Here is a 57,671-nt window from a genome sequence, read left to right as displayed (position 1 = left end):
CTGCTCGGGCACGTCAGCTGCCGCGACGCCGAGCGGGCCGCCGAGGTACGGCGCTGGCGCAAGATCGTCGGCGCGATTCCGGGCCCCATGGAGGCCTGGCTCGCGCACCGTTCGCTGGCCACCCTCCAGCTGCGGATCGACCGGCAGTGCGGCACCGCGCTCGCCGTCGCGGAGGCGCTCAAGGGGCATCGGCACGTGACCGGGCTGCGCTACCCGGGCCTGCCCGACGACCCCTCGCACGAGGTGGCCGCCCGCCAGATGCGCCGCTTCGGCTCCGTCATCTCCTTCGAGCTGCCGGACCGGGCCTGGGCCGAGCACTTCCTGGGGGCGCTGCACCTGGTGGAGGAGGCGACCAGTTTCGGCGGCGTGCGGTCCACCGCCGAGCGGCGCGGGCGCTGGGGCGGCGACGCCGTGCCGGAGGGCTTCGTCCGCTTCTCGGTCGGCGCCGAGGACCCGGAGGACCTGATCACCGACGTCCTGCGCGCCCTCGACGAGACGGCCAAGGCGCTCGGCTGACGCGACAGGGGCGTTCCGAGCCTCCCCCCTCGTGGCTCGGAACGCCCCTCGTCCCCCGGCGGTGTCCTCGCGGACACCCGCCCGAACAAGGCTAGTTGACTCTGTGTCAGAGTCCAATCACGGTAGCGACAGCGACCTATCGACTTATTTATAGTTGGACGGTCCGTAGTCGGACGGTCCGGTCGCACGGACTCGGGCACCGGGAGGGGGCGGACATGGATCTGACCCTGCTGCGCACCTTCGTCACGGTGCACCGGGCCGGTTCCTTCACCCGCGCCGCCGCACTCCTCGGCCTCTCCCAGCCGGCCGTCACCAGCCAGATCCGCAGCCTGGAGCGCCAGCTCGGCCGGCCGCTGTTCCTCAGACAGGCCCGTGGGGTCACCCCCACCACCATCGGCGACGAGCTCGCCCACCGCGCCGCCCCGCACCTGGACGCCCTGGTCGAGATCACCGAGACCGGTCTCGACGAGCACACCGGGGTGCGCACCCTGCATGTCGCCGGGCCGCCCGAGTTCACCGCGGCCCGGGTGCTGCCCGCGCTCACCCCGCTGGTCGCCCAGGGCCTCGCCGTCCGCTCCTCGCTCCTGGGCAACGCGGAGGAGACCCTCGACGGCCTGGCCGCCGGCCATCACGACCTGGCCGTCGCGGTCACCCGGCCCCGCGGCGGACTGTTCACCGCCACCCCGCTCTGCGACGAGGAGCACGTCCTCGTCGCGGCCCCGCGCTGGGCCGCCCGGCTCTCCCCCGAGGTGCTGCTGCACAAGGGCGCCGTCGCCCTGGAGCGGCTGCCGGTGGTCGAGGTGCACGAGTCGCTGCCCTTCGTCAGCCGCTACTGGGCGGCCGTCTTCGATGCCGAGCCGGCCACCTCCGCCACCGTGATCGCCCCCGATCTGCGGGCCGTCCGGGAGTCCGCCGCGTCCGGCGCGGGCCTCGCCGTGCTGCCCCGCTATCTGTGCGAGGGGGAGCTGGCGCGCCGGCGGCTGGTGCCCCTGCTCGACCCTCCGGTGCCGCCGCTGCGCACCTACTTCCTCGTCGTCCGCACCGGCACCCTCGCCCTGCCGCACATCGCCCGCGCCCACGACTTGCTGCTGCGTGCCGCGGGGGACTGGTGAGTTTCCGGGCGGCGCGCGTTTCAGGACAGCGGGGACGGGCCATTTTCTTCCCATGACCGAACGACCCGTGGTCAAGCGCACCGCACGCGCCATCCTGCTCGACGGGGACGACCTGATCCTCATCAAGCGCACCAAGCCGGGCGTGGATCCCTACTGGGTGACCCCCGGCGGCGGAGTCGAACCCACCGACGCGACCGTCGTCGAGGCCCTGCACCGCGAGGTCCACGAGGAGCTCGGCGCCAAGATCGTCGACGTGGTCCCCTGCTTCGTCGACACCGTCGAGCACATCGTGGACGGCGGGGTCTCCGGGGTGAAGGTCCAGCACTTCTTCGTGTGCCGGCTCGAGTCCATGGACACCTCGCAGCGGCACGGCCCGGAGATCGACGAGCCGCTGGGCGAGTACGAGATCGTCCGCGTGCCCTTCAGCCGGGTCGGCATCGCCGCCGTCCACCTGGTCCCGCTCTCGCTGCGCCACTACCTGGACGGCAACATCGAGGGCGTCCGCGCGATGCACGCGCCCGACCTGGGCTAGGCCCTCCCGGTACTGGCGGGGCTCCGCATCCTAGGACGCGCGGGCGACCTCCCCCAGATAGTCGTGGCGGATCCGGTCGGTGGGGATGCCCGCGCCCTTCAGCGCGTCCAGGCCGCTGCGGATCATGCCGAGCGGCCCCGAGAGGTACGCGTCGTACTCCGCCCACGGCCCGTAGCGGCGCACCGCGTCCGGCAGCCGTCCCTCCGCCTCGGTGACCGGGCGGACGGCGAGCCAGGGGAAGGTCTGCTGGAGCCGCATCATGGTGTCGATGTCGTAGAGGTCGTGGCCGCTGCGGGCACCGTAGAAGACCTCGACCGGCCGCCGGTCCCCGTGCTCGGCCACGTCCTCGACCAGCGCCTTGATCGGCGCGATCCCGGTGCCTCCGCCGAGGCAGAGCAGCCCGTTGTCGGTCGAGTGGTCGACGGTCATCGAGCCCGCGGGCGGGCCGAGCCGCAGCACGTCCCCCGGGCGCGCCCGGTGCACCAGGGCGTTGGACACCCAGCCCGCGGGCACCGCCTTCACATGCAGGGAGAGCAGCCCGTCCGGGCGGGGCGCGGAGGCGAAGGAGTAGTGCCGCCAGATCCGCGGCCACCAGGGCGTCTCCAGGGTCGTGTACTGCCCGGCCAGGAAGGGGTAGGGCAGATCGGGCCGGAGCGTGATCACCGCGACGTCGGGGGTCCGCAGATCGTGGCTGACCACCTCGGCCTGCCACCAGGGCGGCGCGTGGCTCTCGTTCTCGGCGGCGGCGTCGATCATGATCTGCGAGATCGTCGTGTACGTGCGGACCCAGGCCGCCTCGGTCTCCGCGTCCCAGCCGCTGCCGGCGTACCGCTCCAGGGCGCCGATCAGCGCCTCGCCGACGGCCGGGTAGTGCTCGGCCCGCGTGCCGTACTTCCGGTGTCCGCGCCCGAGGTTGCGCAGATAGGCGGTGAGCACCGGGGTGTCGTCCAGATGGTCGGCCGCCGTGAGCAGCGCCTTGAGGAGCCGGTCCCGCTGGGCGTCCATGGCGGCGGGGAACATCGCGCGCAGATCGGGATGGCGGGTGAAGAGCAGCGCGTAGAAGTACGAGGTGACCCGGTCCGCCGTCGGCCCGATCTCGGCGAGCGTCCGCCGGACGAGTACGGCGTCGGCCGAGGCGTCCGGCTCCTCCGCCCCCGCCCCCGCCCGCTCGCTGAACGTTTCCTCAGGGGCCGCCGGCACGGCCGGCACGAGGGGCGGCGCACCCGTGGCCGCAGCCGGAGCATCCGTCATGTCCTTGCCTCCCCGCAGTGGGCCGCTGTGTTCGCAGAATGGCAGTGCGATGAGGAGGACGGACAGAAAGTGGGATTCCCGGTGATTCGCCCCGCGCGGAGGGCTAGGCTGCGCTCTTTCGGACGAGTGCGTAGGCCTCGCGCAGATCGCCGCCCGTATAGCTGTGCCGGGCCAGTCCGGCCAGATGGTGGTCGGCGTTCACGGCCACGGTCTCGGGCACGATCGCGAACAGCTCCGCGTCGGACATCGAGTCGCCGTACGCCACGCAGTCGGCCGGATCGACCCCGAACCGCGCGCAGAGCTCCCCGGCGATCCGCACCTTCGCCGAGGCGTCGAGGATGCCCGGCCGGTGGATCGGCCCGGTGAAGGGCACGGCGGGCCAGCGGGAGCCGTGGGCCGCGTCGGCGCCCCAGTCGAGGAGCCGCTCGACGAAGAAATCGGGCGACAGCGAGATGACCGCGCAGTGGCTGCCCTCGGCCCGGATCTCGGCCCAGACCTCCCGGATGCCGCTCAGCCAGGGCGCCTGCTCGAAGGCCGTGGTCACCTGCTCCGGGGTGAGCTCCGACCAGAGCGCATGGGCCTGGACGGCGAACTCGTCCGGGGTGAGCCCGCGCAGCAGGAAGTCCTGCTCCAGCTGCGCGATCTCCCGGCTCAGCCCGAGCTGTCGGGAGATCTCCACCGCGGCCGCCGAGCCACGGATCAGCGTGCCGTCGAGGTCGAAGAGGTGCAGCCGCCGCCGGCCGCGCAGGGTCGTCATGTACGCCGAGGCTAGTACGCCGGCTTACTCCCCCGGTCAGACGCGGGACACCGCCGTCGTTCGGCACGGTGTTTCACGTGAAACATCTCCAGCGGCCCGTTCGGCGGGCGCTCCTCGTCGTCCATGTGGCGGTCTCCGTGGCCTGGCTCGGCCTCAGCCTGGGGCTGCTCACCCTCGGTCTCACCGCCTACACCACCCAGGACCCGTCCCTCACCCAGGCGGCCTATCGCGCCATGAAGGTCTTCGCGGACTGGCTGCTCGCCCCGGTCGCCCTGGTGACCTTCGGCAGCGGTCTGGTGCTCTCCCTGGGTACGCCCTGGGGTCTCGCCCGGCATCGCTGGGTCTGGATCAAGTTCTGGCTCACCCTGGCCACCGCCGCCGCGACGATCTTCGCGCTGCGCCCGGAGATCGCCCACGCGGCGGCCGCCGGAGTCCCCGACAGCAGTCTGGTGGGCGCCCCGGTGGTCTCCACGACGGCCTATCTCTTCATGACGGCGATCTCCGTCCTGAAGCCCTGGGGGCTGACCCGGCGCGGCCGCCACCTGCGGGAATCGACCGCACGTCAGGCACCTCGGGCGGGGCGCGCAGCTCGCCAGGGCCAGTTCTCGTAAAGCGGTGGACGGGCCGTCGCCACGTCGGACAGCCTGATCACCATGCCCCTCTCTCAGCTCCCGCTCGACCGGCTCCCGATCCGACGCCTCGGCCCCGACGACCTCCTCGCCTGCGCCGACCTCTCCGAGAACCGGGGCTGGCCCCGGGAAGAGCACAAGTGGGGCCTGCTGCTCGCCGCCGGGGTGGGACACGGCATCGACGACCCGTCCGGCAAGGGGCTGCTCGCCGTCTGCGTGGTCACCTCGTACGGGCCGGAGCTCGCCGCCATCGGCATGGTCCTGGTCGCCGAGCGCTACGCCCGGCAGGGCGTCGGACGCCGACTGATGCGCCATGTCCTCGCGGAGGCCGGCGACACCCCGCTGAGCCTGTACGCCACGAGCAACGGGCAGCCGCTCTACGAGGAGCTGGGCTTCACGGAGGTCGCCCGTGCGGAGATGCTCAAGGGCAGCTTCACAGCGGCCGAGCCGGCGCCCGAGCGTTCCGTCCGGCCCGCCACCGCCGAGGACGTGCTGCAGGTGTTGCGCCTCGACCACGAGATCTTCGGCGCCGACCGCACCCACCTCATCACCCGGCTCCCGGCCTTCGCCGACCAGCTGAGGGTCGCGGAGCAGGACGGCGAGATCACCGGCTTCGCCGCGCTCTGGCCCAACATGGAGACCCATGTCATCGGCCCGGTGATCGCCCGCGACACCGGCACCGCACAGGCCCTGATCGCCTCGCTCGCCGCCGCCACCGACCGCCCGCTGCGCACGGACATCGACACCGGACACAGCGCCCTGGTGACCTGGCTGAAGGCGAACGGCCTGGAGCAGATCACCACCAACGCCGTCATGATCCGCTCGCGTCCCGAGCTGCCGGGCGACGGGAACCGCCGCTTCGCACCGCTGACCGTCGCGGCGGGCTGAACCCGGGGCCCAGGGCAGCAGGGCGTCGAGGTATCAGGGCATCAGGGCATCAGGGGCGGGATTAATTGCACACGCGGCTTTTTGCGTTCCATCGTCTACCCTGGTAAGGAGCCGAAGCCCTTCCGGGCCGAGGACACCGAGGACAGACCGAGGAAGCGAGGAGCGCACATGACCGCGACGGACCCCGCCCTGACGGCCCTCTCCCAGGGCTGGTGCGCGCTTTCCCTGCTGCACGGACGGATCGAGTCGCACATCGAGCGCGCCTTGGAGGCCGGGCACGGGCTCAGCGTCCGCGAGTACTCGCTCCTCGACGTCCTCAGCCGCCAGCACGACGGACCCGGCGGCCACCTCCAGATGAAGCAGGTGGCCGACGCCGTGGTGCTCAGCCAGAGCGCGACCACCCGGCTCGTCACGCGACTGGAGGACCGCGGCCTGCTCACCCGGTACCTCTGCGCCACCGACCGGCGCGGCATCTACACCGATGTCACCGAAGCGGGCCAGAAGCTTCTCGACGAGGCCCGCCCCACCAACGACACCGCGCTCCGCGAGGCCCTGGACGCCGCCGCCCAGAACCCCGAACTGGCCCCGTTCGTACGGGTCGTCGAAGGCCTGAACGTTCCCGCGAACGTCCCCGCCTGAGCCCGGCCTTGCGCTGTTTCACGTGAAACAGCGCAAGGCCGGCGACGAGCCGGTCAGAGGCCGCGCCAGGGCGCCTCGTCCACTCCGCCGGGCACGGCGTCGCCCTGCTCGTAGGGCTCCCGGGTGAAGACGAAGGAGCCCAGGTCGAGATGGCTCACCGAGCCGTCGGGCCGCTTCACCGCCCGCAGGGTCTCCCCCTGGTAGTAGCCGTCGAGGCCGATCCAGCCGCTACCGTCGGGCAGCGCCCGGAAGGTCGCCCGCCGCCCGACGCCCGTGAGCGGCTCCAGGGTCACGGCGCGCCCGGCGCCGAGCTTCAGCCCGTACGCGTACGTACCCCAGTACCAGGGTCCGGTCAGGGCGAGCAGCTCCTCGTCGACCTCGGCCGCGGGAAGGGGGCGCCAGGGCTCCGGGAAACGGGGCTCGGCCTCCGCGACGATCCCGATGAGTTCGGCGGCCACCGTGGCCGTGAGCGGCCCGCTGGTGGCATTGGCGAGGGCCGCGGCGACCATCCCGTGCTCGACGCTCACCCACAGTCCGGCGACGAAGCCGGGCAGCGAGCCGGTGTGCCCGAACAGCGTCCCGCGCTCGGAGTACACCAGCTGGAGTCCCAGGCCGTAGCCCATCTTCCCGTCGGCGCTGGCGGCCGGCGCCGCCGGAACCCGCATCTCCGCCACACTGGCGGCGCTCAGCACCCGGTCGTCCCCCTCGGCGAGGAAGACGCCGAACCGGCACAGGTCCCCGACCGTCGACCAGAGCTGCCCCGCCGGAGCCATCACCCCCAGGTCCTGGGCGGGTTCGGCCATCATCACGTCCGCCCACGGATGCACAGCGAAGCCGCCGGCGTGCGGCGCGACCGGCTGCGCGGTCGTCCGGCGAAGCTCCAGCGGCTCCAGGATCTCGGTGCGCAGCGCCTCCTCCCAGGACACCCCGCGCACCGCCTCCACCAGCGAACCGAGCAGCGTGTAACCGGGGTTGGAGTAGTGATGGAGTCGGCCCACCGGGTGCAGCATCGGCCGCTCCCCCAGCACGTCGGACAGCTCCGGCCGAAGAGTCCCCGGGGTCCGCTCCCACCAGGGCGACGGAGTCTCCGCGGCAAGTCCCGAGGTATGGCCCAGGAGTTGGGCGATCGTCACCTCGCCGACGCCCGTGCCCGGCAGATGCTTCTCCAGCGGATCCTCAAGGCTCAGCAGCCCCTCGTCCCGCAGCCGCATCACGAGCACCGCGGTGAACACCTTGGTGATCGACCCGATCCGGTACTGGGTCTCGGCGTCCGGCGCATGCCCGTCGACACAGCTGCGCGAGCCGCTCCACACCACCGCTCCGTCCCGCGCGACGCCGGCGGCGAACGAGGGCGCGCGGCCCTCGCTCTGCGCGACGGCCACCCGGTGCAGCAGGGCGCGCTCGGTGGTGGGCAACAGGGCTTCGAAGGATGAGGTCATGCGGCGATCATGCCGCCCCCTCCGCCGGATATCGATCAGGTTTGTGCCATGTCCACGAAGCGCGAGTAGTGGCCCTGGAAGGCCACGGTGATGGTCGCCGTCGGGCCGTTACGGTGCTTGCCGACGATGATGTCGGCCTCGCCCGCGCGCGGGGACTCCTTCTCGTAGGCGTCCTCGCGGTGCAGCAGGATGACCATGTCGGCGTCCTGCTCGATGGAGCCGGACTCTCGGAGGTCGGACACCATCGGCTTCTTGTCGGTGCGCTGCTCGGGGCCACGGTTCAGCTGGGAGAGCGCGATGACGGGAAGCTCCAGCTCCTTGGCGAGGAGCTTGAGGTTTCGCGACATCTCCGAGACCTCCTGCTGGCGGCTCTCGGCCCGCTTGGAGCCGCCGGCCTGCATCAGCTGGAGGTAGTCGATGATGACGAGCTTGATGCCGCTGCGCTGCTTGAGGCGGCGGCACTTGGCGCGGATCTCCATCATCGACAGGTTCGGCGAGTCGTCGATGTAGAGCGGGGCCTGCGAGACGTCCGGCATCCGGCGGGCGAGCCGGGTCCAGTCCTCGTCGGTCATGGTGCCGGAGCGCATGTGGTGCAGCGCCACCCGGGCCTCGGCCGAGAGCAGACGCATCGCGATCTCGTTGCGGCCCATTTCGAGGGAGAAGATGACGCTGGGCAGGTTGTGCTTGATGGAGGCGGCCCGGGCGAAGTCGAGCGCGAGCGTGGACTTACCCATGGCGGGACGGGCCGCGATGATGATCATCTGGCCGGGGTGCAGCCCGTTGGTGAGCGCGTCGAGGTCGGTGAAGCCGGTGGGCACACCGGTCATCTCGCCGCTGCGGGAGCCGATCGCCTCGATCTCGTCGAGCGCGCCCTCCATGATGTCGCCGAGCGGCAGGTAGTCCTCGGTGGTGCGCTGCTCGGTGACCTGGTAGATCTCGGACTGGGCGCGGTTGACGATGTCGTCGACGTCGCCGTCGGCCGCGTATCCCATCTGCGTGATCTTGGTGCCGGCCTCCACGAGGCGGCGCAGCACGGCCCGCTCGTGGACGATCTCCGCGTAGTACGAGGCGTTGGCCGCGGTCGGCACCGACTGCACGAGGGTGTGCAGATACGAGGCGCCGCCGACCCGGGTGATCTCGCCGCGCTTGGTGAGCTCGGCGCCGACCGTGATGGGGTCGGCGGGCTCGCCCTTGGCGTAGAGGTCGAGGATCGCCGCGTAGACCGTCTCGTGGGCCGGCTTGTAGAAGTCGTGGCCCTTGATGATCTCGACGACGTCGGCGATCGCGTCCTTGGACAGCAGCATGCCGCCCAGGACGGACTGCTCGGCGTCCAGGTCCTGCGGGGGCACCCGCTCGAAGGCGGAGATCCCGCTGTCCCAGCCGCCGTCCTCGCTGCCGCGCTCGTGCTGGTCCTCCCGGCCCCGTCCGCGGCCGCCCCGCTCGCGGGTACGCGTCGGGAGCCGGTCGCCGGGTCCGCTGTCGGCCCAGGGATCGTCCATGGGCTCGGGCATGCTCACCAAGCCACCTCCTCCCGTCCGCTCCGCGGACCTCGCCGTGCCCCTCTTTCTTACGCCACGGCTCGGACAAAAAAGGGGCTTTGGCTCCGCTTCTGGCGCGTCGGGCGCCGGTCCACGGTAGGGCCGCGGGCACCGTCAGCCAATCTGGTTATCCACAGGCCCTGTGGGTGAAGGCCCAGATGCTGTGGAGAACTCCCCGGAACCTGTGCACGGACCGGGGGACAGCCATGTGGACAAACTCATAGCCCGCCCACCCAAACACCTCTGACCTGCGATTTTTCCATCCACCGGCTGTGGGGGAGAAAAACTTTGCCACCCGGAGCAAGATCAGAACAAACGGCGCACACCCGAAGGGTCACTCGCCGCAAAAGTAAGGGTCACAAAGCAATTGCATCTCTTACCTGTGGAAGATTAGATTGGGCGCATGCACACGGCTCCCGCGACCCCCAAGGCCGTTCGACGGCAACACGACCGCGAGATCGTCTCGCTCGCCGTCCCGGCCTTCGGCGCACTCGTCGCCGAGCCCCTCTTCCTCATGGTCGACAGTGCCATCGTCGGGCATCTCGGCACCCCCCAGCTCGCCGGGCTCGCCATCGCCTCGGCGCTGCTCTCCACCGCCGTCAGCGTCTTCGTCTTCCTCGCCTACGCGACCACCGCGGCCGTCGCCCGCCGGGTCGGCGCCGGCGACCTCAAGGCCGCCATCCGCCAGGGCATCGACGGCATCTGGCTCGCCCTGCTCCTCGGCGCCGCCGTGGTCGCCCTCACCCTGCCCACCGCTTCCTGGCTGGTCGACCTCTTCGGAGCCTCCGACACGGCCGCCCCCTACGCCACCACATATCTGCGCATCTCCATCCTGGGCATCCCCGCCATGCTGGTCGTCCTGGCCGCCACCGGCGTCCTGCGCGGCCTCCAGGACACCCGCACGCCGCTCTACGTCGCCATCGGCGGCTTCGCGGCCAACGGCGCCCTCAACCTCGGCCTGGTCTACGGCGCGGGCCTCGGCATCGCCGGCTCCGCCTGGGGCACGGTCATCGCCCAGTTCGGGATGGCCGCCGCGTACCTCCTCGTCGTCGTCCGCGGCGCCCGCCGCCACGGCGCCTCGCTGCGCCCCGACGCCGCCGGCATCCGGGCCTCCGCCCAGGCCGGCGCCCCGCTCCTGATCCGTACGCTCTCGCTGCGCGCCGTCCTGATGATCGCCACCGCCGTCGCGGCCCGGCTCGGGGACGCCGATGTCGCGGCCCACCAGATCATCCTGTCCCTGTGGAGCCTGATGGCCTTCGCCCTGGACGCGATCGCCATCGCCGGGCAGGCCATCATCGGGCGGTACCTCGGCGCCGACGACGCGACGGGTGCCCGTCAGGTCTGCCGCCGCATGGTCCAGTGGGGCGTGGTCTCCGGGATCGCTCTCGGCGCGCTGCTGATCCTCGCCCGGCCGCTCTTCGTCCCGCTCTTCACCGGCGACCCCGCCGTTCAGGACGCGCTGTTCCCCGCCCTCCTCGTCGTGGCGCTCTCGCAGCCGATCTCCGGGGTGGTCTTCGTCCTCGACGGCGTCCTCATGGGCGCGGGCGACGGCCCGTATCTCGCCTGGGCCATGCTGCTGACCCTGGCCGTCTTCGCCCCCGTGGCCCTTCTGGTCCCCGCGCTGGGCGGCGGCCTCACGGCTCTGTGGGGAGCGATGACGCTGATGATGCTCGTCCGCATGGCCACGCTGTGGTTCCGCGAGCGCTCGGGCCGCTGGCTCGTCACGGGCGCCACGCGCTGAGCGCTGTTTCACGTGAAACCGGGCTGTTTCACGTGAAACAGCGGAAGGGCCCGCACCCCGAGGGGTGCGGGCCCTTCCGTACTGCTGAGCGCGTACCGCTGCGCTCACTGCCCGGGGGCAGTGTTACGCGGCGACGACCTCGACGCCGAGCTTCGCGACGACGTCAGCGTGCAGACGCACGGTCACCTCGTGCGAGCCCAGGGTCTTGATCGGCGAACCGAGCTCGACGCGACGCTTGTCGACGGCCGGGCCACCGGCGGTCTTGATCGCGTCGGCGACATCGGCCTGGGTCACGGAGCCGAAGAGGCGGCCGGCGTCGCCGGAGCGAACGGCCAGACGGACCTTCGTGCCCTCGAGCTGGGCCTTGACCTCGTTGGCCTGCTCGATGGTCGCGATCTCGTGGATCTTGCGGGCGCGGCGGATCTGCGCCACGTCCTTCTCGCCGCCCTTGGTCCAGCGGAGCGCGAAGCCGCGCGGGACCAGGTAGTTGCGAGCGTAGCCGTCCTTGACGTCGACGACGTCGCCGGCGGCACCGAGACCGGACACCTCGTGGGTGAGGATGATCTTCATTTTTCGGTCACCCTTCCCTTAGCGCGCGGTGGACGTGTAGGGCAGCAGCGCCATCTCACGGCTGTTCTTGACGGCCGTGGCGACGTCACGCTGGTGCTGCGTGCAGTTGCCGGTCACGCGACGGGCACGGATCTTGCCGCGGTCGGAAATGAACTTCCGCAGCATGTTCGTGTCCTTGTAGTCGACGTACGCGACCTTGTCCTTGCAGAACGCGCAGACCTTCTTCTTAGGCTTGCGCACAGGCGGCTTCGCCATGGTGTTTCTCCTGTGTGATCAAGAAGTGTGGGTACGAGCTGCTTCCGGGGCACAGGCCCTAGAAGGGAGGCTCGTCCGAGTAGCCGCCGCCGGAACCGCCGGAGTTTCCACCCCAGCCACCGCCGCCGCCCTGCTGGCCGCCGGACGGGGCGCTGGAGGCCCAGGGGTCGTCGGAGGGAGCTCCGCCGCCCTGCTGGCCGCCGCCGGAGTTGCCACCCCAGCCACCGCCGCCGCCCTGCTGCTGCTGGCCGCCGCCGTAGCCGCCCTGGCCACCGCGACCGGTGGTGCGGGTGACCTTGGCCGTGGCGTTGCGCAGGCTGGGGCCGACTTCCTCGACGTCCAGCTCGTAGACCGTGCGCTTGACGCCCTCGCGGTCCTCGTAGGACCGCTGCTTCAGACGGCCCTGCACGACGACGCGCATGCCCTTCTGCAGCGACTCGGCGACGTTCTCCGCCGCCTGCCGCCAGACCGAGCAGGTCAGGAACAGGCTCTCGCCGTCCTTCCACTCATTGGTCTGCCGGTCGAAGGTGCGGGGAGTGGACGCGACGCGGAACTTCGCGACCGCCGCACCGGACGGGGTGAAGCGCAGCTCGGGGTCTTCGACAAGGTTGCCGACGACCGTGATGACGGTCTCGCCTGCCATGGGTGAACCTCTCGGCGGGATTGCTTACGGCTGCTTACTGCTACTCGAACCCGAGAACGCCTGAGCCGGAGCTCAGTGGGTCTCGGGGCGGAGGACCTTGGTCCGGAGGACCGACTCGTTCAGGTTCATCTGGCGGTCGAGCTCCTTGACGACCGCAGGCTCGGCCTGCAGGTCGATGACCGAGTAGATGCCCTCGGGCTTCTTCTTGATCTCGTAGGCGAGACGACGACGGCCCCAGGTGTCGACCTTCTCGACCTTTCCGTTGCCCTCACGGACGACGGAGAGGAAGTTCTCGATCAGCGGGGAGACAGCGCGCTCCTCGAGATCGGGGTCGAGGATGACCATCACCTCGTAGTGACGCATGTGGAACCCACCTCCTTTGGACTCAGCGGCCACGGTCGTTCCGTGGCAGGAGGGTCGTGATGCGTGCGCAACGGTATCCGCCGCCGCTGACAGTCCCCCTCGGTGAACGAGGGGCTGCCGGCGGATCCAGGTCGGACCTGGGCAGACACCGGTGCAGACCGTACAGAGTACCCGCACATCGTCCTGCGGTTGAAATCCGGTGGTGAGGGGACGCAATCTGTACACAACGGATGTCGGCGGCGTCACACTGGCGCCGCCTTCCGCCAGGCACGCCAGGAGGTGCCCCATGGCACAGGCAATGCGACCCGACCCCGGCCACTCCCTCTTCGCAACGGACGGCAAACCCCATCCGCTCCAGGACACCCTGGTCGTCGTCACCCTCGCGCTCGGCATCCTCGCCTTCGTCGTGGGCTTCTTCGACAACCTGCACCTGCTCGCGTCCTGGGCAGGTCTGATCGGCATCCTCACCGGCGCCTACGGACAGTTCATCTCCGCCACGACCCGCGAGCGCTTCGCGCTGATCGTCGGACTCGGCGCCGCGGCAGTGGGCTTCTACCTCGGCATGGCCCACGGCGGCCTCTTCGGCGGCGTGATCAGCTAGCCGCGCGACGGCCCCGGGCCCGTCACCTGGGCCCCTGCCGGGCCCGGGCGGGCCACGGGGCCATCCGGGGCGCTCCCCGGTCGCAGTAGGCTTCGGCGCGAGAGCCGCAGCCCCGCAACCGATGGGGACACACCTGCCGAGGAGCGCCCCGCATGAGCCTGACCCTGAGGACCATCAGTCGTGAGCAGCATCTGGCATTCATCCAGAGCCAGCCCGCGGCGAGCCACTGTCAGGTCCCGGCATGGGCTGATGTGAAGACCGAGTGGCGCTCGGAGAACCTCGGCTGGTTCGACAAGTCCGGTGAGCTCGTGGGTGCCGGTCTGGTGCTCTACCGTCAGCTGCCCAAGATCAAGCGCTACTTGGCCTATCTGCCCGAGGGCCCGGTCATCAACTGGTACGCGCCGAACCTGGACGAGTGGCTGCAGCCGATGCTGGCCCACCTCAAGCAGCAGGGCGCCTTCTCCGTGAAGATGGGCCCGCCGGTGGTCATCCGGCGCTGGGACTCGACCGCCATCAAGGCCGGCATCCAGGACCCGGACGTCAAGCGCCTCAAGGACGTCGAGGCCACCCACATCGAGCCGCGCGCCTTCGAAGTCGCCGACCGGCTGCGGAAGATGGGCTGGCAGCAGGGCGAGGACGGCGGCGCCGGCTTCGGCGACGTCCAGCCCCGCTACGTCTTCCAGGTCCCGCTCGCCAACCGCTCGCTGGACGACGTCCTCAAGGGCTTCAACCAGCTGTGGCGCCGCAACATCAAGAAGGCCGAGAAGGCCGGTGTCGAGGTCGTCCAGGGCGGTTACGAGGACCTGGCCGAGTGGCAGCGGCTGTACGAGATCACGGCCGTCCGCGACCACTTCCGGCCGCGCCCGCTCTCGTACTTCCAGCGCATGTGGACCGTCCTCAACAACGAGGACCCCAACCGCATGCGGCTCTACTTCGCCCGCCACAACGGCGTGAACCTGTCCGCCGCGACGATGCTCGTGGTCGGCGGCCACGTCTGGTACTCGTACGGTGCCTCCGACAACATCGGCCGCGAGGTCCGCCCCTCGAACGCCATGCAGTGGCGGATGCTGCGCGACGCCTACGCGATGGGCGCGACCGTCTACGACCTGCGCGGCATCTCGGACTCGCTGGACGAGACCGACCACCTCTTCGGCCTGATCCAGTTCAAGGTCGGCACCGGCGGCGAGGCCGTGGAGTACGTCGGCGAGTGGGACTTCCCGCTCAACAAGCTCCTGCACAAGGCCCTGGACATCTACATGTCGCGCCGCTGACGACCCGTGCGAGGCTTGCGTAGTCTCGTACCGCTCGTACACATCTCTGACTCACCGCAGCCACCAGAAAGGTTCCGGGCCGGCCATGGCGCTCTCCCTCTATGTCGACACCGCTCGCTGGCGGGCGCACCAGAAGACCGTGATCGAGCAGTTCCCGGGCCTCGTCCCGGTCTGCAAGGGCAACGGCTACGGATTCGGCCACGAGCGGCTCTCGGACGAGGCCGCGCGCTTCGGCTCCGACATGCTCGCGGTGGGCACCACGTACGAGGCCGCGAAGATCAAGGACTGGTTCGGCGGCGACCTGCTCGTCCTCACCCCGTTCCGACGCGGTGAGGAGCCGGTGCCGCTGCCCGACCGGGTCATCCGCTCGGTCTCCTCGGTGGACGGTGTGCACGCCCTGGTCGGCGCCCGCGTCGTCATCGAGTGCATGAGCTCGATGAAGCGGCACGGCGTCCACGAGGAGGAGCTGCCCAGGCTCCACGCGGCCATCGAGGACGTACGCCTGGAGGGCTTCGCCCTCCACCTGCCGCTGGACCGCCCCGACGGCACCGACGCCGTCGAGGAGGTCATCGCCTGGATGGACCGGCTGCGGGCCGCCCGGCTGCCGCTGCACACCATGTTCGTCAGCCATCTGCGCGCCGAGGAGCAGGCCCGGCTCCAGCAGCAGTTCCCGCAGACCCGCTTCCGGGCCCGCATCGGCACCCGGCTGTGGCTGGGCGACCACGAGGCGACCGAGTACCGCGGCGCGGTCCTCGACGTCACCCGGGTCGCCAAGGGCGACCGCTTCGGCTACCGGCAGCAGAAGACCGCCTCCGACGGCTGGCTCGTGGTGGTCGCCGGCGGCACCTCGCACGGCGTCGGCCTGGAGGCCCCCAAGGCCATGCACGGCGTGATGCCGCGGGCCAAGGGCGTCGCCCGGGCCGGCCTCGCCACCGTCAACCGGAACCTTTCCCCGTTCGTCTGGGACGGCAAGCAGCGCTGGTTCGCCGAACCGCCGCACATGCAGGTGTCGATCCTGTTCGTGCCGTCCGACGCCCAGGAGCCCAAGGTCGGCGACGAGCTGGTCGCACACCTGCGGCACACCACGACGCAGTACGACCGGCTCGTCGAGCGCTGAGCCGCCGCACCGAACCGGAACGACGGAAGCGGCCCCCGGGGAGTCCCCGGGGGCCGCTTCCGCGTGGTCTGGGCGCTCGTCACTCGCGGGGCGTGCCCCAGTCCACCCGCGGGCCCTCCAGGGCCGGTGCCGCGTGCCGCGCCGGGTGCGCCGCCCTGCCGAGCACGAAGACGTCCTCGGCGCCGTCCAGAACGCCCCCGGACGGGTCGTCGGAGCCGTCGCGCCGCACCCCGTCCCGGTCCGGCGCCAGGATGTCCCGTACGACGAGGGCGCACAGGTAGAGCGTGCCGGCCATGTGCAGCACGATCGCGAACTGGTAGCCGTCGGTCGGCAGCCCCTGCTTGTTCCCGCTGCTCGTGTACGCCAGGTAGAACCAGATCGCGAAGAAGTACAGGACCTCACAGCCCTGCCACACCAGGAAGTCCCGCCAGCGCGGCCGGGCGAGCGCGGCGAGAGGGATCAGCCACAGCACGTACTGCGGCGAGTAGACCTTGTTGACCAGCACGAACGCGGCCACGATCAGGAACGCCAGCTGGACAAGGCGCGGCCTGCGGGGCGCGTTGAACGCCAGATACGCGAGCCCCGCGACCGCAAGCATCATCAGGAACAGCGCCCAGTAGTTCGCCGTCTCCGGGCGCATCTGCTCGCCCGTGAGCTGGCTGATCAGCAGCCACACCGAGCCGAAGTCGACGTTCCGGTCGGTACTGAAGACGTAGAACTGCTTCCAGCCCTCCGTCGCGAGCACCAGCACCGGCAGGTTCACCACCAGCCAGGCACCGGCCGCGCCCAGCAGCGCCGTACCGAACGCGCGCCACTTCCCGGCCCGCCAGCACAGCAGCAGCACGGGCACGAGCAGCAGCACCGGATAGAACTTGGCGGCCGTCGCGAGCCCGAGCAGCACCCCGAAGGCGAGCGGCCGGCTGCGCGACCACATCAGCAGCGCGGCGGCCGTCAGCGCCACGGCGAGCAGGTCCCAGTTGATGGTGGCGGTCAGCGCGAACGCGGGCGCGAGCGCCACCAGCAGGCCGTCCCAGGGGCGCCGCCGGTGCGTCCTGGCCACGCAGACGGCCAGGACCGCCGCACAGACCATGAGCAGGCCCGCGTTGACCATCCAGTACGTCCGCTCCTGCGCCGTCACGTCCCCGCCCGGCGTCAGCCACGCGGCGACCTGCATGAACAGCCCGGTGAGCACCGGGTACTCCAGGAACGGTATGTCGCCGCCCAGCCGGTCGAAGTACGGGACCAGGCCCTCCGCGAAACCGCGCCCGGAGAACAGGTGCGGGATGTCGGAGTAGCAGGCGTGGGTGTACTGCGAGGTGGAGCCGCGGAACCAGGCCCAGTTGTAGCAGGGCAGCTTCTGCACCATGCCGAGCGCGTACATCCCGAGGGCCACGAGCACGACGACCCTGACCGGGGTCAGCTGCCCTGCGCCGAGCAGCGCCCGGCGTCCGATCGGGCCGCCGATCAGCTCGCTGCCGGCGGCGGCCACCTCGTCCCGTCGGGTGGGGCAGACCACCGGGGGATCCTGCGGAGGGCTCGTCTTCTGGAGGCTCGGCATGGGGGACATCCTGCCGTACGCCCCTGGGAAAACGGTGAGGGCCGCCGCGCCGGTTCCGTACGGGGTACGGAACCGGGCACGACGGCCCTCGGGTTAGGGGGTGCGGGGGCTAGCCCACGGCTCCCCATGAGGTGCCGCCGGGTTTGCCCCCGCCTCCGCCGTTGGTCGGGTCGGTGGTGGCGGTACTCGTCGGATCGACGGTGGGTGTGCTGGTGGTCCCACCGCTGCCGGCCCCGCCGCTGTCGGTGCCCGTGCTGGTGCCGCCGTTGTCCTTGCACGGCCAATCCCAGACGCTGCAGGTCTTGCCCGGGTCCGGCGACTTGGTCGGCTTGTCCGTGGGCGCCTCGGTCGACGGCGTCATGGTCGGCGTCGGCGACTGCGTGGTCGCGGTCGGCGTCGGGGTCGGGCTGACCGCGCCACCGCCGAAGACCGCCTCGCCGTCGAGGTCCTCCGGAGCCGGGAAGCTCTTCGGGGCGGTGCCCTTGAGGGCGGAGGTCATGTAGTCGTGCCAGATCTCCGACGGGAACGACGCACCGTGGATCTTCGCCTGGCCGCCGGTGCCCTTCATGGACTCGAACTTGCGGCCCTTGAGGTTCTCGTCGTCGGGGAAGCGGTACATGTCGATCGCGGTGGAGAGCTGCGGAGTGTAGCCCACGAACCAGGCCGAGTTGTTGCCGTCGGTGGTACCGGTCTTGCCGGCCGCCTCGCGGTCGTCGAGCTTCGCGTTGGTACCGGTGCCGGCCTCGACGACGTCCTTCAGGACGTCGGTGACGTTGCTGGCGACGGCCGTGGTGAACGCCCGCTTGGGCTCGGCCTTGTGCTCGTAGACGACCGTGCCCCGCTGGAGGACCTTGGTCACGGAGAAGACGTCGTTGCGCTCGCCGTTGTTCGCGAAGGTCGCATAGGCGCCGGCCATGCGGATCGCGCTCGGGGAGGAGATACCGAGCGAGAAGGACGGGACGTCCGCCTTGACCAGCGAGGAGTCGAGCAGACCCGCGTCGATGGCCGACTGGCGCACCTTGTCGATGCCGACGTCCATGCCGAGCTGCACATACGGCGAGTTCAGGGACTTCATCATGGCCTTGCGCAGGTCGACCCTCGGGACGCTCTCGCCACCGTCATTGACCTGACGCCACTCGTTGCCCTTGTCGTCGTACCACGTCGAGCCGTCGAAGTTCTTGATCGTCAGCTTGTTCGTGCCGTTGTAGAAGCTCTTGCTCGGATCGACGATCCTGCGGGTCTCGGGACCCTGAACCTTCTCGCCCTTGGGATCCCGCACACCGTCGCGCAGCGCGGCGGCCAGCACGAAGGGCTTGAAGGTCGAGCCGACCTGGGCACCGGTCGTGTCCGCGTTGTTGGTGAAGTGCTTCGTGGCGTCCTGACCGCCGTAGAGGGCGACGATGGCGCCGGTCTCCGCGTTCACCGAGGCACCGCCGAACTGGACGTGGGTGTCCTTCTCCGGGCGCTTCTCCGGGTCGATGTTGTCCTTGTAGACCTTCTTGACCGCCGACTCGAGTGCCTGGACCTTCTTCTTGTCGAAGGTGGTGTGGATCTCGAAGCCGCCCTTGGCGAGCTGCTGCGTCGTGAAGTTGCTGTTGTTCAGGAAGTTCGCCTCGGCCGTCCGCACCAGATAGCCGATCTGCCCGCCGAGCTGGGCACCCTGGGTGCGCGGCTTGGTCGGCGGCATCGTGGTGTACTTCGCGCGCTCGGTGGCGTCGAGCTTCCCGTCCTTGACCATCTCGTCGAGGATCCACGACCAGCGCTTCCGGGCACGCTCGGTGTTCGCCTCCTTGGAGGCACCCGGGTCGATCTCGGGGTAGCCGGCCGGGTCGTAGTAGGTCGCGCCCTTGAGCACCGAGGCGAGCAGGGCGCACTCGCTGGGGTTGAGATCGGTGGCGTCCTTGGCGAAGTACGCGCGGGCGGCGGCCTGGAGTCCATAGGCACCCCGACCGTAGTACGAGGTGTTGAGGTAGCCCGCCATGATCTCGGGCTTGCCCCGCTCATTGCCGACGCGCATCGAGATGAAGAGTTCCTTCACCTTGCGGGTCACCGTCTGCGACTGGTCGTCGAGGCGGTTGTTCTTCACGTACTGCTGGGTGATGGTCGAGCCACCCTGGGTCTGGCCGCCCTTGGCCATGTTCCACACGGCGCGGCCGATGCCCATGGGGTCGATGCCGGAGTCGGTCCAGAAGGTCTTGTTCTCCGCAGAGACGACCGCGTCCTGCATGGCCTTCGGAATCTCGGCGAAGTCGATGATCTGGCGGTTGACCTCACCACCGGTCGCGGCCATCACCGTGTTGTCGGACCAGTAGAAGACGTTGTTCTGCTGCTTGGCGCTGTCGGCTTCGTTCGGGATGCCCACCATGGCGTACCCGATCGTGGCCGCGCCCATGAGGCTGCCGACGAACGCCAGGAACAGGCCCGTCACGAGCTTCCACGAGGGCATCCAGCGACGCCAGCCGTGCTTGCCGTACCGCGGGTAGTCGATGAGCCGCTTCTTGCCCGGCGGACGCCCGCCGGCGCCGCCGCGACCGCGCCCCGGACCCTCGCCACGGCCGCCTCCGCCGCCCCCGCGCCGGCCGCCGGGTCCGCCAGGACCGCCGCCGCCCTCGGGGGCGCGCCGGCGCCCCCCGCGCTGGGCGGCGCGACGGGCCTCGGCCCGTCCGCCGTAGGGACGCTCTTCCTCTCCATAGGAGGAAGGCGGCCCGTACGAGGCGGAAGGGGACCCTGTGGCGGCATCACGACCGGGCGCCGGCCTGCGGCCCATCGGCTGCTGGGCGGCGCGCCGTGCCGCGGCACGACCGCCGTAGGGCGGCTGCTGCTGCGGCTGCGGCGGTTTGCGACGGTGCTCGCTCATCGAACGACTACTCCTCGGGCAGGCGCGTACGCCTGGAAGCGGCAGTTGAGTTCCGGTCCCCCCGAAATGCACACGGCCGGACCTCGGAAGAAGCCCCGCCGGGTCGCAGCCGGTCACCCGTTTCACGGACGCCTCGCGGCCTTGCTCGGTTCCCGGTGGTCTGCATGCCGCACAGACTACGCACGGCCAAAACCTCCCTAGAGGGCAAGTTCACCCCAAATCAGGCAACTCGATTGCTGTGAATTGACGATGTGACGCCGGTCACCCGAGTCCCACTTGTCGCGGACATGGGGCCGTTCTATCGTCGGGATGTATCGAGTCGATACATCAGTGCGGCACATCGACTCGGCATAGGAGTGTTTTCCGCACGGTCCCCGAGACGAGTCCCGAGAACGGAGGAGGCGACGAATGAGCCGGCGCTCAGGAATCCTCGAGTTCGCCGTTCTCGGCCTGCTCCGCGAGGCCCCGATGCACGGGTACGAGCTGCGCAAGCGGCTCAACACCTCACTGGGCATCTTCCGGGCCTTCAGCTACGGGACCCTCTACCCGTGCCTCAAGACGCTGGTCGCCAACGGCTGGTTGATCGAGGAACCGGGAAGTGCCCCCGAGGAGGCCCTCGCGGCTTCACTCGCAGGGCGCCGCGCCAAGATCGTCTACCGGTTGACGGCCGAAGGTAAGGAGCACTTCGAGGAGCTCCTCTCCCACACCGGCCCCGACGCCTGGGAGGACGAGCACTTCGCCGCCCGCTTCGCCTTCTTCGGCCAGACCGAGCGCGAGGTGCGGATGCGGGTGCTCGAGGGCCGCCGCAGCCGGCTGGAGGAGCGCCTGGAGAAGATGCGCGCCTCCCTCAACCGGACGCGCGAGCGCCTCGACGACTACACGCTTGAGCTGCAGCGCCACGGAATGGAGTCCGTGGAGCGCGAAGTGCGCTGGCTGAACGAGCTCATCGAGAGCGAGCGGGCGGGGCGGGATCAGCGATCCGGCCCCGACGCCCCCGAGGGCGCCGCTCAGCAGCAGAACAGAGAATCCGGAGAAACGGGCGGCCTGCCCCGGCACGGGGGCAGTACCCGGCCGGATCCGTCCGACGACACCGCCAAGTGAAACCCTGCGCTCGCAGGGCTTCCACGATCACACAGGGAGCAACCGGAATGGGTTCGGTTCGCGTAGCCATCGTCGGCGTGGGCAACTGCGCCGCCTCGCTGGTGCAGGGCGTCGAGTACTACAAGGACGCCGACCCGGCGACCAAGGTGCCCGGCCTGATGCACGTCCAGTTCGGCGACTACCACGTCGGCGACGTGGAGTTCGTGGCCGCGTTCGACGTCGACGCGAAGAAGGTCGGCCTCGACCTGTCCGACGCCATCGGCGCCAGCGAGAACAACACCATCAAGATCTGCGACGTCCCGAACAAGGGCGTCACGGTCCAGCGCGGCCACACCCTCGACGGTCTCGGCAAGTACTACCGCCTGACCATCGAGGAGTCCGCCGAGGCCCCGGTCGACGTCGTCCAGGTCCTCAAGGACAAGCAGGTCGACGTTCTCGTCTGCTACCTGCCCGTGGGCTCCGAGGACGCGGCGAAGTTCTACGCCCAGTGCGCCATCGACGCCAAGGTCGCCTTCGTCAACGCCCTCCCGGTCTTCATCGCCGGCACCAAGGAGTGGGCGGACAAGTTCACCGAGGCCGGTGTCCCGATCGTCGGTGACGACATCAAGTCCCAGGTCGGCGCCACCATCACGCACCGTGTGATGGCGAAGCTGTTCGAGGACCGCGGTGTCCGTCTCGAGCGCACCATGCAGCTCAACGTCGGCGGCAACATGGACTTCAAGAACATGCTCGAGCGCGAGCGCCTGGAGTCCAAGAAGATCTCCAAGACGCAGGCCGTCACCTCCCAGATCCCCGACCGGGACCTCGGCGAGAAGAACGTCCACATCGGCCCCTCGGACTACGTGGCCTGGCTGGACGACCGCAAGTGGGCGTACGTGCGCCTCGAGGGCCGTGCCTTCGGCGACGTCCCGCTGAACCTGGAGTACAAGCTCGAGGTCTGGGACTCCCCGAACTCCGCGGGTGTCATCATCGACGCCCTGCGCGCCGCGAAGATCGCCAAGGACCGCGGCATCGGCGGCCCGATCCTCTCCGCGTCGAGCTACTTCATGAAGTCCCCGCCGGTCCAGTACTTCGACGACGAGGCCTTCGCCAACGTCGAGAAGTTCATCAAGGGCGAGGTCGAGCGCTGACCCGACGGTCTCCCTGCGGCCCACCGGCCGTCGAGATCCTGACGAAGGCTCACTGACGAGGGTCCCCGTGGCACTGCCCGGGGGCCCTCGTCGTATGTGAGTCTTGCTGCCATGTCCGTCGTGCGTGATCTGCGCGTCCTCCTGCGGCTGCGCAACTTCCGCCGCCTGCTGGCCGTCCGCCTGCTCTCCCAGTGCGCCGACGGCGTCTACCAGGTCGCCCTGGCCACGTATGTCGTCTTCTCCCCGGAGAAGGAGACCAGCGCCGCCGCCATCGCCTCCGCCATGGCCGTGCTCCTGCTCCCCTACTCCCTCGTCGGCCCCTTCGCCGGCGTCCTGCTCGACCGCTGGCAGCGCCGCCAGGTCTTCCTCTACGGAAACCTGCTGCGGGCCCTGCTGGCCGGCGGCACCGCGGTGCTCATGCTGGCCTCCGTGCCGGACTGGCTGTTCTACGCCTCCGCCCTCTCCGTCACGGCCGTCAACCGCTTCGTCCTGGCCGGCCTCTCCGCCGCACTCCCGCGCGTGGTCGATGCCGAACGCCTTGTCATCGCCAACTCGCTCTCACCGACCGCCGGCACCCTGGCCGCGACCCTGGGCGGCGGTCTGGCCTTCGGCGTACGACTCGTGGCGGACGACTCCGACGCCGCCGTGGTCCTCCTGGGCGCCGTCCTCTATCTCTGCTCCGCGCTCGCCTCGCTGCGCATGTCCCGCGAGCTCCTCGGCCCCGACCCGGAACTCCTCCAGCCCCGGCTCTCCGCCGCGCTGGCCTCCACCGCCCGGGGGCTGATGAGCGGGCTGCGGCATCTGGCCGAGCGCCGCGCCGCCGCCCGCGCGCTCTCCGCCGTGACGGTGATGCGCTTCTGCTACGGCGCCCTCTTCGTGACCGTGCTCATGCTCTCCCGGTACGCCTGGAGCACCACGGAGTCGCAGGGCCTTGCCGTCCTCGGGCTGGCCGTCGCCGCCTCCGGGGCCGGGTTCTTCGCGGCGGCCGTGCTCTCGCCGTGGGCGGTGGGGCGCTTCGGCGCATTCGGCTGGATGACCGTGTGCACGGGTTCCGCCGCCGTACTGACGCCCGCGCTTGGCCTCACCTTCGCCCGGACGCCGTTCCTCGTGGCCGCCTTCGTGCTCGGCCTCATCACCCAGGGCGCGAAGATCGCCACCGACACCGTCGTACAGACCTCCGTGGACGACGCCTATCGCGGGCGGGTCTTCTCCCTCTACGACGTGCTCTTCAACGTCGCCTTCGTCGGCGCCGCCGGGGTCGCGGCCGCGATGCTGCCGCCGGACGGACGGTCCCCCACGATCGTGCTGCTCGTGACCCTGCTCTACGCACTGCTCGCGCTCGCCCTGGCCCGCACCACCAGAAAGGGGTGATGTTTCACGTGAAACATCACCCCTGCCCGAGACCGCCGCGTCGATGTTTCACGTGAAACATCGACCGTGAAACGGCGGCATCCGCATCAGCCCTGCCGGCTCGCCCACCACTCCTTGAGCGCGGCGACGGCGGCGTCCTGCTCCATCGGACCGTTCTCCAGCCGCAGCTCAAGCAGGAACTTGTAGGCCTGGCCGACGGCGGGTCCGGGGCGGATGCCCAGGATCTCCTGGATCTGGTTGCCGTCCAGGTCCGGCCGGATCGAGTCCAGCTCCTCCTGCTCCTGGAGCTTCTCGATGCGCTCCTCCAGGCCGTCGTAGGCCCGTGAGAGCGCGGAGGCCTTGCGCTTGTTCCGCGTGGTGCAGTCGGAGCGGGTCAGCTTGTGGAGACGGGAGAGCAGCGGTCCCGCATCCCGTACGTAGCGGCGAACGGCCGAGTCGGTCCACTCGCCCGTGCCGTAGCCGTGGAAGCGCAGATGCAGCTCCACCAGGCGCGAGACGTCCTTGATCAGCTCGTTGGAGTACTTCAGCGCCGTCATGCGCTTCTTGGTCATCTTCGCGCCGACCACCTCGTGGTGGTGGAAGGAGACCCGTCCGTCCTTCTCGAAGCGACGGGTACGCGGCTTGCCGATGTCGTGGAGCAGCGCGGCGAGGCGCAGCACCAGGTCGGGGCCGTCCTCCTCCAGGGCGATGGCCTGGTCGAGCACGGTGAGGGAGTGCTCGTAGACGTCCTTGTGACGGTGGTGCTCGTCGCTCTCCAGGCGCAGGGCCGGCAGCTCCGGGATGACATGGGCGGCGAGGCCGGTGTCGACGAGGAGGCCGAGGCCCTTGCGGGGGTGGGCGGAGAGCAGGAGCTTGTTGAACTCCTCACGGACGCGCTCGGCGGAGACGATCTCCAGCCGGCCGGCCATCTCCGTCATGGCGGTGACGACCTCAGGGGCGACCTCGAAGTCCAGCTGCGCGGCGAAGCGGGCGGCCCGCATCATGCGCAGCGGGTCGTCGGAGAAGGACTCCTCCGGGGTGCCCGGGGTGCGCAGCACCTGCTCGGCGAGGTCCTCCAGGCCGCCGTGCGGGTCGATGAACTCCTTCTCAGGGAGGGCGACGGCCATGGCGTTGACGGTGAAGTCGCGCCGGACCAGGTCCTCCTCGATGGAGTCGCCGTAGGAGACCTCGGGCTTGCGCGAGGTGCGGTCGTACGCCTCGGACCGGTAGGTGGTGATCTCCACCAGGTAGCCGTCCTTCTGGCAGCCGACGGTGCCGAAGGCGATTCCGACCTCCCAGACGGCGTCGGCCCAGGGGCGCACGATCTTCAGTACGGCCTCGGGGCGGGCGTCGGTGGTGAAGTCCAGGTCGTTGCCGAGACGGCCGAGGAGGGCGTCGCGCACCGAGCCGCCGACCAGCGCGAGGCTGAACCCGGCATCCTTGAAGCGGCGGGCGAGGTCGTCGGCGACAGGGGACACACGCAGTAGTTCACTGACCGCGCGGCGTTGCACCTGGCTCAGGGCAGTCGGGGTGTCTTCGTTGGCGTTCGGCACAACAGAAAAGGGTACGTGCACCGGCCCACCGCGACGTCCCCGTTTTCTCCCGCCGTCCGGCCCGCTGTCCGGTCCGCTCCCGGTCCGCTCCCGGTCCGCTCCGGCCCATCGGCTGGAGCAGTCCCCGGCACTTGGCGCCCGCGTGCATCGTTACCATGCCTGGACACAGCAACCGGGAACCACCAGCGACACCACTGACACCACAGACAACGACGAGGACGGGCGACGCGTGGCCGAGGCGGCAGCTATCCAGGGGACCGTTCCCTCACCTGCCCGCCGCTGGCTGCGGCGCACGGCCTCACTCGCCGTCGCCGCCCCGCTACTGGCCGGATTTCTCCCGGGCACTCCCGCCCCCGAAGCCGCGGCGGCGGCCGGGACGACGGCCGCCGAGAGCACGAAGGGCGCCGGAACCGTCGATGTGTCCCTCGACACGCTGACCCCGAGCGCCCCGGTGGAGGGCGACACGGTCACCATCACCGGCACGGTCACCAACCAGGGCAAGCAGGCCGTGACGGACGCCACGGTCGATCTGCGCGTCGGGCCCCGGCTGAGCAGCCGCAGCGAGATCGACGAGGTCTCCGGCCGCAAGGCCTACCGGGACGGCCGTGACCCGGCTCCGCTGGGCGGCCCCTACACGGTGAAGATCCCCCGGCTGGGCGCCGGCCTGAGCAAGGACTTCACGCTCTCCGTGCCGGTCTCCAAGCTCGAACTGGACGAGGCCGGGGTCTATCAGCTCGGGGTCTCCCTGACCGGCCAGACCGCGAGTCAGTCCTACGGGCGGGTCCTCGGCATCGAGCGGACGCTGCTGCCCTTCCAGCCCGAGGCCACCGAGAAGAAGACCCAGCTCAGCTATCTCTGGCCGCTGATCTCCACAGCCCATGTCTCTGCGGAGACGGGCGCCGACCAGCAGCAGACCCCGGTCTTCGAGAACGACGACCTCGCGGCCGAGCTGGCCCCCGGCGGCCGGCTCCACGAGATGGTCTCGCTCGGCAAGGACCTCCCGGTCACCTGGGTGATCGACCCGGACCTGCTGGCCAGCGTGACGGCGATGACCGAGCCGTACATGATCAAGAACGGCACGACGGAGGTCCCGGGCCGGAACCAGGCGATCGCCGAGCGCTGGCTGAACGACCTGGAGAAGGCCGTCCAGGGCCGCAAGGTCGTCGCCCTGCCCTTCGCCGACCCCGACCTGGCCTCCCTGGCCCACCACGGCAAGGACGTCCCGGGCTCGCTCAGCCACCTCCAGCAGGCGACGGCACTGGCCGCCACCACGGTGGAGACCGTCCTGCACGTGAAGCCGTCCACCGACTTCGCCTGGCCCGTCGACGGCGCCGTGGACCCGTCGATCATGGCGGTCGCCACCTCCGCCGGCGCGCGGAACGTGATCGCCCGCAGCGACAGCTTCCGCGACGACCTGTCGTACACGCCGACCTCGGCCCGCCCCATCGGCGGTGGCACCACCGCGATCGTCAGCGACGCGGGCCTGTCGACCGCCTTCCAGGGCGAGATGATCAGGGCCGAGAACTCGACCCTGGCCGTGCAGGAGTTCCTCGCCCAGTCGCTGGCGATCACCCTGGAGCTGCCCGAGGACCAGCGCAGCGTCGTGGTCGCGCCGCAGCGCATGCCCAGCACCTCGCAGGCCCAGGCCATGGCGAAGGGCCTGCAGAGCCTCGCCGCGAAGCGCTGGACGGAGCCGGTCGACCTGCAGGCCGCCGCCACCCAGTCCGACCCCGACGCCTCGAAGCGGGTCCCCGGCAGCTCGGCCTACCCGAAGAAGCTGCGGGCCCAGGAGCTGGACGCCGGCGCGTTCCGCCAGATGAAGCTGACCCGCGACCGGCTGGACGACTTCCAGGTCATCCTGACCTTCCCCGACCGCGTGGTGCCGCCCTTCACCAACGCGATCAGCCGCGAGATGTCGACCTCGTGGCGCGGAGAGGCGCCCTCGGCGACCCTCTACCGCAGGGAGGTCCAGGACTACCTGGCCAACCTCACGCAGGAAGTGCGGCTGTTCGAGAAGTCCGACCTCACGCTGTCCGGCCGCAGCGCCACCATCCCGGTGACCGTGCAGAACCGGCTGCTCCAGGGCGTGGACCACCTGGTCCTCAAGCTGAAGTCCAGCAACAAGACGCGTCTGAAGCTGGACGGCGACACCGGCGAGGCGGCACGCCCGGTGAAGATCGACGGCGGACACAGCCAGTCGGTGAAGTTCGACGCCTCGGCCAACGCCAACGGTCCGGTCACCATGACCGCCCAGCTCTACACCGAGGACGGCACTCCCTACGGCGATCCGATGACCTTCACCGTGAAGGTCTCCGAGATCACCCCCACGGTGATGCTCGTCATCGCCGGCGGTGTGCTGCTGCTCGTCCTCGCCGGCGTCCGGATGTACAGCGCGCGCAAGCGCGCCGCCGCCCGCAGCGCCGAGGCGGAGGCCGCCGCGGAGACCGAGGCCGACGCGACGGGCGACGCCGAGGACGGGGAGCCCGGGGCCGCCGCCCCGTCGGAGGACACGGATCCCGAGCAGCCGAGTGACCCGACACCGGACACCGGGTCCGAAAGCGGCGACCCGTCGGGCCCGGGTGAGAAAGTGGACCGTTGAGCGATGTCGTGGCCGGTCGGCCGGAGACGATGAGGTGGGGTAACCATGAACGCGCCGTACGACGGTGACCGCGGTCAGGGCGCGGGTGGCACCACGCCGTCCGGTGGCACGCCCGCGGCACCCGGCCCTGCGCCGGTGCCACCGCCGCAGCAGGCCGCCCCTGACCCGTACGCACCGGATCAGCAGCAGCCCTACGCCCAGGACCCGTACGTCCAGGACGCCTACACCCACGACCCTTACCAGGCCCGTGACCTGGCCGCCCAGGATCCGGTGACCGAGGCGCTCTACGACCGCGCCGCGCACCCGCCGCCCCCACCGGGCACCTACGCGGAGCCGCAGCCGCTCTACCAGCAGCCCGCCGCGCCCCAGCACGCCCCGGACCCCCGGGTGTGGGCCCAGACGCCCGCGCCCGAGCCGGACGGCCCCTCACGCCATCTGCCGTACGGCGACGACGCCCGCACGGTCCAGTTCACCGGCGTCGACGACCTGGTGACCCATGCGGGGGAGGAGCAGCCGGAGCCCGACGCGTTCGCCCACCTCTACCGGGACCAGCAGGCCCCCGGCCAGGTGCCGCCGCCCGCTCCGGAGCCGAACCCCATGCCCGCGCCCGCCCCGAAGAAGGCCGGCCGCGCCTCCGGGCTGCTCAAGTCGAGCGCCGTGATGGCCGCCGGCACCCTCGTCTCCCGGCTCACCGGCTTCGTCCGCAGCCTGGTCATCACCGGCGCCCTCGGCGCCGCACTCCTCGGTGACACCTTCACCGTCGCCTACACCCTGCCGACGATGATCTACATCCTCACCGTCGGCGGCGGCCTCAACTCGGTCTTCGTGCCGCAGTTGGTCCGCTCCATGAAGAACGACGAGGACGGCGGCGAGGCCTACGCCAACCGGCTCCTCACCCTCGTCATGGTCGCGCTCGGCGCGATCGTGGCGATCGCCGTGTTCGCCGCACCGGTGCTGATCCGGCTGATGTCCAACACCATCGCGGACGACGCGGCGGCCAACAGCGTCGCCGTCACCTTCGCCCGCTACTGCCTGCCCACCATCTTCTTCATGGGTGTGCACGTGGTGATGGGTCAGATCCTCAACGCTCGCGGCAAGTTCGGCGCGATGATGTGGACCCCGGTCCTCAACAACATCGTGATGATCGTGACGTTCGGCCTGTTCATCTGGGTGTACGGCACCTCCGCCGAGTCCCACATGGGCGTCCAGACGATCCCCGACGAGGGCATCCGGCTGCTCGGCATCGGCACCCTGCTCGGCCTGGCCGTCCAGGCCCTGGCGATGATCCCGTATCTGCGCGAGACCGGTTTCCGCTTCCGCCCCCGCTTCGACTGGAAGGGCCACGGCCTCGGCAAGACGGTCAAGCTGGCCAAGTGGACCGTGCTGTTCGTGCTCGCCAACCAGGCCGGTGTCCTGGTCGTCACCCAGCTCGCCACCGCCGCCGGCGAGGAGTCCGGCAAGAACGGCGCCGGCTTCCTCGCCTACTCCAACGCCCAGCTGATCTGGGGCATGCCGCAGGCCATCATCACCGTCTCGGTCATGGCCGCGCTGCTGCCGCGCATCTCCCGCGCCGCCTCCGACGACGACCCGGGCGCCGTCCGTGACGACATCTCACAGGGCCTGCGCAACTCGGCCGTCGCGATCGTCCCGGTCTCCTTCGCGTTCCTCGCGCTCGGCGTCCCGATGTGCACCCTGCTCTACGCCTCCAGCGGCGTCGAGGCCGCCCAGGGCATGGGCTTCATCCTGATGGCCTTCGGCCTCGGCCTGATCCCCTACTCGGTGCAGTACGTCGTGCTCCGCGGCTTCTACGCCTACGAGGACACCCGGACGCCCTTCTACAACACCGTCATCGTGGCCGCCGTCAACGCGGCCGCCTCGGCCGTCTGTTACGTCCTGCTGCCCGCCCAGTGGGCCGTCGTCGGCATGGCCGCCTCCTACGGCCTGGCCTACGCGGTCGGCGTCGGCGTCGCCTGGCGCCGGCTGCGCAACCGCCTCGGCGGCGACCTGGACGGCTCGCACGTGCTGCGCACCTACGCACGGCTGTGCCTGGCCTCGCTGCCCGCCGCAGTCGTCGCCGGAGCGGTCGGCTTCGGCCTGTTGAAGCTGCTCGGCGAGGGCGCGCTCGGCTCGCTCGTCGCGCTCCTCGTGGGTGGTGCGGTGCTGCTCGGAGTGTTCTTCGTGGCCGCCAAGCGCATGCGGATCGCGGAGCTCAACTCCATGGTCGGTATGGTCCGCGGACGGCTCGGACGCTGACCGGAAGCGAGCGCGCGGGGTTCGCACAACCATCAACCACCGCTGCGTGTCGTGCATAGCGCCGGACTGTGGGCACAATTGGCATGGCTGTTGGATGTGGCGCAACGGATGGGGAGGCAGGAACGACGGTGGCGGAACGTAGCACGGCTGCCGTCGACGTGGCCGACAACAGCGGTGACGACCCGCTGACCGCCAAGGCGGACAAGGCCGCGACCGACGGGGTGGCGGAAGCGCAGAAGAAGGCGGTCACGACCGCCGAGGCCACGGAGAGCAAGGCGGGCGAACGAAAGAACGGCGAACAGCCTTCCATCACGGCACCGGAGCTGCACAGCGGCCACAAGCTGGCGAGGCGGTACCGGCTGGAGGAGTGCGTCACCCGTCTGGACGGATTCAGCAGCTGGCGTGCCGTCGACGAGAAACTGCGCCGTGCCGTCGGCGTGCACATCCTGCCCGCCGACCACTCCCGGGCCCGCTCCGTGCTCGCCGCCGCGCGCTCCGCAGCGCTCCTCGGCGACCCGCGCTTCGTGCAGGTCCTCGACGCGGTCGAGGAGAACGACCTCGTCTACGTCGTGCACGAGTGGCTGCCCGACTCCACCGAGCTGACCGCGCTGCTCGCGGCCGGCCCCATGGAGCCGCACGACGCCTACCAGCTCGTCAGCCAGGTCTCCCAGGCGATGGCCGCCGCCCACCGCGAGGGCCTCTCCCACCTCCGGCTCACCCCGAGCGCCGTACTGCGCAGCTCGACCGGCCAGTACCGCATCCGCGGCCTCGCCGTGAACGCAGCGCTGCGCGGCATCAGCGCCGAACGCCCCCAGCGCACGGACACCGAGGCGATCGGCGCCCTGCTGTACGCGGCGCTCACCCAGCGCTGGCCGTACGAGAACGACGCCTACGGCCTCTCCGGGCTTCCCAAGGGCGTCGGGCTGCTCGCCCCGGACCAGGTCCGCGCCGGCGTCCACCGCGGCCTCTCCGAGATCGCCATGCGCGCCCTCGCGAACGACGGGGCCACCGCCTCGCGCCAGGAGCCGCCCTGCACCACCCCGGACGAGCTCGCCAAGGCCGTCGCGGCGATGCCCCGCATCCGCCCGCCGGAGCCGGAGTTCCCGCTCCCGGCCCCGCCGGAGTACCAGCGCACCACGTACCAGCAGGGCACCTACGGGCGCCCCCAGCAGCGTCCCGTGGCCGCCCAGCCCGTCGTGATCCCGCCGCCCCCGCTGCAGAGCCGCACGGGCCGGGCCCTCAAGTGGGCCGTCTCGGCCCTCCTGATCGCCGCCCTGGGCCTCGGCAGCTGGCAGATCGCGGACCGGCTCCTGGACCAGGACAAGGGCGCCGAGACCCCGCAGAACACCCAGCCGCAGCAGGAGCCGGACAACAAGGAGCCGACGGCGGACGGGAAGCCGGTCACGATCGTCGACGCACGGGACTTCGACCCGCAGAGCGACGACGGCCGGGAGAACCCCGAGGACATAAAGAACACCTACGACGGTGACCCGAGCACCGCGTGGACGACCATGCGGTACGAACGGAACTCGAAGTTCGGCAACCTGAAGGACGGGGTCGGCATCATCCTCGACCTCGGCAAGGTCCAGCAGGTCGCCAAGGTCGAGGTGGCGTTCCACGGCATCACGTCGGTCGAGGTCCGGACGACTCCCGAGAACTTCTCCTCGCAGCCCGATCGGATCGACGACTTCACCAGGCAGGCCGCGCAGTCGGGCACGCAGGTGAATCTCACTCCGGCCAAGCCCGTGAAGACGCGCTATGTGCTCGTCTGGCTGACCGACCTGCCGAGCGTCCCCGGCGGATTCCGGGGCGAGATCTCGGACATCAAGATCACCAGCTGACACGACACCGGGGGGAGGGGCTCACCGTTGGACGACGCCATACGCGACGAGCGCAGCGACCAGGACCTGCTGGCCTGCCACGTGGCCGGCGATCCCGAGGCCTTCGGTGAGCTCGTCCGCCGGCACCGGGACCGCCTGTGGGCGGTGGCCCTGCGGACGCTCGGCGACCGCGAGGAGGCCGCTGACGCCGTCCAGGACGCCCTGGTGTCGGCCTTCCGGGCCGCCCACACCTTCCGGGGCCAGTCGGCCGTCACGACCTGGCTGCACCGGATCACCGTGAACGCCTGTCTCGACCGGGCCCGCAAGGCGGCCTCACGGCGCACCTCCCCCGTGGACGACACGGACCGGTTCGAGCAGCTCCTCGAACCCGTCGAGTCCGCCGAGGCACCCGCGGAGCGCCAGGACCTCCACCGCCAGCTCCTGGCCGCGCTCGCCACCCTGCCCGGGGAACAGCGGGCCGCGCTCGTCCTCGTCGACATGCAGGGATACCCGGTCGCCGAGGCCGCTCGTATCCTCGATGTCCCCACCGGGACCGTGAAGAGCCGCTGTGCACGCGGACGGGCCAAACTCCTGCCGATGCTCACTCATCTGCGCGGGGACACGGTGGGTAACGAGGCCTCGGACCGGGGAAGGAACCGGACGCCGGGGGCATCCGTCCCACCGGTGCCGGGACCGACGGATACCGGACCGAGCAATCCAGCGGCTGTGAAGGGCGGAGGTGGACGCGCGTGACTTCCGCGGCCGACACGACTCAGCACCCGGACGTCTCGGAGATCTCCGACCTCACCGAGGGGCTGCTCCCGCCCACCCGAAGCGCCGCCGTACGGCAGCACCTCGGCGGCTGTCCCCTCTGTGCGGACGTACGGGACTCCCTGGAGGAGATCCGGGGGCTGCTGGGCACCCTCCCCGGGCCGCCCCGTATGCCGGCCGAGATCGCCGGGCGGATCGACGCCGCCCTCGCCGCCGAGGCGCTCCTGAACGCGACCGTGCCGGACACCGAGGCGCGTGTTTCACGTGAAACATCGCCCACCCGCACCACGCCCTCCGCTCCCGCCGGCGGCCGACCCTCCGGGCACCCCTCCGCCACGCGTGGCCCCGGGCGCCCCCGCACGGCCCGGCGCCGCCGGGTCGCGGTCCTCGGGACCGTGTTCGGCGTCGCCGCCCTGGGCCTGGGTGTGTTCTTCGTCCAGTCGAGCCCTGACAGCACCGCGGACCGGTCGGTCAGCGCGGCGAGCGCCCCGCGGTTCGACGGGCAGCCGGTGGCGACCACCGTACGAACGCTGCTCGCCCCGAACGGCACCTTCAAGGCTCCGCAGGACCAGAACGCGGCCCCCAAGTCGATGTCGGCCGAGAGCGGCGGCGACACACCGCAGCAGCGGGCGCTGCCCTCGGCCCTGCCCGAGTGCGTCAAGGCCGGCACCGGGCGCACAGAGCCCGTCCTCGCCTTCCGGCAGGGCGACTACCAGGGGACGCCCGCCTATCTCGTGGTGCTGCCGGACAGCGCCGACAGCACCCGGGTTCAGGCCTATGTGGTCGACGCCGGCTGCGCCTCCGGCGGCGGAAACACCCCGGGCAAGGTCCTGCTGAAGGAATCCGTCCCGCGCTCCTGAAACTCTGCGCCGTGCCGGGCTGCGGTCACGGGAATGCTTGCCCCGTAGGATCGGTTGGGTGGGGTGAGAGTGACCGATCCGACCGCCCCCGTAGGCAGTAGCAGTCTGCAGAGACGAGGAAGAAACCCGTGAGCGACGTCCGTAACGTGATCATCATCGGCTCCGGGCCCGCGGGTTACACCGCTGCGCTCTACACGGCTCGCGCGTCGCTGCAGCCGCTCGTGTTCGAGGGAGCCGTCACCGCCGGTGGCGCCCTGATGAACACGACCGAGGTCGAGAACTTCCCCGGCTACCGCGACGGCATCATGGGCCCGGACCTCATGGACAACATGCGGGCCCAGGCCGAGCGCTTCGGCGCCGAGCTCGTGCCGGACGACGTCGTCGCCGTGGACCTCACCGGCGAGATCAAGACCGTCACGGACACCGCCGGCAACGTGTACCGCGCCAAGGCCGTCATCGTCACCACCGGCTCCCAGCACCGCAAGCTCGGCCTGCCCAACGAGGACACCCTGTCCGGCCGCGGTGTCTCCTGGTGCGCCACCTGCGACGGCTTCTTCTTCCGGGACCAGGACATCGCCGTGGTCGGCGGCGGCGACACCGCGATGGAGGAGGCCACCTTCCTCTCGCGCTTCGCCAAGTCGGTCACCATCGTCCACCGCCGGGACAGCCTGCGCGCCTCCAAGGCGATGCAGGAGCGCGCCTTCGCCGACCCGAAGATCAAGTTCGCCTGGGACAGCGAGGTCGCCGAGATCCACGGTGACCAGAAGCTCAGCGGTCTGACCCTGCGCAACACCAAGACGGGCGAGACCAGCGAGCTCCCGGTGACGGGCCTCTTCATCGCCGTGGGCCACGACCCGCGCACCGAGCTCTTCAAGGGCCAGCTGGACCTGGACGCGGAGGGCTACCTGAAGGTCGACGCGCCGTCCACGCGCACCAACCTCTCGGGCGTCTTCGGTGCCGGCGACGTCGTCGACCACACCTACCGTCAGGCCATCACCGCCGCCGGTACCGGCTGCTCCGCCGCCCTCGACGCCGAGCGCTTCCTCGCGGCCCTCTCTGACAGCGAGAAGCTCGCCGAGACCCCCGCGGTCTGACCCCTACGCTCCCCTCACCCCACACCCCGAAGAGTTAAGGAGGGCGCCGTGGCCGGCACCCTGAAGAACGTGACCGACGCTTCCTTCGAGCAGGATGTCCTCAAGAGCGACAAGCCCGTGCTCGTGGACTTCTGGGCGGCCTGGTGCGGCCCCTGCCGCCAGATCGCCCCGTCCCTCGAGGCCATCGCCGCCGAGCACGACGAGATCGAGGTCGTGAAGCTCAACATCGACGAGAACCCGGGCATCGCCGCCAAGTACGGTGTCATGTCGATCCCGACGCTGAACGTCTACCAGAACGGCGAGGTCGTGAAGACGATCGTCGGCGCCAAGCCGAAGGCCGCGATCCTGCGCGACCTCGATGACTACATCGAGGCCAAGAAGGCCTGACGTCTGCCGCTCGGCACACGCTGTTTCACGTGAAACGGCGAAGGCCCGCCCCCTCGGAAGGGGGCGGGCCTTCGCCGTCGGGCGGTGCGGGTGCTCAGAGAGGGCGCAGCGCGGGCTCCTTCTGGACGGCGCCGAGGAGGCGGTCGAGCGCCATCTCGACGTCCTCCTTCCACGAGAGCGTCGTCCTCAGCTCCAGGCGCAGCCGGGGAAAGCTCGGATGGGGCCGTACGGTCTTGAAGCCCACGGAGAGCAGATGATCGGCGGGGAGCACACAGGCCGGCTCTTTCCAGCGGGCGTCCCCGAAGGCCTCGATCGCCTTGAAGCCCCGCCGCAGCAAATCCTTCGCGACCGTCTGCACCATCACCCGCCCGAGGCCCTGCCCCTGATACCCCGGCATGATCCACGCGGTCATCAACTGCACGGCGTCCGCGGCGACCGGGCTCGTGGGGAAGGCGGTGGAGCGGGGCACATAGGCCGGCGGCGCGTAGAGCACATAGCCGACGGGGATGTCGTCGACATAGACCACCCGGCCGCAGGAGCCCCATTCGAGGAGCACGGCGGAGATCCAGGCCTCCTTCTCCAGCTCCGGGCGGCCGGCTTTCACGGCGGCCTCGCCACTCACCGGATCGAGCTCCCAGAAGACACAGGAACGGCATCGCTTGGGGAGATCCGGAAGGTTGTCCAGCGTGAGCGGTACAAGCCGACGCCCCACGGCTGTTCCTCGCTTCCTTCGGCCATCGCTGTACGAATATGCCTCTCAGAATCGTAACGAGGGGCCGATCGGGGCGATACCGCAGACAGGCAAAGGGCGGAGCGCGTTCCGGTGCATGCCGGTCGCGCCCCGCCCCGGGGACGAATACGAGGAAACTCAGCCCTCGCGGGACTCAGCCCTCGACGTCCTGCCCGTCCTCGTCGTCCTGCGCGGACGCGCCCTGGTCCATGACCCGGCCCTCGCCCGGAGCCAGCGTCGACAGAATCCGCTCCAGATCCTCCATCGAGGCGAACTCGACGACGATCTTGCCCTTCTTCTGGCCCAGGTCGACCTTCACCCGGGTCTCGAAGCGGTCGGACAGACGGGTCGCCAGATCACGCAGCGCCGGGGAGACCCGGGCACCGGCCCGCGGGCCCTTGGGCTTGACCGGAGACGAGGACTCCGAGCCCATCAGGGTGACGATCTCCTCGACGGCCCGCACCGACAGGCCCTCGGCAACGATCCGATAGGCCAGCTTGTCCTGCACCTCCGCGTCGTCCACGGAGAGCAGGGCACGGGCGTGACCGGCCGACAGGACACCGGCGGCCACCCGGCGCTGCACCGGCGGGGACAGCCGCAGCAGACGCAGCGTGTTGGAGACCTGGGGACGCGAGCGTCCGATGCGGTCGGCCAGCTGGTCGTGGGTGCAGTTGAAGTCCTTGAGGAGCTGGTCGTAGGCGGCGGCCTCCTCCAGCGGGTTCAACTGGGCCCGGTGCAGGTTCTCCAGGAGGGCGTCCAGGAGCAGCTTCTCGTCCTCGGTGGCCCGCACGATCGCCGGGATCCGCTCCAGGCCGGCCTCGCGGCAGGCCCGCCAGCGGCGCTCGCCCATGATGAGCTCGTAGCGCTCGGGGCCCAACTGCCGGACGACGACGGGCTGCAGCAGACCGACCTCCTTGATGGAGGTGATCAGCTCGGCCAGGGCGTCCTCGTCGAAGACCTCACGCGGCTGGCGCGGGTTCGGCGTGATCGAGTCGATCGGCAGCTCGGCGAAGTGCGCCCCGGCGGGGGACTCCGGCAGCGGCTCCGGTTCGGCGGCCGGCACCACGGAGTCCGGGGACTGCGGGCTCGCCGGCAGGGTCGCCAGCTTGGCGGCGGCCACCCCGCGGTCGGAGCCGAGCGCCGGGATGGCGCCGGGAGAGGCCGCGGCAGGGATGGCACCCACTCCGACGGCCGGGGCCGGCCGCTCCTGGGGAGCAGCGGGGATCAGCGCGCCGAGACCGCGTCCCAGCCCCCTACGTCGCTCGCTCACTGGATCCCCTCCGACATTCGCTGGTTGTTCTGGTGACCCGGGTGAGGCTGTCCCCCATGGGCCTGGGTGGCGTCGTAGTGCAGATCGACCCCGCGCAGGGCGATCTCACGGGCCGCTTCGAGATACGACAGGGCGCCGCTGGAGCCCGGGTCGTAGGTGAGCACGGTCTGCCCGTAGCTCGGCGCCTCCGAGATGCGCACGGAGCGCGGGATGCTGGTGCGCAGGACCTCTTCGCCGAAGTGGGTGCGCACCTCGTCAGCGACCTGCGAGGCGAGCCGGGTCCGGCCGTCGTACATGGTGAGCAGGATCGTCGAGACGTGCAGGGTCGGGTTGAGGTGCCCCCGCACCAGGTCGACGTTCCGCAGCAGCTGCCCCAGGCCTTCCAGCGCGTAGTACTCGCACTGGATCGGGATCAGTACCTCGGCCCCCGCCACCAGGGCGTTGACCGTGAGCAGACCGAGGGAGGGCGGGCAGTCGATCAGGATGTAGTCGAGCGGCTGCTCGTAGGCCTGGATCGCTCGCTGCAGCCGGCTCTCCCGCGCCACCAGCGACACCAGCTCGATCTCGGCACCGGCCAGATCGATGGTGGCGGGAGCGCAGAAGAGACCCTCGACATCGCGGACGGGCTGGACGACCTCGGCGAGCGGCTTGCTCTCCACCAGCACGTCGTAGATCGAGGGGACCTCGGCGTGGTGGTCGATGCCCAGTGCCGTGGAGGCGTTGCCCTGCGGGTCGAGGTCGACGACCAGGACGCGGGCGCCGTGCAGGGCCAGCGAGGCGGCCAGATTGACGGTCGTGGTCGTCTTGCCCACGCCGCCCTTCTGGTTGGCGACCACCATCACGCGGGTCTGGGCAGGCCGGGGAAGCCCCTCGCCCGCACGGCCCAGGGCCTCTACGGCCAGCTGGGCGGCACGGCCAATGGGGGTGTCGTCCATCGGGGGCGGTGTTTCACGTGAAACATCCATCCCCACCGATTCGGTTCGGGGACCGGGGACCGGATCGGTCATCGGTCCCGCGATGTTGGCGTCGGACCGCAAGGATTCACTCTCCTCGGCTTCAGGCTCGCGATGAACAGAGCCTGCCATGCTTTCGGGGTCGTGAACCAGCGAGGCCCGTGGTTCTGTGGATGAATCCACCTCTGTGGACAACCCTCTAACCCTCACGGGTGGTTTCGCCGGAGGCTTGCGGTCCCGGGGCGTGGCAGCCGCGCGGCCGCGGCTGATGATCCCCTGCAGCAGTGAGCGACGTTTCACGTGAAACACGATGCACGCGCCGCAGGGCCGGAACCGCCCGACACTCCGAAATCTGTACGTATCGCAGCTTGTACGGATCAGTGGGTGGCGACGAACCCGCTCAGCGGCGCCGGCGGGGGCGGCTGGTGCGGGCGGCCTTGGCGCGCTTCGCGGCGAAGCGCACACCGCCGGGGCTCTCGCCCACCTCGACCCGGACGACCGTGGTCATCGGGTCGACGACGCCCTCGCCCACCTGCAGCACGGAGGCCTCCACGACACCCAGCTTCGCGAGCGCGGCGCGGGCACCGTCGATCTCCTCCTCCGCCGTGTCGCCCTTGAGCGCGAGCATCTCGCCGTAGGGGCGCAGCAGCGGCACGCCCCAGCCGGCCAGCCGGTCGAGCGGTGCCACGGCGCGGGCGGTCACCACATGCACGGGCGGCAGCTTGCCGAGCATCTCCTCGGCACGGCCGCGGACCACGGTCACATGGTCGAGGCCGAGCAGCTCGACGACTTCCTGGAGGAAGGTGGTGCGCCGGAGCAGCGGCTCCAGGAGCGTGATCTTCAGATCGCGACGCACCAGGGCCAGCGGGATACCGGGCAGGCCGGCGCCCGAGCCGACATCGCACACCGTGACGCCCTGGGGGACGACCTCGGAGAGCACGGCGCAGTTCAGGAGATGGCGCTCCCACAGCCGGGGCACCTCGCGGGGGCCGATGAGGCCCCGCTTGACCCCGGCGTCCGCCAGGAGCTCCGCGTAACGGACCGCCTCCGGGAAGTACTCGCCGAAGACCGTCCGCGCCTGCTCCGGCGCCTGGGGAAGCTCCGCTGCCTCCGTCACGGGGAACCGTCCTTCCGTACCGCACGCATACCGCGCGAGCGCACTGTGTGGCTGACTATCAGGCTGACAAAGTTCGGCCCCGCCTGCGAACAGACGGGGCCGATCCTACGAGGAGGTTCAGGCAGGAAGCACGACGACGAAGCGCTGCGGCTCCTCGCCCTCGGACTCGCTGCGCAGACCGGCGGCGGCAACCGCGTCGTGCACGACCTTGCGCTCGAACGGGGTCATCGGGTCCAGCTTCACCGGCTCGCCGGAGGCCTTGACCTCCTCCGCCGCCTTGGCGCCCAGCTCGGCGAGCTCGGTCCGCTTCTTGGCGCGGAAGCCCGCGATGTCGAGCATCAGGCGGCTGCGGTCACCGGTCTCGCGGTGGACGGCGAGCCGGGTGAGCTCCTGAAGGGCCTCCAGCACCTCTCCGTCGCGGCCGACCAGCTTCTGCAGGTCGCGGCTGCCGGAATCGCTGATGATCGAGACCGAGGCCCGGTCCGCCTCGACGTCCATGTCGATGTCGCCGTCGAGATCGGCGATGTCGAGCAGGCCCTCGAGGTAGTCGGCCGCGATCTCACCCTCCTGCTCCAGGCGGGTCAGGGTGTCGCCACCCTCGGCGGCGGAGGTGGTGCCTTCCGTCACGGATGGACTCCTTCTTGCTTCGTGGAGGCTTACTTCTTGGAGGAGGGGTGCTTGGGCCGCTGCTGGCCCTTGCGCTGGCCGGACTTGCCCTGGCCCTGGCGGGAGCCGCCGGAGTTGGCGCGGCTCGGCCGGGCCGGCTTGTCGCCGGTGGCCTGGTCATCGGCGGAACCCGCCTTGGTGCCCTTGGCCGGGGACTGGGGCTTCTTCTCCAGCGAGGGAGTCGTGTCGCCGGGCGCCGCGTCCTGGGGCTCGTCCGCCGCGTCGGCGTCCTTCGCCTGGGGCTGGTGGCCACCGCCGGACTGGCGCTGCGCCTTGGTCTGCCGCTTGGGCTGCTGGCGCCGGGTGGCGGCACCACCCTCCGCCTCGGCGACCGCGGTGTCGCTCTTGAGCACGGTGCCGTCGACCTGGGCGGCGAAGCCGGCCTTGGCCAGGCCCGCGAAGAAGCGGCGCTCGTTGTCGTTGCGGTCGCTGCCCTTGGCGACGATGGCCTTCACGATGTTCTTGCGGCGGCGGCCGCGGACCTCACCGTGGTGGGAGACGCTCTTGAGCAGACGCTGCAGATAGGCGTCCTGGGCCTTGCTGCCCGGAGTCGGGTTCTGGTTGATCACGTACATCTGCTGGCCCATGGTCCACACGTTGGTGGTCAGCCAGTAGACGAGGACACCGACGGGGAAGTTGATGCCCATGACCGCGAAGATCACCGGGAAGATGTACATGAGCATCTTCTGCTGCTGCATGTACGGGGTCTTCACGGAGAGGTCGACGTTCTTCATCATCAGCTGGCGCTGGGTGAAGAACTGCGAGGCCGACATCAGGACGATCATGACCGCGGTGACGATGCGGACATCGGTGATCGAGGCACCGAGGGCCTCGACCTTCTCGGCGCTGTCCGTGAACTTGGCGGCCAGCGGCGCACCGAAGATGTGGGCCTGACGCGCGCTGTCGAGCAGCGACTGGTTGATGACGCCGATCGTCTTGCCCTCGGCGATGTGCGAGAGCACCGAGTACAGGGCGAAGAAGAACGGCGACTGCGCCAGGATGGGAAGGCACGAGGAGAGCGGGTTGGTACCCGTCTCCTTGTACAGCTTCATCATCTCTTCGGACTGACGCTGCTTGTCGCTCTTGTAGCGCTCCTGGATCGCCTTCATCTTCGGCTGGAGCGCCTGCATGTTCCGCGTCGACTTGATCTGCTTCACGAAGAGCGGGATCAGGCAGATACGGATCAGCACCACGAGGGACACGATCGACAGGCCCCAGGCCCAGCCCGTGTCAGGGCCGAAGATCGCCCCGTACAGCTTGTGGAACTGGACGATCACCCATGAGACAGGTGTGGTGATGAAGCTGAAAAAATTGGCAATCGTGTCCACTAATCAGGCTCCTTGAGCATTGGGCGAGGTCTCTGCGGCCGGGCTCGTCTCGGCGGAGGACCCGCCCTTGTCTCCACGCAGGGCGGTACGCAGCATCTCGTGCCAACGCGGCCGCTTGCGCGGGGGAACATGGTCCACGCCGCCGGGCGACCACGGATTGCACCGCAGGATGCGCCAGGCGGTCAGGGCAGTGCCCTTGATCGCGCCATGCCGGTCGATGGCCGTGAATCCGTAGTGGGAACACGACGGGTAGTACCGGCAGACGGGACCCAGGAGCGGGCTGATCGTCCACTGGTACAGCTTGATGAGAGCCAGCAGCGGGTACTTCATCGCGTGCCCCCTCCCAGCAACCGCTGAAGAGCGGCGTCCAGGTCTCGGGCCAGCTGATCGTGGTCGGCGTCACCGGCTCCGGGCAACGCCCGTACGACCACCAGGCTACCGGGGGGAAGCAAAGTGAGTCGCTCGCGCACGAGGTGGCGGAGACGACGCTTCACCTGGTTGCGGACGACCGCTACGCCTACGGCCTTGCTCACGACGAAACCCGCACGCGTCGGGGGAGCGCTCTCCCCAGGCGCGTGCGGGTCCGTTGCACCGCTGCGTAGATGGACGACGAGGAGCGGGCGTCCAGCCCGGCGTCCTCTTCGTACCGCGGTCGCGAAGTCCTCGCGCCGCCTCAGCCGATTCTCGGTAGGCAGCACGTCATGACCTGCGAAGACAGATCAGGCGGACAGGCTCGCGCGACCCTTGGCACGGCGGTTCGCCAGGATGGCGCGGCCGGCACGGGTGCGCATGCGCAGGCGGAAGCCGTGGGTCTTCGCGCGACGACGGTTGTTCGGCTGGAAGGTGCGCTTGCTCACTCGGGGGCTCCAGAAATCATTCGGTGGTGGCGGGACATCGCCTGGCTGTCACCGTGCGCCCACGAGTAGCTCTCGCATTCGCCCGAGTGCACCGCTTCGCGATCACATATGGTGATCTTCGCCCATCGGAGGCAGGCGGCAGCAGCCATCGACAACTCGACCTGGTTACGGTACGTGGGGCTACGCCATCCGGTCAAACCGACTGGTCGACGGGGCCCTCTGTGCACAGGCTGTGGACAACAACTTGAACCACGTCAGCCGCCCCGACTACCGTGGCTGGACTCCGCAATCTTTTCCGTTCTGTCCTTACCTGTCCTTCCGGACTTCGACCCACCGTCCCGCAGAACCACACCTTCGTGGGACCAATGAGGAAGCGTGCCCCGTGGCTGACGTACCTGCCGATCTTGCCGCAGTGTGGCCGCGCGTCCTCGAACAGCTCCTCGGCGAAGGCCAGCAGGGCATCGAGTCCAAGGACAAGCAGTGGATCGAGCGCTGCCAGCCGCTCGCACTGGTGGCCGACACCGCCCTGCTCGCCGTGCCCAACGAATACGGCAAGCAGGTCCTCGAGGGCCGGCTCGCCCCGCTGATCAGCGAGGCCCTCAGCCGCGCCTGCGGCCGCCCGATCCGGATCGCGATCACCGTCGACGACTCCGCGGGCGAGCCGCCCGCGCCCGCGCCGCCCACCCGGCCGGCCCCGCAGCCGTACGGCGGATACGACGCGTACGAGAAGTACGACGAGTACGGGCGCCCGATGCCCGACGACGGGCTGCCGACCGCCCGCCCCGCGTACCCCGAGTACCAGCAGCAGCGCCCCGACCCGGGCGTCTGGCCGCGCGCCCAGGAGGACATCTCCTGGCAGCAGCAGCGGCTCGGCGGCTTCCAGGAGCGCGACCCGTACGCGTCGCCCCGCCCGCAGCAGCCCCAGCAGCCGCGGTACGACGAGCGCCCGCCGTACGAGCAGAACCCGCCGCGCCCCGAGCGGGCCGAACTCCCGGACACCGACGGCCCGTCCGGCCCCGGCGGCCACGGCCGCCCGGGGACGCACGGCGGTCCCGGGGCGCACGGCCCGCGGCCGGGCGCCGGCTCGACCGGCATGGGCGGCGGGTCCGGCCTCGGCGGCTCCTCGTCCGGCCAGGGCGCCGGAGCGGGCGCGCCGGGCGAGCAGCACGCGCGGCTCAACCCCAAGTACCTCTTCGACACCTTCGTCATCGGTTCCTCGAACCGCTTCGCCCACGCGGCCGCGGTCGCCGTGGCCGAGGCGCCGGCGAAGGCGTACAACCCGCTCTTCATCTACGGCGAGTCGGGCCTCGGCAAGACCCACCTGCTCCATGCGATCGGGCACTACGCGCGCAGCCTCTACCCGGGCACCCGGGTGCGGTACGTGAGCTCCGAGGAGTTCACCAACGAGTTCATCAACTCGATCCGCGACGGCAAGGGCGACGCGTTCCGCAAGCGCTACCGCGACGTGGACATCCTGCTGGTCGACGACATCCAGTTCCTCGCGAGCAAGGAGTCGACGCAGGAGGAGTTCTTCCACACCTTCAACACGCTCCACAACGCCAACAAGCAGATCGTGCTGTCCTCGGACCGGCCGCCGAAGCAGCTGGTGACCCTGGAGGACCGGCTCCGCAACCGCTTCGAGTGGGGCCTGACCACCGATGTGCAGCCGCCGGAGCTGGAGACGCGGATCGCGATCCTGCGCAAGAAGGCGGTCCAGGAGCAGCTGAACGCCCCGCCGGAGGTACTGGAGTTCATCGCCTCCCGGATCTCGCGGAACATCCGTGAGCTGGAGGGCGCGCTGATCCGCGTCACCGCCTTCGCGAGCCTCAACCGGCAGCCGGTGGACCTCGGGCTGACCGAGATCGTCCTCAAGGACCTGATCCCGGGTGGCGAGGACACGGCGCCGGAGATCACGGCCGGCGCGATCATGGCGGCCACGGCGGACTACTTCGGGCTGACCGTCGAGGACCTGTGCGGCTCCTCGCGCAGCCGGGTGCTCGTCACCGCGCGCCAGATCGCCATGTATCTGTGCCGGGAGCTCACGGACCTGTCGCTGCCGAAGATCGGCGCGCAGTTCGGCGGTCGCGACCACACCACCGTGATGCACGCCGACCGCAAGATCCGCGCGCTGATGGCGGAGCGGCGCTCCATCTACAACCAGGTCACCGAGCTGACCAACCGCATCAAGAACGGCTGACGTGCCAGGCTGCTGACGCGCCAGGCTGACGCCGCCGCATCGCCGAAGGGCGCCCCGGGTAGAGATCCGCGGCGCCCTTCGGCGTTCGCGGAGCCGTTTCAGCGTTCCCGGAGGCGTTTCAGCGTCCCCGGAGCCGCTTCGGCGCGGCGGCGCTGTTCGATTAGTGAGGTGCGGTGGCGGGTTCTCCACAGATTGGGGGATGATCTCCCGTCCACAGGGTGGGGACTGCCGAGTTATCCGGATTGCATCCACAGGCCCACCTGGTGACAGACCATCACTCCAGGTCAGAGGCCTGTGGAATTGTTGGCAAACGATCTCCACAGGCTGTGGACGAAAGTTTCGTCCACAGGGGCGCCATTCGGTTGTCCACCGGCAACCCACAGGCGAGGCTCGGTTGCCCACAGCTTCTCCACACGCCTGTCCACTGTTCGGCAACGAAACGCCCGGGCTCACTGGGCCGAGTGAAAGCGGTCACACCAAGGGAGACGTTTGGGCTGTGGGGAACCTGGGGAAAGCTGGGGACAGCACTGGGGAGAACTCCCCGTCGCCTGTGAATCGGGTGTGCAGAACTTTCGTGTGTCCACAGCGGACCCCGGTTTTCCACGGGCTGCACCCACAGGGGCGGTGGACAAAAAACCGGGTCTGACCTGCATGGACGACGTTATCCACGGTTTCCACAGGCCCTACTACTACGACCACTCATAGTTAGCTCGGAATCCGCTTTGAAGCGGGGCCTGTGCACAACTCGAGCCCGGAGCCTCGGCGACCTGTTGTCGCGACTTGACCCCGAGCCGCACCGAGTGTCGGTGGCGTACGTCAGACTGGTTCCCGCAGTCGACGAAGAGCCAGCAACAAGCAGGAGGCGGTTCCGGTGAAGATCCGGGTGGAGCGCGATGTACTCGCGGAGGCGGTGGCGTGGGTGGCCCGCAGCCTTCCGGCCCGTCCGCCGGCGCCCGTACTCGCGGGCCTTCTGCTGAAGGCCGAGGACGGCGCGCTGAGCTTCTCCAGCTTCGACTACGAGGTCTCGGCGCGGGTCTCCGTCGAGGCCGAGGTCGAGGAGGACGGCACCGTCCTGGTCTCCGGCCGCCTGCTCGCCGACATCTGCCGCGCTCTCCCCAACCGCCCGGTGGAGATCTCCACAGACGGTGTACGGGCGACCGTGGTCTGCGGCTCGTCCCGCTTCACCCTCCACACCCTGCCTGTGGAGGAGTACCCGGCGCTGCCCGAGATGCCCACCGCCACCGGCACCGTCCCCGGTGAGGTCTTCGCCTCCGCCGCCGCGCAGGTGGCCATCGCCGCCGGCCGTGACGACACGCTGCCCGTCCTCACCGGTGTGCGCATCGAGATCGAGGGCGACACCGTCACCCTGGCCTCCACCGACCGCTACCGCTTCGCGGTCCGCGAGTTCCTGTGGAAGCCGGAGTCCCCGGACGCCTCCGCAGTCGCCCTGGTGCCGGCGAAGACCCTCCTGGACACCGCCAAGGCGCTCACCAGCGGCGACACGGTCACCCTGGCGCTCTCCGGCTCCGGCAAGGGCGAGGGCCTGATCGGCTTCGAGGGCGCCGGCCGCCGCACCACCACCCGGCTGCTCGAGGGCGACCTGCCGAAGTACCGGACGCTCTTCCCCACCGAGTTCAACTCGGTCGCGGTGATCGAGACCGCCCCCTTCGTCGAGGCCGTCAAGCGCGTCGCCCTGGTGGCCGAGCGCAACACCCCGGTCCGGCTCAGCTTCGAGCAGGGCGTGCTCATCCTGGAGGCCGGCTCCAGCGACGACGCACAGGCTGTGGAGCGCGTCGACGCGCAGCTGGAGGGCGACGACATCTCGATCGCCTTCAACCCGACCTTCCTGCTCGACGGCCTGAGCGCCATCGACTCCCCGGTCGCCCAGCTCTCCTTCACGACCTCCACCAAGCCCGCCCTCCTGAGCGGCAAGCCCGCGCTCGACGCGGAGGCGGACGAGGCCTACAAGTACCTGATCATGCCGGTCCGGCTGAGCGGCTGACGTCGGTATTCGGGCGTCGACTGAGCGGCTGACCCCACAGGTGTGCACGCGGGTCCGGGCGTAGGCTCGGACCCGGGTACGAACCGCACACGACGCTTAAGGAATCTCTGATGGAGCTCGGTCTCGTCGGTCTCGGCAAGATGGGCGGCAACATGCGCGAGCGCATTCGCCGCGCCGGCCACACTGTCGTCGGATACGACCGCAACCCGGACCTCGCCGATGTCCACAGCCTCGAAGAGCTTGTGGGCAAGCTCAAGGGTCCGCGCGTCGTGTGGGTCATGGTCCCCGCCGGTGCGGCGACCCAGTCGACCGTCGACGAGCTGGCCCAGCTGCTCTCCCCCGGCGACATCGTCGTGGACGGCGGAAACTCCCGCTGGACGGACGACGAGAAGCACGCCGAGGAGCTCGCCGCCAAGGGCATCGGCTTCGTCGACTGCGGTGTCTCCGGCGGCGTCTGGGGCCTGGAGAACGGCTACGCGCTGATGTACGGCGGCGACGCCGAGCACGTCGCGAAGGTCCAGCCGATCTTCGACGCCCTCAAGCCCGAGGGCGAGTTCGGCTCCGTGCACGCGGGCAAGGTCGGCGCCGGCCACTTCGCGAAGATGGTCCACAACGGCATCGAGTACGCGATGATGCAGGCCTACGCCGAGGGCTGGGAGCTCCTGGAGAAGGTCGACTCCGTGACCGACGTCCGCGAGGTCTTCCGCTCCTGGCAGGAAGGCACCGTCATCCGCTCCTGGCTGCTGGACCTCGCGGTCAACGCCCTCGACGAGGACGAGCACCTGGACAAGCTGCGCGGCTACGCCTCGGACTCCGGCGAGGGCCGGTGGACCGTCGAGGCCGCCATCGACAACGCCGTACCGCTCCCGGCGATCACCGCGTCGCTGTTCGCGCGGTTCGCGTCGCGTCAGGACGACTCGCCGCAGATGAAGATGATCGCCGCACTGCGCAACCAGTTCGGCGGCCACGCGGTCGAGACGAAGAAGTAATCCACAGGCTGTGCACCCCGCGGTGCACAGCAGCCGGGGGAAGGTCGGCGCCCACCATGCACGTCACGCATCTGTCGCTGGCCGACTTCCGCTCGTACGCCCGGGTCGAGGTTCCGCTCGATCCGGGCGTCACCGCGTTCGTGGGGGCGAACGGCCAGGGCAAGACCAATCTCGTCGAGGCGGTCGGCTATCTCGCCACCCTCGGCAGCCACCGCGTCTCCTCCGATGCCCCGCTGGTGCGGATGGGCGCGGAGCGGGCGGTCATCCGGGCCGCCGTCACCCAGGGCGAGCGCTCCCAGCTGGTCGAGCTGGAGCTCAACCCGGGGCGCGCGAACCGGGCCCGTATCAACAGGTCCTCGCAGGTCAGGCCGCGGGACGTGCTCGGCATCGTACGGACCGTGCTGTTCGCGCCGGAGGACCTGGCGCTGATCAAGGGCGACCCCGGTGAGCGCCGGCGCTTCCTCGACGAGCTGATCACGGCGCGCGCGCCGCGCATGGCGGGCGTGCGCTCCGACTACGAGCGGGTGCTCAAGCAGCGCAACACGCTCCTGAAGTCCGCCGCCATGGCGCGGCGGCACGGCGGCCGCTCCATGGACATGTCCACGCTCGACGTGTGGGACCAGCACCTGGCCCGGGCCGGCGCCGAGCTGCTGGCCCAGCGGCTCGACCTCATCGGCATGCTCCGCCCGCTCGCCGACAAGGCGTACGAGCAGCTGGCTCCCGGCGGCGGGCCGGTCCAGCTGGAGTACAAGCCCTCCGCACCCGGTTCCGGGCACACCCGGGAGGAGCTGTACGGGCAGCTGATCGGCGCGCTCGCCGACGTACGCAAGCAGGAGATCGAGCGCGGGGTCACGCTGGTCGGACCGCACCGCGACGACCTGCTGCTCAAGCTCGGCGACCTGCCGGCCAAGGGGTACGCGAGCCACGGCGAGTCCTGGTCGTACGCGCTGGCGCTCCGCCTCGCCTCGTACGACCTGCTGCGCGCCGAGGGCAACGAGCCGGTGCTCGTCCTCGACGACGTCTTCGCCGAGCTGGACGCGCGGCGCCGCGAGCGGCTCGCGGAGCTGGTGGCACCGGGCGAGCAGGTGCTCGTGACGGCGGCGGTCGACGACGACGTGCCGGGAGTCCTCGCGGGGACGCGGTACGCGGTGGCGGGCGGCGCGGTGGAGAAGGTGGCGGCGCGGTGATGAACGGCGAGAGTTCCCCACAGTCTCCACAACCTGTGGACAAGCCTTCGGCTCCCGAGCCGACCGGGGTCGACCTCGCCCGCGTCGCGCTGCGCGCCGCCAAGGAGCAGGCGAAGGCGCGGGGCGCGGCCGCCGCGCAGAAGAAGCAGGCCCGGCGCGGCGGCGGACTGCGCTCCGGCGCGCGCGCCGACGGGCGCGACCCGATGGCGCTCGGCGCCGCGATCAACCGGCTGATCACCGAGCGCGGCTGGGAGACGCCGGCGGCGGTGGGCGGGGTCATGGGGCGCTGGCCGCAGATCGTCGGCGAGGACCTGGCGAAGCACTGCGTGCCGCTGAAGTACGACGAGGAGCCGGAGGAGCGGGTGCTCACCGTGCAGTGCGATTCCACGGTGTGGGCGACGCAGCTGAGGCTGCTCGCGCCGAGGCTGGTGGCGCGGCTGAACGAGGACCTCGGGCACGGGACGGTGCGGATGATCAAGGTGCTCGGGCCCGGCGGGCCCCGCCGGGGGTACGGGCCGCTGCGGGCGCCGGGGTCTACGGGGCCCGGGGACACGTACGGCTGAGCCGGACCGACCGCGGGTGCGGGTCCGTCGGGGCGGAGGCGCGGGGAACGGGCGCCGCCCTGGGGGGTTTCTGCCCACCCTCCCCCTGCCTTCGGCGGGGGGACCCCCAGCCCAAGCGGGACGAATGCCCACAAACAGCCAACCCCCACTTCGCCTCTGCCAGGTCCTCGCCCTCCGCCACCACAACGCGCTACGACCCGAAGCGCTAGGTGGCCGTCAGGGGCCTCTGGAGCCCCTCTCCGGATATGGGGAGTCGTCTCGGGGCCGTCGAGGGCGGCACATGAGCATTCAGGTACCGGCAAACCCCCATGAGTGTCAGTGGTACCGGTAGACTGGAAGACAATCCCGCCACCCTGCGGAACAAGTCGAACGACGCAGCCGGCTCCCGTATGCCCGGAGAACGGCCTGTGCTGTGCCAGAAAGGGCGCTTCGTGGCCGATTCCGGCAACCCCAACGAGAACAACCAGTACACCGCCAGCAACATCCAGGTCCTCGAAGGCCTGGATGCCGTGCGCAAGCGCCCTGGCATGTACATCGGCTCGACCGGCGAGCGCGGCCTGCACCACATGGTGCAGGAGGTCGTCGACAACTCGGTCGACGAGGCCCTGGCCGGGCACGCGGACACCATCGACGTGACGATCCTGGCCGACGGCGGCGTGCGTGTCGTCGACAACGGCCGTGGCATCCCGGTCGGCATCGTGGCCTCCGAGGGCAAGCCGGCCGTCGAGGTCGTGCTGACCGTGCTGCACGCGGGCGGCAAGTTCGGCGGCGGCGGCTACGCCGTCTCCGGCGGTCTGCACGGTGTCGGCGTCTCCGTCGTGAACGCGCTGTCCACGAAGGTCTCCGTCGAGATCAAGACCGACGGCCACCGCTGGACGCAGGACTACAAGATGGGCGTCCCGACCGCGCCCCTCGCGCAGCACGAGGCCACCGGCGAGACCGGCACCTCGGTCACCTTCTGGTCCGACCCGGACATCTTCGAGACGGTCGAGTACTCCTTCGAGACGCTCTCGCGCCGCTTCCAGGAGATGGCCTTCCTCAACAAGGGCCTCACCATCACGCTCACCGACGAGCGCGAGTCCGCGAAGGCGACCGTGGGCGCCGACGACCCGGACGCCGAGGCGGCCGCCGAGCCCGCCGCCCGTACGGTGAAGTACCACTACGAGGGCGGCATCGTCGACTTCGTGACGTACCTCAACTCGCGCAAGGGCGAGCTGATCCACCCCAGCGTCATCGACGTCGAGGCCGAGGACAAGGAGCGCACGCTCTCGGTCGAGATCGCGATGCAGTGGAACTCCTCGTACAGCGAGGGTGTGTACTCCTTCGCCAACACGATCCACACCCACGAGGGCGGTACGCACGAGGAGGGCTTCCGCGCGGCGCTGACGACGCTCGTCAACAAGTACGCGCGCGACAAGAAGCTGCTCCGCGAGAAGGACGACAACCTCACCGGCGACGACATCCGCGAGGGTCTGACCGCGATCATCTCGGTCAAGCTCGGCGAGCCGCAGTTCGAGGGCCAGACCAAGACGAAGCTCGGCAACACCGAGGCGAAGACCTTCGTCCAGAAGGTCGTCCACGAGCACCTCACGGACTGGTTCGACCGCAACCCCGTCGAGGCCGCGGACATCATCCGCAAGGGCATCAACGCCGCCACCGCGCGCGTGGCCGCGCGCAAGGCCCGCGACCTGACCCGCCGCAAGGGCCTCCTGGAGTCGGCGTCGCTGCCGGGCAAGCTGTCCGACTGCCAGTCGAACGACCCGACCAAGTGCGAGATCTTCATCGTCGAGGGTGACTCCGCCGGCGGCTCGGCCAAGTCCGGCCGCAACCCGATGTACCAGGCCATCCTGCCGATCCGCGGCAAGATCCTGAACGTCGAGAAGGCCCGGGTCGACAAGATCCTGCAGAACACCGAGGTCCAGGCGCTGATCTCCGCCTTCGGCACCGGTGTCCACGAGGACTTCGACATCGAGAAGCTCCGCTATCACAAGATCATCCTGATGGCGGACGCCGACGTCGACGGCCAGCACATCAACACGCTGCTGCTGACCTTCCTCTTCCGCTTCATGCGCCCGTTGGTCGAGGCCGGTCACGTCTACCTGTCCCGTCCCCCGCTGTACAAGATCAAGTGGGGCCGGGACGACTTCGAGTACGCCTACTCGGACCGCGAGCGCGACGCGCTCGTCGAGCTGGGCAAGCAGAACGGCAAGCGGATCCGCGAGGACTCGATCCAGCGCTTCAAGGGTCTGGGCGAGATGAACGCCGAGGAGCTGCGCGTCACCACCATGGACGTCGAGCACCGGGTGCTCGGCCAGGTCACCCTGGACGACGCCGCCCAGGCCGACGACCTCTTCTCGGTGCTGATGGGCGAGGACGTCGAGGCGCGGCGCTCGTTCATCCAGCGCAACGCCAAGGACGTTCGCTTCCTCGACATCTGAGTCGGTCTCAGCTGACCGTACGAAAGGACTGACGACCAGCAATGGCCGACGACAACACTCCTGTGAACACCGAGAACACCGGGACCGCGGAAGAGGAGGAGCCGCAGCTGCGGATCGAGCCCGTCGGGCTCGAGACCGAGATGCAGCGCTCGTACCTCGACTACGCGATGTCCGTCATCGTGTCCCGCGCGCTGCCCGACGTCCGCGACGGCCTCAAGCCGGTGCACCGCCGCGTGCTGTACGCGATGTACGACGGCGGCTACCGGCCCGAGAAGGGCTTCTACAAGTGCGCCCGCGTCGTCGGCGACGTCATGGGTACGTATCACCCGCACGGCGACACCTCGATCTACGACGCCCTCGTCCGCCTCGCCCAGCCCTGGTCGATGCGGATGCCGCTCGTCGACTCCAACGGCAACTTCGGCTCCCCGGGCAACGACCCGGCCGCCGCCATGCGCTACACCGAGTGCAAGATGGCGCCGCTGTCGATGGAGATGGTCCGGGACATCGACGAGGAGACCGTCGACTTCCAGGACAACTACGACGGCCGCAACCAGGAGCCGACGGTCCTCCCGGCCCGGTTCCCGAACCTGCTGGTCAACGGCTCCGCCGGCATCGCCGTCGGCATGGCGACCAACATCCCGCCGCACAACCTGCGCGAGGTCGCCGAGGGCGCCCAGTGGTACCTGGCCAACCCCGAGGCCAGCCACGAGGAGCTGCTCGACGCGCTCATCGAGCGCATCAAGGGCCCGGACTTCCCCACCGGCGCGCTCGTCGTCGGCCGCAAGGGCATCGAGGAGGCGTACCGCACCGGCCGCGGCTCCATCACCATGCGCGCGGTCGTCGAGGTCGAGGAGATCCAGAACCGCCAGTGCCTGGTGGTCACCGAGCTGCCCTATCAGGTCAACCCGGACAACCTCGCGCAGAAGATCGCCGACCTGGTGAAGGACGGCAAGGTCGGCGGCATCGCCGACGTCCGCGACGAGACCTCGTCCCGGACCGGCCAGCGCCTGGTCATCGTGCTCAAGCGGGACGCCGTCGCCAAGGTCGTCCTCAACAACCTCTACAAGCACACCGACCTGCAGACGAACTTCGGCGCCAACATGCTGGCGCTCGTCGACGGCGTGCCGCGCACCCTCTCCCTGGACGCGTTCATCCGCCACTGGGTGACGCACCAGATCGAGGTCATCGTGCGCCGGACGCGCTTCCGGCTGCGCAAGGCCGAGGAGCGCGCCCACATCCTGCGCGGTCTGCTCAAGGCGCTCGACGCGATCGACGAGGTCATCGCCCTCATCCGGCGCAGCGAGACCGTCGAGGTCGCCCGCGCGGGCCTGATGGACCTGCTCACGATCGACGAGATCCAGGCCAACGCCATCCTCGAGATGCAGCTGCGCCGGCTCGCCGCCCTGGAGCGCCAGAAGATCGTCGCCGAGCACGACGAGCTCCAGGCGAAGATCAACGAGTACAACGCGATCCTCGCCTCGCCCGAGAAGCAGCGCGCGATCGTCAGCGAGGAGCTGGCCGCGATCGTCGACAAGTTCGGCGACGACCGCCGCTCGCAGCTGGTGCCCTTCGACGGCGACATGTCCATCGAGGACCTGATCGCCGAGGAGGACATCGTCGTCACCATCACGCGTGGCGGCTATGTGAAGCGGACCAAGACCGAGGACTACCGCTCGCAGAAGCGCGGCGGCAAGGGTGTGCGCGGCACGAAGCTGAAGCAGGACGACATCGTCGACCACTTCTTCGTCTCCACCACGCACCACTGGCTGCTGTTCTTCACCAACAAGGGCCGGGTCTACCGGGTCAAGGCGTACGAGCTGCCGGACGCCGGCCGGGACGCCCGCGGCCAGCACGTGGCCAACCTGCTGGCCTTCCAGCCGGACGAGCAGATCGCCCAGATCCTCGCGATCCGCGACTACGAGGCCGCGCCGTACCTGGTGCTCGCCACCAAGGCCGGCCTGGTGAAGAAGACCGCCCTCAAGGACTACGACTCCCCGCGCTCCGGCGGTGTCATCGCGATCAACCTGCGCGAGCGGGAGGACGGCAGCGACGACGAGCTGATCGGCGCCGAGCTGGTGTCCGCCGAGGACGACCTGCTGCTGGTCTCCAAGAAGGCGCAGTCGATCCGCTTCACCGCAACGGACGACGCGCTGCGCCCGATGGGACGCGCCACGTCCGGCGTCAAGGGGATGAGTTTCCGCGAGGACGACGAGCTTCTCTCGATGAATGTCGTCCGGCCGGGTACTTTCGTCTTCACCGCGACCGACGGTGGCTACGCGAAGCGCACCGCCGTCGACGAGTACCGCGTCCAGGGTCGTGGCGGCCTCGGCATCAAGGCCGCCAAGATCGTGGAGGACCGTGGCTCTCTCGTGGGCGCGCTGGTGGTCGAGGAGACGGACGAGATCCTCGCCATCACGTTGTCCGGCGGTGTGATTCGTACGCGAGTCAACGAAGTCAGGGAGACCGGCCGTGACACCATGGGCGTCCAGCTGATCAACCTGGGCAAGCGCGATGCCGTCGTCGGAATCGCCCGCAATGCCGAGGGCGGCGAGGACGAGGATGCCGACGAGGCTGTCGAGACGACCGAGGCTGGGGCTGTCGAGACGGCCGGGGCGGTCGAGACAGCCGAGGCGGTCGAGGGCACGGAGCCCGCGACCGGGGAGCACGAGGAGTAGAGCGTGAGTGGAGCCACGGGCGCCGGTTCGGCCGACGGCCGGTCCGCAGGATCGAGCGGTGCCCGTGGCCCCGCCACGGACTCCCAAGGGGGTACGGTGACGGACACTCGGGGGCAGCGGCCCTCGTACGAGACGTACAACGGGCCACTGCCCGGCGAGCGGGCGGGGGCGCAGCAGAGCGGCCCGTACCACCCGCCGCAGGCCTATGGCACCGGCCAGCAGCCGCAGGGCGGTGGCGCCGGCGGCACCCTGGGCGGCCAGAACGCGGCCGCCCAGCGCAAGGCCCGGACGGGGGCGCGCACCACGCCGCGCACCCGCAAGGCGCGGCTGCGGGTCGCCAAGGCGGACCCGTGGTCGGTGATGAAGGTGAGCTTCCTGCTCTCCATCGCGCTCGGCATCTGCACGGTGGTGGCCGCGGCGGTGCTGTGGATGGTCATGGACGCCATGGGCGTCTTCTCGACCGTCGGCGGCACCATCAGCGAGGCGACCGGCTCCAACGAGTCGAACGGCTTCGACCTGCAGTCCTTCCTGTCGCTGCCGCGCGTCCTGATGTTCACCTCGGTGATCGCGGTGATCGACGTCGTCCTGATGACGGCGCTCGCCACCCTGGGCGCCTTCATCTACAACCTCTCGGCCGGATTCGTGGGCGGCGTCGAGCTCACGCTGGCGGAGGACGAGTGACCTGCGGATGACCCCCGCATGACCCTCGGGGGGCCGGTCCTCGGAACCGATTTTGGGACTGGCCCCCACGTGCGCTAATCTTCAGGAGTCAGCGCGCGGGACACACACCGCAAAGCGCGGCGGGGCTATAGCTCAGTTGGTTAGAGCGCATCCCTGATAAGGATGAGGCCACAGGTTCAAATCCTGTTAGCCCCACACAGAAGATCGGCCCGGACGGTTCACCCGTCCGGGCCGATTGCTTTTGGCGGACGCGTGTCCGGCTAGGTCACCGATCGATATCGACCGGTGTGTAGAGTGGGCGTCAGAAGTCTCCTACGTCAACGAAAGACGAGGTCGCGCGGTGAAGAAGCTTCTCCTGGTCGCACTGGCCGCCATCGGCGGGCTCCTCGTGTACCGCCAGATCCAGGCGGATCGCGCCGAGCAGGATCTGTGGACGGAGGCGACCGACTCCGTGCCCGCAGGTTCGGGTGTGTGAGACGAACAGATCGTCCAAGGGTGAGGCCCCGGTCGCGTGAAGCGGCCGGGGCCTCGCTCTGTCTCTCTCGGCTTCCTCTTGGTTTTCTCTTGCGAACGGAAGGCTTGCTCTCGCGAATTTGTAGGGTGTGGGCCGTACGGGCGGGCAGGATGGGCCGGCACGGACACGACGAGGGGAAGCGCGTGAAGAGGCAACGGGGTACCGGGCGCGGCCGGGGCACGGCCGCGGCGTACGGGCGGGCGGCCGGGGCGCTGGCCACGGCACTGTGCGCGGGCCTCGCCCTGCCGGGCGGGGCGTGGGCGGCGGCCGGCGGCGACGGCGCGTACGCCTTCGACGGCGCCGCGCAGCAGGTGACGGGCGCCGTCTCCAACCTGGACGCCGCGCGGCTGAAGGCCGGCCAGACCTACCGCTCCACCATCAAGAAGGACGGCAAGCTCTACTACCGCGTCGACCTCGACACGAAGCAGAACGCGTACGTCTCCGTCGTCGCCGTCCCCAGGAAGGGCGGCAAGGCCACCTACGGCGACGGCATCAAGGTGAGCATGCAGGACGGCTCCAACAGCCAGTGCGGCTACCAGACCGTCTCCTTCTCCGGTGCGTTCACCCAGCCCATCGCCGCGTACGCCCACCGCACCATCGAGCCGGAGTCGACGAGCTGCACGCAGGCCGGCGCGTACTACGTCCTCGTCGAGCGCGACTCCAAGGACGGCTCGGACGGCGGCGACTGGGACCTGGAGATCCGCTATCTGACCGAGCCGGGCCTCTCCAAGGCGCCCGGCCCGACCGCGCTCCCCTCGAACTGGGCCTCCGGCACGCCCCAGCCGCCCACCGGCGGCCCGCAGCGGCGCGACGGCGGCGCCGGCTTCACCGACGCCACCTCGCTGACGCAGGGCGAGTGGCGCACCGACCTCGCGCCCGGCCGCACGGTCTACTACCGGGTGCCGGTCGACTGGGGCCAGCAGCTCTTCGCCAGCGCGGAACTGGGCAGCAGCCCGGCCGGCGACGCCTATGTCTCCAACGCGCTGGTGCTCTCCCTGGAGAACCCGGCGCGCGGCCATGTCGACCAGGACTCCATGACGTACTCCGGCGACCCGGCGACGATGGCGCTCGACCCGGAGCGCCCGGTGGCCTACGAGAACCGCTTCGCGTCCAACGACTCCACCAGCGCCATGCGCTTCGCCGGCTGGTACTACCTGTCGGCGACCCTCAGCCCGGAACTGGCCAAGGACTACGGGGACAAGCCGCTTCCGCTGACCCTGCGCGTGAACATCACGGGCCAGGCCAAGCCCGCGCCGCCGTACGCCGGGCCCGCCGGCGTCTTCTCGGTGACCGCGGACGACCGCGACGCGGCCGCCAGCGGCCAGAGCGCCGGCGAGGCCGAGCGCAGCGGCACCCTGAAGATCGTCGGCGCCGCGGGCATCGGCGCGGGCAGCGTGCTGCTGCTCGGCCTGGGCGCCTGGTGGCTCCTGGCCCGTAGGGCGGGCTGAGATACGGCCTAGGCCTGCAGCAGGGCCCAGATCCCCACGGCGAAGCACACCAGGGCGGTGATCAGGACCGGCACCGCCACCTTGGCGGGCGGCCCCGGTCGGCGTACGGGGACCACGGCGGGCTGGTTGTGCGGCTGCTGCTGCTCGTACGGCACGGCCGCCGTGGGCGTCTGCACGAAGGCGGCGGGGGCCGCGACCACCCGCTGGGTCGGCGTCGGAGCCGGTGCGGGCGCCTGCACGGGCGCGTGCTGCGGTGGCGGCGGCAGATGGAAGCTGCCGGTCTCGGACGGTCCCGGCAGGGGCTGTACGGGTACGGGCGCGGGCGCCGGGGCGGCCGGGGCCGCGGGCTGCGGGCCGTCCGGGCCGAAGCCGGCCGGCAGCGGGCCGATCTGGTCGAAGACCTCGACCGGCTCCTCACCGGCCGCGGGCTCCGGCAGCAGCTCGACGGCTGCCGTGAGCGCCTTGCGCGCCCCCGTGGCCGTCTTGAAGCGCGCCTGCGGGTCGGGCTGCAGCAGCCCGGCGAGGACCTGCCAGAGCGGCTCCGGGATGCCCTGCGGGGCGCCCGGCGTGCCGTGCGCCCGGAAGTGCTCCACGAGGGCCTGCGAGTCGGGCTTGCGGCCCTGGAGCAGATAGAGCGCGACCAGGCCGGCCGCGAACAGATCGGCCGTGAAGTCGGGCTCGGCGCCCATCAGTTGCTCGGGCGCGAAGTAACCGGGCGTCCCCACCACGTAGTTGGTCTCGGTGAGGCGGGGCTCGCCCTTGCGCATCGAGATGCCGAAGTCGGAGAGCCGCAGGTGCGGCCGTCCGGTGCCGGTGACCTCCATGAGGATGTTCGCCGGCTTGATGTCGCGGTGCACGACC

Annotated in this window: 51 protein-coding genes and 1 tRNA gene (2 of these 52 cut by a window edge); 31 read left to right on the top strand and 21 right to left on the bottom strand. The window is 70.2% G+C overall.

Annotation, left to right across the window (positions count from 1 at the left end):
- The 3 genes from JAO84_RS18090 to JAO84_RS18080 form a co-directional block, all read left to right on the top strand.
- A protein-coding gene (locus tag JAO84_RS18090) for a cystathionine gamma-lyase (RefSeq protein ID WP_370413807.1) crosses the window boundary here: on the top strand, positions 1-516 show its 3' portion. Its footprint begins 648 nt before the window's first position; only the last 516 of its 1,164 coding nucleotides appear in the window; its start codon lies beyond the left edge, outside the window; its stop codon occupies positions 514-516.
- A 215-nt stretch (positions 517-731) separates the two neighbouring features.
- Positions 732-1,628 carry a LysR family transcriptional regulator gene (locus JAO84_RS18085; protein ID WP_370413806.1) on the top strand — a complete coding sequence of 299 codons (897 nt, stop codon included), beginning with the start codon at positions 732-734 and terminating at the stop codon, positions 1,626-1,628.
- Between the two features lie 52 nt (positions 1,629-1,680).
- A complete protein-coding gene (locus tag JAO84_RS18080; protein WP_265861355.1) occupies positions 1,681-2,160 on the top strand; it encodes an NUDIX domain-containing protein in 480 nt (159 codons plus the stop codon).
- Between the two features lie 30 nt (positions 2,161-2,190).
- Here JAO84_RS18080 and JAO84_RS18075 read toward each other — a convergent pair whose 3' ends face one another.
- Both JAO84_RS18075 and JAO84_RS18070 read right to left on the bottom strand, forming a co-directional pair.
- Positions 2,191-3,570 carry a globin domain-containing protein gene (locus JAO84_RS18075; RefSeq protein WP_370416798.1) on the bottom strand — a complete coding sequence of 460 codons (1,380 nt, stop codon included), beginning with the start codon at positions 3,568-3,570 and terminating at the stop codon, positions 2,191-2,193.
- Positions 3,515-4,168 carry an HAD family hydrolase gene (locus tag JAO84_RS18070; RefSeq protein ID WP_370413805.1) on the bottom strand — a complete coding sequence of 218 codons (654 nt, stop codon included), beginning with the start codon at positions 4,166-4,168 and terminating at the stop codon, positions 3,515-3,517. Before JAO84_RS18070 ends, JAO84_RS18075 begins: the two co-directional genes overlap by 56 nt.
- Positions 4,169-4,245: 77 nt before the next feature.
- On the opposite strand from JAO84_RS18070, the gene JAO84_RS18065 reads away from it, so the two are divergent.
- The 3 genes from JAO84_RS18065 to JAO84_RS18055 all read left to right on the top strand — a co-directional run bounded on the left by JAO84_RS18065 (position 4,246) and on the right by JAO84_RS18055 (position 6,324).
- The gene (locus tag JAO84_RS18065; protein ID WP_370413804.1) at positions 4,246-4,779 is read left to right on the top strand and encodes a DUF2269 domain-containing protein; all 534 of its coding nucleotides are present in this window, start codon (positions 4,246-4,248) and stop codon (positions 4,777-4,779) included.
- A 42-nt stretch (positions 4,780-4,821) separates the two neighbouring features.
- Positions 4,822-5,685 (top strand): GNAT family N-acetyltransferase, encoded by an 864-nt coding sequence (locus tag JAO84_RS18060; RefSeq protein ID WP_370413803.1) that lies wholly within the window; start codon positions 4,822-4,824, stop codon positions 5,683-5,685.
- Between the two features lie 168 nt (positions 5,686-5,853).
- A complete protein-coding gene (locus JAO84_RS18055) occupies positions 5,854-6,324 on the top strand; it encodes a MarR family winged helix-turn-helix transcriptional regulator (protein WP_370413802.1) in 471 nt (156 codons plus the stop codon).
- Positions 6,325-6,377: 53 nt separating this feature from the next.
- On the opposite strand, the gene JAO84_RS18050 is transcribed toward JAO84_RS18055, so the two are convergent.
- Positions 6,378-7,763, bottom strand: a complete 1,386-nt coding sequence (locus JAO84_RS18050; protein ID WP_370413801.1) for a serine hydrolase domain-containing protein — start codon at positions 7,761-7,763, stop codon at positions 6,378-6,380.
- Between the two features lie 35 nt (positions 7,764-7,798).
- Positions 7,799-9,262 (bottom strand): replicative DNA helicase, encoded by a 1,464-nt coding sequence (gene dnaB, locus JAO84_RS18045; RefSeq protein ID WP_265861887.1) that lies wholly within the window; start codon positions 9,260-9,262, stop codon positions 7,799-7,801.
- A 442-nt stretch (positions 9,263-9,704) separates the two neighbouring features.
- On the opposite strand from dnaB, the gene JAO84_RS18040 reads away from it, so the two are divergent.
- Positions 9,705-11,042, top strand: coding sequence for an MATE family efflux transporter (locus JAO84_RS18040; protein WP_370413800.1), 1,338 nt, complete (start codon positions 9,705-9,707; stop codon positions 11,040-11,042).
- Between the two features lie 123 nt (positions 11,043-11,165).
- On the opposite strand, the gene rplI is transcribed toward JAO84_RS18040, so the two are convergent.
- The 4 genes from rplI to rpsF form a co-directional block, all read right to left on the bottom strand.
- A complete protein-coding gene (gene rplI / locus JAO84_RS18035) occupies positions 11,166-11,612 on the bottom strand; it encodes a 50S ribosomal protein L9 (RefSeq protein ID WP_265861370.1) in 447 nt (148 codons plus the stop codon).
- Between the two features lie 18 nt (positions 11,613-11,630).
- Complete coding sequence (gene rpsR / locus JAO84_RS18030) at positions 11,631-11,867, bottom strand: 30S ribosomal protein S18 (protein ID WP_128983236.1); 237 nt, start codon at positions 11,865-11,867, stop codon at positions 11,631-11,633.
- 58 nt (positions 11,868-11,925) lie between these two features.
- Positions 11,926-12,510, bottom strand: coding sequence for a single-stranded DNA-binding protein (locus JAO84_RS18025; RefSeq protein ID WP_370413799.1), 585 nt, complete (start codon positions 12,508-12,510; stop codon positions 11,926-11,928).
- A gap of 72 nt (positions 12,511-12,582) precedes the next feature.
- Complete coding sequence (rpsF, locus tag JAO84_RS18020; RefSeq protein ID WP_004950685.1) at positions 12,583-12,873, bottom strand: 30S ribosomal protein S6; 291 nt, start codon at positions 12,871-12,873, stop codon at positions 12,583-12,585.
- Positions 12,874-13,159: 286 nt separating this feature from the next.
- Here rpsF and JAO84_RS18015 point away from each other — a divergent pair, with 286 nt between their 5' ends.
- The 3 genes from JAO84_RS18015 (at position 13,160) to JAO84_RS18005 (ending at position 15,862) form a co-directional block, all read left to right on the top strand.
- Positions 13,160-13,474 (top strand): hypothetical protein, encoded by a 315-nt coding sequence (locus JAO84_RS18015; protein ID WP_265861383.1) that lies wholly within the window; start codon positions 13,160-13,162, stop codon positions 13,472-13,474.
- A 152-nt stretch (positions 13,475-13,626) separates the two neighbouring features.
- Positions 13,627-14,745 (top strand): peptidoglycan bridge formation glycyltransferase FemA/FemB family protein, encoded by a 1,119-nt coding sequence (locus tag JAO84_RS18010; protein ID WP_265861384.1) that lies wholly within the window; start codon positions 13,627-13,629, stop codon positions 14,743-14,745.
- 85 nt (positions 14,746-14,830) lie between these two features.
- Complete coding sequence (locus JAO84_RS18005) at positions 14,831-15,862, top strand: alanine racemase (RefSeq protein WP_265861386.1); 1,032 nt, start codon at positions 14,831-14,833, stop codon at positions 15,860-15,862.
- A gap of 79 nt (positions 15,863-15,941) precedes the next feature.
- Here the strand turns inward: JAO84_RS18005 and JAO84_RS18000 are convergent, their stop codons facing one another.
- Together JAO84_RS18000 and JAO84_RS17995 are read right to left on the bottom strand one after the other, a co-directional pair.
- Complete coding sequence (locus JAO84_RS18000) at positions 15,942-17,420, bottom strand: glycosyltransferase family 87 protein (RefSeq protein WP_370413798.1); 1,479 nt, start codon at positions 17,418-17,420, stop codon at positions 15,942-15,944.
- A gap of 109 nt (positions 17,421-17,529) precedes the next feature.
- Positions 17,530-20,277: a transglycosylase domain-containing protein gene (locus tag JAO84_RS17995; protein WP_370413797.1), complete on the bottom strand. Its 2,748-nt coding sequence runs from the start codon at positions 20,275-20,277 to the stop codon at positions 17,530-17,532.
- Positions 20,278-20,685: 408 nt separating this feature from the next.
- On the opposite strand from JAO84_RS17995, the gene JAO84_RS17990 reads away from it, so the two are divergent.
- The 3 genes from JAO84_RS17990 to JAO84_RS17980 all read left to right on the top strand — a co-directional run bounded on the left by JAO84_RS17990 (position 20,686) and on the right by JAO84_RS17980 (position 23,879).
- Positions 20,686-21,378, top strand: a complete 693-nt coding sequence (locus JAO84_RS17990; protein WP_265861390.1) for a PadR family transcriptional regulator — start codon at positions 20,686-20,688, stop codon at positions 21,376-21,378.
- A 47-nt stretch (positions 21,379-21,425) separates the two neighbouring features.
- On the top strand, positions 21,426-22,508 hold the full coding sequence (locus tag JAO84_RS17985) for an inositol-3-phosphate synthase (RefSeq protein WP_265861391.1): 1,083 nt from the start codon (positions 21,426-21,428) through the stop codon (positions 22,506-22,508).
- Positions 22,509-22,619: 111 nt separating this feature from the next.
- On the top strand, positions 22,620-23,879 hold the full coding sequence (locus JAO84_RS17980; protein WP_370413796.1) for an MFS transporter: 1,260 nt from the start codon (positions 22,620-22,622) through the stop codon (positions 23,877-23,879).
- 86 nt (positions 23,880-23,965) lie between these two features.
- On the opposite strand, the gene JAO84_RS17975 is transcribed toward JAO84_RS17980, so the two are convergent.
- Positions 23,966-25,411 (bottom strand): CCA tRNA nucleotidyltransferase, encoded by a 1,446-nt coding sequence (locus tag JAO84_RS17975; protein ID WP_370413795.1) that lies wholly within the window; start codon positions 25,409-25,411, stop codon positions 23,966-23,968.
- Between the two features lie 229 nt (positions 25,412-25,640).
- On the opposite strand from JAO84_RS17975, the gene JAO84_RS17970 reads away from it, so the two are divergent.
- From JAO84_RS17970 to trxA, 7 genes are all read left to right on the top strand, one after another.
- Entirely contained in the window at positions 25,641-28,010 is a 2,370-nt protein-coding gene (locus JAO84_RS17970; RefSeq protein ID WP_370413794.1) for a DUF6049 family protein, read from the top strand.
- Between the two features lie 45 nt (positions 28,011-28,055).
- Positions 28,056-30,263, top strand: coding sequence for a murein biosynthesis integral membrane protein MurJ (gene murJ / locus JAO84_RS17965; RefSeq protein WP_370413793.1), 2,208 nt, complete (start codon positions 28,056-28,058; stop codon positions 30,261-30,263).
- 128 nt (positions 30,264-30,391) lie between these two features.
- Positions 30,392-32,104 carry a serine/threonine protein kinase gene (locus tag JAO84_RS17960; protein ID WP_370413792.1) on the top strand — a complete coding sequence of 571 codons (1,713 nt, stop codon included), beginning with the start codon at positions 30,392-30,394 and terminating at the stop codon, positions 32,102-32,104.
- A gap of 27 nt (positions 32,105-32,131) precedes the next feature.
- Positions 32,132-32,836, top strand: a complete 705-nt coding sequence (gene sigM, locus JAO84_RS17955; protein WP_370413791.1) for an RNA polymerase sigma factor SigM — start codon at positions 32,132-32,134, stop codon at positions 32,834-32,836.
- The gene (locus tag JAO84_RS17950) at positions 32,833-33,714 is read left to right on the top strand and encodes a hypothetical protein (RefSeq protein ID WP_370413790.1); all 882 of its coding nucleotides are present in this window, start codon (positions 32,833-32,835) and stop codon (positions 33,712-33,714) included. The genes sigM and JAO84_RS17950 overlap by 4 nt, the downstream gene beginning before the upstream one ends.
- Before the next feature lie 128 nt (positions 33,715-33,842).
- Positions 33,843-34,808 (top strand): thioredoxin-disulfide reductase, encoded by a 966-nt coding sequence (trxB, locus tag JAO84_RS17945; RefSeq protein ID WP_370413789.1) that lies wholly within the window; start codon positions 33,843-33,845, stop codon positions 34,806-34,808.
- Between the two features lie 48 nt (positions 34,809-34,856).
- Complete coding sequence (gene trxA / locus JAO84_RS17940) at positions 34,857-35,195, top strand: thioredoxin (protein ID WP_265861402.1); 339 nt, start codon at positions 34,857-34,859, stop codon at positions 35,193-35,195.
- 94 nt (positions 35,196-35,289) lie between these two features.
- On the opposite strand, the gene JAO84_RS17935 is transcribed toward trxA, so the two are convergent.
- From JAO84_RS17935 to rpmH, 9 genes are all read right to left on the bottom strand, one after another.
- A complete protein-coding gene (locus JAO84_RS17935; protein WP_265861403.1) occupies positions 35,290-35,907 on the bottom strand; it encodes a GNAT family N-acetyltransferase in 618 nt (205 codons plus the stop codon).
- Between the two features lie 172 nt (positions 35,908-36,079).
- Positions 36,080-37,195 carry a ParB/RepB/Spo0J family partition protein gene (locus tag JAO84_RS17930; RefSeq protein WP_370413788.1) on the bottom strand — a complete coding sequence of 372 codons (1,116 nt, stop codon included), beginning with the start codon at positions 37,193-37,195 and terminating at the stop codon, positions 36,080-36,082.
- Positions 37,192-38,280, bottom strand: a complete 1,089-nt coding sequence (locus tag JAO84_RS17925) for a ParA family protein (RefSeq protein WP_370413787.1) — start codon at positions 38,278-38,280, stop codon at positions 37,192-37,194. The genes JAO84_RS17930 and JAO84_RS17925 overlap by 4 nt, the downstream gene beginning before the upstream one ends.
- A 268-nt stretch (positions 38,281-38,548) precedes the next feature.
- Entirely contained in the window at positions 38,549-39,265 is a 717-nt protein-coding gene (gene rsmG / locus JAO84_RS17920) for a 16S rRNA (guanine(527)-N(7))-methyltransferase RsmG (protein WP_370413786.1), read from the bottom strand.
- 117 nt (positions 39,266-39,382) lie between these two features.
- Positions 39,383-39,892 carry a R3H domain-containing nucleic acid-binding protein gene (locus JAO84_RS17915; RefSeq protein WP_265861410.1) on the bottom strand — a complete coding sequence of 170 codons (510 nt, stop codon included), beginning with the start codon at positions 39,890-39,892 and terminating at the stop codon, positions 39,383-39,385.
- Between the two features lie 29 nt (positions 39,893-39,921).
- Positions 39,922-41,259 carry a membrane protein insertase YidC gene (gene yidC / locus JAO84_RS17910; RefSeq protein WP_370413785.1) on the bottom strand — a complete coding sequence of 446 codons (1,338 nt, stop codon included), beginning with the start codon at positions 41,257-41,259 and terminating at the stop codon, positions 39,922-39,924.
- A 3-nt stretch (positions 41,260-41,262) separates the two neighbouring features.
- Positions 41,263-41,589 carry a membrane protein insertion efficiency factor YidD gene (gene yidD / locus JAO84_RS17905; RefSeq protein WP_265861412.1) on the bottom strand — a complete coding sequence of 109 codons (327 nt, stop codon included), beginning with the start codon at positions 41,587-41,589 and terminating at the stop codon, positions 41,263-41,265.
- Positions 41,586-41,957 (bottom strand): ribonuclease P protein component, encoded by a 372-nt coding sequence (gene rnpA, locus JAO84_RS17900; protein ID WP_265861413.1) that lies wholly within the window; start codon positions 41,955-41,957, stop codon positions 41,586-41,588. The genes yidD and rnpA overlap by 4 nt, the downstream gene beginning before the upstream one ends.
- Before the next feature lie 21 nt (positions 41,958-41,978).
- Entirely contained in the window at positions 41,979-42,116 is a 138-nt protein-coding gene (rpmH, locus tag JAO84_RS17895) for a 50S ribosomal protein L34 (RefSeq protein WP_015659252.1), read from the bottom strand.
- A 382-nt stretch (positions 42,117-42,498) separates the two neighbouring features.
- On the opposite strand from rpmH, the gene dnaA reads away from it, so the two are divergent.
- From dnaA to JAO84_RS17840, 11 genes are all read left to right on the top strand, one after another.
- Positions 42,499-44,313, top strand: a complete 1,815-nt coding sequence (gene dnaA, locus JAO84_RS17890) for a chromosomal replication initiator protein DnaA (protein ID WP_370413784.1) — start codon at positions 42,499-42,501, stop codon at positions 44,311-44,313.
- 871 nt (positions 44,314-45,184) lie between these two features.
- A complete protein-coding gene (gene dnaN / locus JAO84_RS17885; protein WP_015034855.1) occupies positions 45,185-46,315 on the top strand; it encodes a DNA polymerase III subunit beta in 1,131 nt (376 codons plus the stop codon).
- A 110-nt stretch (positions 46,316-46,425) separates the two neighbouring features.
- A complete protein-coding gene (gnd, locus tag JAO84_RS17880) occupies positions 46,426-47,304 on the top strand; it encodes a phosphogluconate dehydrogenase (NAD(+)-dependent, decarboxylating) (RefSeq protein ID WP_265861417.1) in 879 nt (292 codons plus the stop codon).
- A 56-nt stretch (positions 47,305-47,360) separates the two neighbouring features.
- Positions 47,361-48,491: a DNA replication/repair protein RecF gene (gene recF / locus JAO84_RS17875; protein WP_370413783.1), complete on the top strand. Its 1,131-nt coding sequence runs from the start codon at positions 47,361-47,363 to the stop codon at positions 48,489-48,491.
- Entirely contained in the window at positions 48,491-49,054 is a 564-nt protein-coding gene (locus JAO84_RS17870) for a DUF721 domain-containing protein (RefSeq protein ID WP_370413782.1), read from the top strand. The genes recF and JAO84_RS17870 overlap by 1 nt, the downstream gene beginning before the upstream one ends.
- Before the next feature lie 407 nt (positions 49,055-49,461).
- Positions 49,462-51,492: a DNA topoisomerase (ATP-hydrolyzing) subunit B gene (gene gyrB, locus JAO84_RS17865; protein ID WP_370413781.1), complete on the top strand. Its 2,031-nt coding sequence runs from the start codon at positions 49,462-49,464 to the stop codon at positions 51,490-51,492.
- A 41-nt stretch (positions 51,493-51,533) separates the two neighbouring features.
- Positions 51,534-54,167: a DNA gyrase subunit A gene (gene gyrA, locus JAO84_RS17860; RefSeq protein ID WP_370413780.1), complete on the top strand. Its 2,634-nt coding sequence runs from the start codon at positions 51,534-51,536 to the stop codon at positions 54,165-54,167.
- 96 nt (positions 54,168-54,263) lie between these two features.
- Positions 54,264-54,848, top strand: a complete 585-nt coding sequence (locus tag JAO84_RS17855; protein ID WP_265861422.1) for a DUF3566 domain-containing protein — start codon at positions 54,264-54,266, stop codon at positions 54,846-54,848.
- A gap of 121 nt (positions 54,849-54,969) precedes the next feature.
- Positions 54,970-55,043 (top strand) — tRNA-Ile (locus tag JAO84_RS17850).
- Positions 55,044-55,188: 145 nt separating this feature from the next.
- On the top strand, positions 55,189-55,323 hold the full coding sequence (locus JAO84_RS17845; RefSeq protein WP_003958712.1) for a DLW-39 family protein: 135 nt from the start codon (positions 55,189-55,191) through the stop codon (positions 55,321-55,323).
- A gap of 182 nt (positions 55,324-55,505) precedes the next feature.
- Positions 55,506-56,810, top strand: coding sequence for a hypothetical protein (locus JAO84_RS17840; RefSeq protein WP_370413779.1), 1,305 nt, complete (start codon positions 55,506-55,508; stop codon positions 56,808-56,810).
- An 8-nt stretch (positions 56,811-56,818) separates the two neighbouring features.
- On the opposite strand, the gene JAO84_RS17835 is transcribed toward JAO84_RS17840, so the two are convergent.
- Positions 56,819-57,671: the 3' portion of a serine/threonine-protein kinase gene (locus JAO84_RS17835; protein ID WP_370413778.1), read on the bottom strand. The gene runs 365 nt beyond the window's last position; 853 of the gene's 1,218 nt are visible here — the last part of the coding sequence; its start codon lies off the right edge, out of view — the gene reads right to left on this strand; it ends in the stop codon at positions 56,819-56,821.

Origin of the sequence: Streptomyces fradiae, from assembly GCF_041270065.1 — a bacterium.
Classification (GTDB): domain Bacteria; phylum Actinomycetota; class Actinomycetes; order Streptomycetales; family Streptomycetaceae; genus Streptomyces.
Note: the sequence above shows the minus strand (reverse complement) of the source record. Positions and strands in the feature narration are given on the sequence as shown.

Excerpts from the sequence above, each read along its gene's own strand:
- JAO84_RS18085 (WP_370413806.1), top strand. The coding sequence starts at position 732 with ATGGATCTGACCCTGCTGCGCACCTTCGTCACGGTGCACCGGGCCGGT.
- JAO84_RS18080 (WP_265861355.1), top strand. The coding sequence starts at position 1,681 with ATGACCGAACGACCCGTGGTCAAGCGCACCGCACGCGCCATCCTGCTC.
- JAO84_RS18070 (WP_370413805.1), bottom strand. The coding sequence starts at position 4,168 with ATGACGACCCTGCGCGGCCGGCGGCGGCTGCACCTCTTCGACCTCGAC.
- JAO84_RS18060 (WP_370413803.1), top strand. The coding sequence starts at position 4,822 with ATGCCCCTCTCTCAGCTCCCGCTCGACCGGCTCCCGATCCGACGCCTC.
- JAO84_RS18055 (WP_370413802.1), top strand. The coding sequence starts at position 5,854 with ATGACCGCGACGGACCCCGCCCTGACGGCCCTCTCCCAGGGCTGGTGC.
- JAO84_RS18050 (WP_370413801.1), bottom strand. The coding sequence starts at position 7,763 with ATGACCTCATCCTTCGAAGCCCTGTTGCCCACCACCGAGCGCGCCCTG.
- dnaB (WP_265861887.1), bottom strand. The coding sequence starts at position 9,262 with ATGGACGATCCCTGGGCCGACAGCGGACCCGGCGACCGGCTCCCGACG.
- JAO84_RS18040 (WP_370413800.1), top strand. The coding sequence starts at position 9,705 with ATGCACACGGCTCCCGCGACCCCCAAGGCCGTTCGACGGCAACACGAC.
- rplI (WP_265861370.1), bottom strand. The coding sequence starts at position 11,612 with ATGAAGATCATCCTCACCCACGAGGTGTCCGGTCTCGGTGCCGCCGGC.
- rpsR (WP_128983236.1), bottom strand. The coding sequence starts at position 11,867 with ATGGCGAAGCCGCCTGTGCGCAAGCCTAAGAAGAAGGTCTGCGCGTTC.
- JAO84_RS18025 (WP_370413799.1), bottom strand. The coding sequence starts at position 12,510 with ATGGCAGGCGAGACCGTCATCACGGTCGTCGGCAACCTTGTCGAAGAC.
- rpsF (WP_004950685.1), bottom strand. The coding sequence starts at position 12,873 with ATGCGTCACTACGAGGTGATGGTCATCCTCGACCCCGATCTCGAGGAG.
- JAO84_RS18015 (WP_265861383.1), top strand. The coding sequence starts at position 13,160 with ATGGCACAGGCAATGCGACCCGACCCCGGCCACTCCCTCTTCGCAACG.
- JAO84_RS18010 (WP_265861384.1), top strand. The coding sequence starts at position 13,627 with ATGAGCCTGACCCTGAGGACCATCAGTCGTGAGCAGCATCTGGCATTC.
- JAO84_RS18005 (WP_265861386.1), top strand. The coding sequence starts at position 14,831 with ATGGCGCTCTCCCTCTATGTCGACACCGCTCGCTGGCGGGCGCACCAG.
- JAO84_RS18000 (WP_370413798.1), bottom strand. The coding sequence starts at position 17,420 with ATGCCGAGCCTCCAGAAGACGAGCCCTCCGCAGGATCCCCCGGTGGTC.
- JAO84_RS17995 (WP_370413797.1), bottom strand. The coding sequence starts at position 20,277 with ATGAGCGAGCACCGTCGCAAACCGCCGCAGCCGCAGCAGCAGCCGCCC.
- JAO84_RS17990 (WP_265861390.1), top strand. The coding sequence starts at position 20,686 with ATGAGCCGGCGCTCAGGAATCCTCGAGTTCGCCGTTCTCGGCCTGCTC.
- JAO84_RS17985 (WP_265861391.1), top strand. The coding sequence starts at position 21,426 with ATGGGTTCGGTTCGCGTAGCCATCGTCGGCGTGGGCAACTGCGCCGCC.
- JAO84_RS17980 (WP_370413796.1), top strand. The coding sequence starts at position 22,620 with ATGTCCGTCGTGCGTGATCTGCGCGTCCTCCTGCGGCTGCGCAACTTC.
- murJ (WP_370413793.1), top strand. The coding sequence starts at position 28,056 with ATGAACGCGCCGTACGACGGTGACCGCGGTCAGGGCGCGGGTGGCACC.
- JAO84_RS17925 (WP_370413787.1), bottom strand. The coding sequence starts at position 38,280 with ATGGCAGGCTCTGTTCATCGCGAGCCTGAAGCCGAGGAGAGTGAATCC.
- yidD (WP_265861412.1), bottom strand. The coding sequence starts at position 41,589 with ATGAAGTACCCGCTGCTGGCTCTCATCAAGCTGTACCAGTGGACGATC.
- gnd (WP_265861417.1), top strand. The coding sequence starts at position 46,426 with ATGGAGCTCGGTCTCGTCGGTCTCGGCAAGATGGGCGGCAACATGCGC.
- recF (WP_370413783.1), top strand. The coding sequence starts at position 47,361 with ATGCACGTCACGCATCTGTCGCTGGCCGACTTCCGCTCGTACGCCCGG.
- JAO84_RS17870 (WP_370413782.1), top strand. The coding sequence starts at position 48,491 with ATGAACGGCGAGAGTTCCCCACAGTCTCCACAACCTGTGGACAAGCCT.
- gyrA (WP_370413780.1), top strand. The coding sequence starts at position 51,534 with ATGGCCGACGACAACACTCCTGTGAACACCGAGAACACCGGGACCGCG.